Source organism: Bifidobacterium saimiriisciurei (assembly GCF_010667655.1).
Lineage (GTDB): Bacteria > Actinomycetota > Actinomycetes > Actinomycetales > Bifidobacteriaceae > Galliscardovia > Galliscardovia saimiriisciurei.
In genome coordinates this window covers 115343-173013 of record NZ_WHZU01000005.1, presented here as the reverse complement: position 1 = coordinate 173013, position 57671 = coordinate 115343, and the positions used below count along the sequence as shown (strand labels likewise).

The 57671-nt window shown below is 64.2% G+C and carries 43 protein-coding genes and 2 tRNA genes (2 of these 45 running past the window's edge); 39 read left to right on the top strand and 6 right to left on the bottom strand.

What is annotated here, in order from left to right:
• Window positions 1-1610, top strand: the 3' portion of a protein-coding gene (locus GFD18_RS04615) for a heavy metal translocating P-type ATPase (protein WP_163198357.1). 1231 nt of this gene lie to the left of the window's left edge; only the last 1610 of its 2841 coding nucleotides appear in the window; its start codon lies beyond the left edge, outside the window; the stop codon is at window positions 1608-1610.
• A 415-nt stretch (window positions 1611-2025) separates the two neighbouring features.
• Complete coding sequence (locus GFD18_RS04610) at window positions 2026-4287, top strand: peptidase (protein WP_163198355.1); 2262 nt, start codon at window positions 2026-2028, stop codon at window positions 4285-4287.
• Between the two features lie 59 nt (window positions 4288-4346).
• Here GFD18_RS04610 and GFD18_RS04605 read toward each other — a convergent pair.
• Window positions 4347-4423: transfer RNA gene (locus tag GFD18_RS04605), tRNA-Met, on the bottom strand.
• A 253-nt stretch (window positions 4424-4676) separates the two neighbouring features.
• Between GFD18_RS04605 and GFD18_RS04600 the strand changes: the two genes are divergently transcribed.
• From GFD18_RS04600 to nucS, 10 genes are all read left to right on the top strand, one after another.
• A complete protein-coding gene (locus GFD18_RS04600) occupies window positions 4677-5711 on the top strand; it encodes a homoserine O-succinyltransferase (protein WP_163198353.1) in 1035 nt (344 codons plus the stop codon).
• Between the two features lie 533 nt (window positions 5712-6244).
• Window positions 6245-7069 carry a F0F1 ATP synthase subunit A gene (atpB, locus tag GFD18_RS04595; RefSeq protein WP_163198351.1) on the top strand — a complete coding sequence of 275 codons (825 nt, stop codon included), beginning with the start codon at window positions 6245-6247 and terminating at the stop codon, window positions 7067-7069.
• Window positions 7070-7252: 183 nt separating this feature from the next.
• On the top strand, window positions 7253-7486 hold the full coding sequence (gene atpE, locus GFD18_RS04590; RefSeq protein WP_100510135.1) for an ATP synthase F0 subunit C: 234 nt from the start codon (window positions 7253-7255) through the stop codon (window positions 7484-7486).
• A gap of 53 nt (window positions 7487-7539) precedes the next feature.
• Entirely contained in the window at window positions 7540-8082 is a 543-nt protein-coding gene (locus tag GFD18_RS04585; protein ID WP_163198349.1) for a F0F1 ATP synthase subunit B, read from the top strand.
• A gap of 54 nt (window positions 8083-8136) precedes the next feature.
• Window positions 8137-8955, top strand: a complete 819-nt coding sequence (locus GFD18_RS04580) for a F0F1 ATP synthase subunit delta (RefSeq protein WP_163198347.1) — start codon at window positions 8137-8139, stop codon at window positions 8953-8955.
• A 64-nt stretch (window positions 8956-9019) separates the two neighbouring features.
• Complete coding sequence (gene atpA / locus GFD18_RS04575) at window positions 9020-10669, top strand: F0F1 ATP synthase subunit alpha (RefSeq protein WP_100510132.1); 1650 nt, start codon at window positions 9020-9022, stop codon at window positions 10667-10669.
• A 3-nt stretch (window positions 10670-10672) separates the two neighbouring features.
• On the top strand, window positions 10673-11587 hold the full coding sequence (locus tag GFD18_RS04570; protein ID WP_100510131.1) for a F0F1 ATP synthase subunit gamma: 915 nt from the start codon (window positions 10673-10675) through the stop codon (window positions 11585-11587).
• A 7-nt stretch (window positions 11588-11594) separates the two neighbouring features.
• Window positions 11595-13082 (top strand): F0F1 ATP synthase subunit beta, encoded by a 1488-nt coding sequence (gene atpD / locus GFD18_RS04565; protein ID WP_109138060.1) that lies wholly within the window; start codon window positions 11595-11597, stop codon window positions 13080-13082.
• Window positions 13082-13378: a F0F1 ATP synthase subunit epsilon gene (locus tag GFD18_RS04560; protein ID WP_163198345.1), complete on the top strand. Its 297-nt coding sequence runs from the start codon at window positions 13082-13084 to the stop codon at window positions 13376-13378. The genes atpD and GFD18_RS04560 overlap by 1 nt, the downstream gene beginning before the upstream one ends.
• 132 nt (window positions 13379-13510) lie before the next feature.
• A complete protein-coding gene (gene nucS, locus GFD18_RS04555; protein ID WP_163198343.1) occupies window positions 13511-14218 on the top strand; it encodes an endonuclease NucS in 708 nt (235 codons plus the stop codon).
• Between the two features lie 70 nt (window positions 14219-14288).
• Here the strand turns inward: nucS and GFD18_RS04550 are convergent, their stop codons facing one another.
• Complete coding sequence (locus GFD18_RS04550) at window positions 14289-15275, bottom strand: FKBP-type peptidyl-prolyl cis-trans isomerase (protein WP_404801603.1); 987 nt, start codon at window positions 15273-15275, stop codon at window positions 14289-14291.
• 87 nt (window positions 15276-15362) lie between these two features.
• Here GFD18_RS04550 and GFD18_RS04545 point away from each other — a divergent pair, with 87 nt between their 5' ends.
• The 3 genes from GFD18_RS04545 (at window position 15363) to GFD18_RS04535 (ending at window position 20428) form a co-directional block, all read left to right on the top strand.
• On the top strand, window positions 15363-17729 hold the full coding sequence (locus GFD18_RS04545; protein WP_163198341.1) for a hypothetical protein: 2367 nt from the start codon (window positions 15363-15365) through the stop codon (window positions 17727-17729).
• Window positions 17729-18736, top strand: a complete 1008-nt coding sequence (locus tag GFD18_RS04540; RefSeq protein ID WP_163198339.1) for a hypothetical protein — start codon at window positions 17729-17731, stop codon at window positions 18734-18736. Before GFD18_RS04545 ends, GFD18_RS04540 begins: the two co-directional genes overlap by 1 nt.
• Before the next feature lie 723 nt (window positions 18737-19459).
• On the top strand, window positions 19460-20428 hold the full coding sequence (locus GFD18_RS04535; protein ID WP_100510124.1) for a tetratricopeptide repeat protein: 969 nt from the start codon (window positions 19460-19462) through the stop codon (window positions 20426-20428).
• Between the two features lie 2 nt (window positions 20429-20430).
• On the opposite strand, the gene GFD18_RS04530 is transcribed toward GFD18_RS04535, so the two are convergent.
• Window positions 20431-21048, bottom strand: a complete 618-nt coding sequence (locus tag GFD18_RS04530) for a CYTH domain-containing protein (RefSeq protein ID WP_163198337.1) — start codon at window positions 21046-21048, stop codon at window positions 20431-20433.
• 356 nt (window positions 21049-21404) lie between these two features.
• Between GFD18_RS04530 and GFD18_RS04525 the strand changes: the two genes are divergently transcribed.
• The 14 genes from GFD18_RS04525 to GFD18_RS11045 all read left to right on the top strand — a co-directional run bounded on the left by GFD18_RS04525 (window position 21405) and on the right by GFD18_RS11045 (window position 38208).
• Window positions 21405-22925: an amino acid ABC transporter substrate-binding protein/permease gene (locus GFD18_RS04525; RefSeq protein WP_225432887.1), complete on the top strand. Its 1521-nt coding sequence runs from the start codon at window positions 21405-21407 to the stop codon at window positions 22923-22925.
• A complete protein-coding gene (locus tag GFD18_RS04520) occupies window positions 22922-23782 on the top strand; it encodes an amino acid ABC transporter ATP-binding protein (RefSeq protein WP_163198335.1) in 861 nt (286 codons plus the stop codon). Before GFD18_RS04525 ends, GFD18_RS04520 begins: the two co-directional genes overlap by 4 nt.
• Window positions 23783-23988: 206 nt before the next feature.
• A tRNA-Arg gene (locus GFD18_RS04515) sits at window positions 23989-24061 on the top strand.
• Window positions 24062-24303: 242 nt separating this feature from the next.
• Window positions 24304-24705: a Rid family detoxifying hydrolase gene (locus GFD18_RS04510; protein WP_163198333.1), complete on the top strand. Its 402-nt coding sequence runs from the start codon at window positions 24304-24306 to the stop codon at window positions 24703-24705.
• Between the two features lie 148 nt (window positions 24706-24853).
• The gene (locus GFD18_RS04505) at window positions 24854-25036 is read left to right on the top strand and encodes a hypothetical protein (RefSeq protein WP_163198331.1); all 183 of its coding nucleotides are present in this window, start codon (window positions 24854-24856) and stop codon (window positions 25034-25036) included.
• A 33-nt stretch (window positions 25037-25069) separates the two neighbouring features.
• Window positions 25070-26038, top strand: a complete 969-nt coding sequence (locus GFD18_RS04500; protein WP_163198329.1) for a hypothetical protein — start codon at window positions 25070-25072, stop codon at window positions 26036-26038.
• A gap of 214 nt (window positions 26039-26252) precedes the next feature.
• Window positions 26253-27602, top strand: a complete 1350-nt coding sequence (locus tag GFD18_RS04495; RefSeq protein WP_163198935.1) for an amino acid permease — start codon at window positions 26253-26255, stop codon at window positions 27600-27602.
• Window positions 27603-27663: 61 nt separating this feature from the next.
• Entirely contained in the window at window positions 27664-29442 is a 1779-nt protein-coding gene (gene argS, locus GFD18_RS04490; RefSeq protein ID WP_163198327.1) for an arginine--tRNA ligase, read from the top strand.
• A gap of 335 nt (window positions 29443-29777) precedes the next feature.
• Window positions 29778-29984, top strand: coding sequence for a hypothetical protein (locus GFD18_RS04485; RefSeq protein WP_163198325.1), 207 nt, complete (start codon window positions 29778-29780; stop codon window positions 29982-29984).
• Window positions 29985-30326: 342 nt separating this feature from the next.
• Window positions 30327-31922, top strand: coding sequence for a diaminopimelate decarboxylase family protein (locus GFD18_RS04480; RefSeq protein ID WP_163198933.1), 1596 nt, complete (start codon window positions 30327-30329; stop codon window positions 31920-31922).
• Window positions 31923-32029: 107 nt separating this feature from the next.
• On the top strand, window positions 32030-33340 hold the full coding sequence (locus GFD18_RS04475) for a homoserine dehydrogenase (RefSeq protein WP_163198323.1): 1311 nt from the start codon (window positions 32030-32032) through the stop codon (window positions 33338-33340).
• Between the two features lie 76 nt (window positions 33341-33416).
• The gene (gene thrB / locus GFD18_RS04470) at window positions 33417-34463 is read left to right on the top strand and encodes a homoserine kinase (protein ID WP_163198321.1); all 1047 of its coding nucleotides are present in this window, start codon (window positions 33417-33419) and stop codon (window positions 34461-34463) included.
• Window positions 34464-34504: 41 nt separating this feature from the next.
• Window positions 34505-35836, top strand: coding sequence for a Maf family nucleotide pyrophosphatase (locus tag GFD18_RS04465; RefSeq protein WP_163198319.1), 1332 nt, complete (start codon window positions 34505-34507; stop codon window positions 35834-35836).
• Window positions 35837-35964: 128 nt separating this feature from the next.
• A complete protein-coding gene (locus GFD18_RS11045) occupies window positions 35965-38208 on the top strand; it encodes an acyltransferase family protein (RefSeq protein ID WP_318644316.1) in 2244 nt (747 codons plus the stop codon).
• Between the two features lie 112 nt (window positions 38209-38320).
• On the opposite strand, the gene GFD18_RS04450 is transcribed toward GFD18_RS11045, so the two are convergent.
• Entirely contained in the window at window positions 38321-39262 is a 942-nt protein-coding gene (locus GFD18_RS04450; RefSeq protein WP_163198318.1) for an AEC family transporter, read from the bottom strand.
• A gap of 316 nt (window positions 39263-39578) precedes the next feature.
• On the opposite strand from GFD18_RS04450, the gene GFD18_RS04445 reads away from it, so the two are divergent.
• From GFD18_RS04445 to GFD18_RS04420, 6 genes are all read left to right on the top strand, one after another.
• Entirely contained in the window at window positions 39579-40682 is a 1104-nt protein-coding gene (locus GFD18_RS04445) for a LacI family DNA-binding transcriptional regulator (protein ID WP_163198316.1), read from the top strand.
• Window positions 40683-40996: 314 nt separating this feature from the next.
• A complete protein-coding gene (locus GFD18_RS04440) occupies window positions 40997-42628 on the top strand; it encodes a xylulokinase (RefSeq protein WP_191997311.1) in 1632 nt (543 codons plus the stop codon).
• A gap of 44 nt (window positions 42629-42672) precedes the next feature.
• A complete protein-coding gene (locus GFD18_RS04435; RefSeq protein WP_163198314.1) occupies window positions 42673-43365 on the top strand; it encodes an L-ribulose-5-phosphate 4-epimerase in 693 nt (230 codons plus the stop codon).
• A 338-nt stretch (window positions 43366-43703) separates the two neighbouring features.
• The gene (araA, locus tag GFD18_RS04430; RefSeq protein ID WP_163198312.1) at window positions 43704-45221 is read left to right on the top strand and encodes an L-arabinose isomerase; all 1518 of its coding nucleotides are present in this window, start codon (window positions 43704-43706) and stop codon (window positions 45219-45221) included.
• Between the two features lie 432 nt (window positions 45222-45653).
• Entirely contained in the window at window positions 45654-48224 is a 2571-nt protein-coding gene (locus GFD18_RS04425; protein ID WP_163198310.1) for a Spy0128 family protein, read from the top strand.
• 192 nt (window positions 48225-48416) lie between these two features.
• Complete coding sequence (locus GFD18_RS04420) at window positions 48417-49367, top strand: 5'-nucleotidase (protein ID WP_163198308.1); 951 nt, start codon at window positions 48417-48419, stop codon at window positions 49365-49367.
• 244 nt (window positions 49368-49611) lie between these two features.
• Here the strand turns inward: GFD18_RS04420 and GFD18_RS04415 are convergent, their stop codons facing one another.
• The gene (locus tag GFD18_RS04415; RefSeq protein ID WP_163198306.1) at window positions 49612-51429 is read right to left on the bottom strand and encodes an AMP-dependent synthetase/ligase; all 1818 of its coding nucleotides are present in this window, start codon (window positions 51427-51429) and stop codon (window positions 49612-49614) included.
• Between the two features lie 230 nt (window positions 51430-51659).
• Window positions 51660-52391 (bottom strand): gamma-glutamyl-gamma-aminobutyrate hydrolase family protein, encoded by a 732-nt coding sequence (locus GFD18_RS04410; RefSeq protein ID WP_163198304.1) that lies wholly within the window; start codon window positions 52389-52391, stop codon window positions 51660-51662.
• A gap of 116 nt (window positions 52392-52507) precedes the next feature.
• Here GFD18_RS04410 and GFD18_RS04405 point away from each other — a divergent pair, with 116 nt between their 5' ends.
• The 4 genes from GFD18_RS04405 to GFD18_RS04390 all read left to right on the top strand — a co-directional run.
• On the top strand, window positions 52508-53869 hold the full coding sequence (locus GFD18_RS04405) for a hypothetical protein (RefSeq protein ID WP_163198302.1): 1362 nt from the start codon (window positions 52508-52510) through the stop codon (window positions 53867-53869).
• A 569-nt stretch (window positions 53870-54438) separates the two neighbouring features.
• Complete coding sequence (locus tag GFD18_RS04400; RefSeq protein ID WP_163198300.1) at window positions 54439-55782, top strand: MFS transporter; 1344 nt, start codon at window positions 54439-54441, stop codon at window positions 55780-55782.
• A gap of 70 nt (window positions 55783-55852) precedes the next feature.
• The gene (locus GFD18_RS04395) at window positions 55853-56893 is read left to right on the top strand and encodes an NAD(P)-dependent alcohol dehydrogenase (RefSeq protein ID WP_163198298.1); all 1041 of its coding nucleotides are present in this window, start codon (window positions 55853-55855) and stop codon (window positions 56891-56893) included.
• A 153-nt stretch (window positions 56894-57046) separates the two neighbouring features.
• Window positions 57047-57671: the 5' portion of an AraC family transcriptional regulator gene (locus tag GFD18_RS04390; RefSeq protein ID WP_163198296.1), read on the top strand. Its footprint extends 296 nt past the window's final position; only the first 625 of its 921 coding nucleotides appear in the window; its start codon is at window positions 57047-57049; its stop codon lies beyond the right edge, outside the window.

Genomic DNA, 57671 nt, shown 5'->3' with positions numbered 1-57671 from the left:
CCGGCGCCGACACCGTGCTCTCGCAGATCGTGGCCTTGGTCAAGGCCGCGCAAAGTTCCAAGGCGCCGGTGCAGCGCCTCGCCGACAAGGTCTCGTCCGTCTTCGTGCCCGTCGTCGTGCTGATCGCCATCTGGGCGTGTGCGCTCTGGTATGCGTTCGGTCCCGAACCACGCGTCACGCATGCGCTGGTCGCCGCCGTCTCCGTGCTGGTCATCGCCTGCCCCTGCGCGCTCGGGCTCGCCACGCCGTTGTCCATCACCATCGCCACCGGCAAGGCCGCACGATACGGCGTGCTCATCCGATCCGCGGAAGCGTTGGAGACCGCGGCCCGCATCGACACCGTCGTGCTCGACAAAACCGGCACCATCACCGAAGGCAGGCCGCAGCTGACCGACATCGTCGCGTTCGGCGCATGGCATGGTCATGACCACGACGTGCTCCGCCTTGCCGCTGCCGCCGAACACGATTCCGAACACCCCCTGGCCGCGGCCATCGTCGCCGGCGCCCGTTCTCGTGGCGTCGACGTGCCGAAGCCGTCGGAATTCAGGTCGTCGGCCGGCGGCGGCGTGCAGGCGCTCGCCGACGGCCGACGCATACTCGTCGGCAACGCGGAATATATGGACGAGCATGACGTCGGCATGCCCGACGAGGCCGGCGAAACCGTGGACGACGTGTTCGCCGCCATGGACCGGCTCGCCGCCGAAGGCAAGACGCCGGTATTGGTCGCCATCGACGGCTTGCTTGCCGCCGTCGTGGCCGTGGCCGACGTCGTACGGCCGACGTCGAAGGATGCCGTTGCGAAGCTGCGCTCGCGCGGCATCGACGTGGTCATGCTCACCGGAGACAACGGGCGCACGGCGAAGGCCGTCGCCGGCGAGGTGGGCATCGAGCACGTGGTGGCCGAAGTGCGGCCGGAGAACAAGGCCGACGAGGTGGCATGGCTCAAAGCCGAAGGCCGCGTGGTCGCCATGGTCGGCGACGGCATCAACGACGCGCCGGCGTTGGCGCGCGCCGACGTCGGCTTCGCCGTCGGCACCGGCACTGACGTGGCCATCGAATCCGCGCAGATCACGCTGATGAACGGCTCGCTGCAAGGCGTCGTCACGGCCATCGACCTGGCGCATGCCACCATGCGCAACATCCGTCAGAACCTCGGCTTCGCGTTCGGCTACAACGGCATCGGCATCCCGGTGGCCGCCGGCGTGCTGTACCCGTTCGTCGGCATGCTGCTCAATCCGATGATCGCGGGCGCGGCCATGGCCTGCTCGTCGCTGTCGGTGGTGACGAACGCCGGCCGATTGAACGGATTCGACCCCGAGCACGTGAAGCCCTATAGGATTTCGATTCAAAGGAATCGTCAACGGAACCAAAGGAAAGGAACCATCATGGCATTGTTCAGCCGCAAGAACGAACACGAAGGACACATGGGACACGATATGGGCGGCATGCAGATGCATCACGGCGGGTCGGAGACCGACCCCGTGTGCGGCATGAGCGTGGACCCGGCCAAGGCCACCGCCAGCCACGACTACAACAGCAGGACCTACTACTTCTGCGGCGCCGGCTGCGCCGCCGCCTTCGCCAAGCATCCCGAGGAGTTCGTCAAGTAGTTCGGAGCTCGGCGAATCACCGTCGGCGATGTGGATACCCGTCCGGGCGTCCACATCGCCGACGGTCGTTTTCGGGACGAACGTTGTGGATGCCGGTGAAACCGTCCACATTCTCGTGAACGAACGGCCTCGAAAAACCGCGGGATTGTGGAAGGCCGTTGCGTCATCCACATCGAGGCTCCGTCGGGCCCGTTTCCGGCCACGTTCGTCAACATTGCCGACGCCGCTGGCGTCGGTGCGCGCCGCTCTGGCATCGTCGTTCTCATCCGCTCCCGCACGCGAGGCGGAACATTCATAAGGAAGGATGGGAACAATGCCGAACCACACACTCGCAGATTCCCCGAACACGATTCGGGGACGGATATTTCGGCAGCGGCCGCGTCGATATCGACGAAAGCCGGGGGCAATGGGGTCCATGTGGCGGAGAATATGCCGGTCCCTCATCGCCGTCGTCGTCGTGATGATGGGCCTGGGATCCGCCGGATCGGCCTCAGCGGCCACCATGCACGCGCCCGTCGACAGCCAGCTGTGGTACACCTTCAACGGCGAGCGGTACAACATCGGCGTCATCGCCGTCGCGCCGAACGGACGGAACGCCTACTGTATCGAGACCGGCGTGCCCGCATCATACGAATACGGCGAGGCCATGGCCATCAAGGACTCCGCGGCGGCACGGCAAGTGGCGTACCTGGCCGACGCCTACCAGTCGAACACCGACCCGACCACCCAGGCCGCCATCGCCATGCTGATCCACGACCATTTCGAAGCGCTCGACAAGCCATTGTGGCAGCAACGCAAGGCCGCGTTCCTCAAGGAGCATCCGACCGTGCAGGCACGGGCCGACGCCCTGTGGAAGGAGGCCGCCGGCCGGGTGGTCACGACGACATCGGCGACGGTCACGTATCTCGAGGGCAAGCGCAGCGGATACGTGGACGTCGAGATCACCGGCTCGGGCGGCGCGAAGGTGACGGGGGTGCCCTACACCGTGAAACTCACCGGACCGGCGACCTTCGACAACGGCAAGAACACTGCCACCGGCAAAACCGCCGCCAAGACCATACGCCTCGCGTGGAAGGCCACCGACGCCGGCTCCGTGACGGCGAACGTCTCCTATGACCACGGCACGATCGAACGGCTGACCAGCGGCCAGGACTATCTGCGCTACGGCACCTCGGCAAGCGAGAAGAAGGACGTCGTGACCTTCGACGTGGTTAAGACCTTCCAGCCGGGGCTCACCACCGTGGTCGGAGACAAAATCGTCGATGCGGGCGACGAGGTGACCGACAAGGTCACGTCGACGCTCGCCGACGGTGACACATGGAAAAGCGGCGCGGCCATAAAGGCCGACGGCTACTATTTCGCCGGCATCAAGCCCAAGGCGTTGGGTCAGGGAATCGCGCCGAAAGCGGGAGAGAAGGCCAAGGACTTCCTCGCCCGCCTCAAAGCCGCCGGATATTCGCCGGCCGCATATGGCACGGCGGAATTCACCGGCGCCGGGCAAAGCAAGGAGGTCCGCGCCGTGACCGCGCCCGACGGCAATGAACCATACCGATCCAACGGGAACGGGCACGCCGGCTTCGGCACCTGGGTATGGACGGTGGACAGGGAACGGCAGACCGAGTCCGTGCGCGAATGGATTCGGGCCGACTTCTCCAGCGCGTTGATGGAACGGCCCGAGACGCTGTCCGTACGCACCCCCGCAGCCGTGGACTCCACCGCCACCGAACACACCGGAGTGATCGGCTCCGAACTCAGCGACCAGATAGCCGTCACCGGATTCCCCGACGACCACGGCGAATTCAAGGGAAGCGAGGAATACGGCTTCGGCGCCGACGTCGAACGCGCGCAGGTGAGCGTATGGTGGGCCGGCGACGCCGAGAATCCCAAGAACAACAAGCGGTACAAGCCAAACGGGGCGGCGGTTCCCAAGGAGGACGACCACCACAAGCGCATAGGCACATGGGAATACCCCGCGAAGAACGGACGCATCAAGGTCGGCGGGGGAGTGCCCGACGCCGACGGCAAGCCGGTGACCATCACCGCCGAACGGGCCGGATACTACGTATTCGTATACTCGTTCGCCGGCGATGACCGCGTGCAGGCGGTGACCAGCGCCTACGACGACGCGTGGGAGCGCGTATACATCGAACCGGACGGCGAACGGCACATGCCCGACATCACCACCGCCGTGATACCGCCCGTCACCACCGTGGGCAAGGAATTCCTCGACAGCGCCAAGGTGACCGGGCACCTCGAATCCGGCTCGTACGTGACGTTCACCGCCTATGAACCTGTGGGCGACGACGTGGAGCCCGGAACCGGTTCGCGCATCCTCGACGAAGCGCGTGTGGAACTCGACGCCGGCAAGACCGCGCAGACCGTGGTCAGCCCCGGTGTCAAAGCCGACAAACCCGGCAGGGTGTATTGGAAGGCCACGCTCTGGAGCCCCGACGGCGAGGTCATCGACTCCCACCCGCTCGGCATCGACGGCGAGATCACCACCGTGGAGGAGGAGCCCGAGGAACCGGCGCCCGAAGAGCCGCAGGAGCCGCAGCCCGAACAGCCGGGCTCCCTGCCGGTCACCGGCGTGGGGCAGACGATCCCGTTGATGGGAGCCGGCGCCGCCGCGCTCGCCACCGTGGGTCTCATGCTCGCCGCCATCCGTCGCCGCAGCTGACGGCATCAGACCGATATGAAATAAAAAAGACCGCCGCATTACTGCGACGGTCTTCTACTTGGTAGCGGGGCATGGATTTGAACCATGGACCTCTGGGTTATGAGCCCAGCGAGCTACCGAGCTGCTCCACCCCGCGTCGGCCCGTTATCTCGGGCAACCTGTATTACTATACGTACTTTCCGCGGGAAGTCAATTCGATATTCGCCATATGGGAAATATATCGTCGATAATCGTTGCAATCATTGGGTTTTATCGGCGTGTTGAAAACAGGGCGATTGTGCGGTGATAGCCGGAATCGATAGCGGGGCATAAGGGAAAGCGTTGCGCCCGGCGGCGATAATGCATCCACGGCGTGACACCTGCCATACGACACTGCAATAATTGGATACATGCCTATCAAGATTCCGAAGGGTCTGCCGGCCCGTGCGATACTCGACTCCGAACGCATCTTCGCGCTGGAAAGCGACGACGCGGTCAAGCAGCGCGTCCGACCGCTGCGTCTGGTCATCCTCAACCTGATGCCCAAGAAGATCGAGACGGAGACGCAGCTGCTGAGGCTCATCTCCAAGTCCCCGCTGCAGGTGGACGTCGACTTCATGAAGACGTCGACGCATGAGGCAACGCACACCAGCCGCGACCACCTGCTGAAGTTCTACGAGAATCTTGACGCCTTCGAGCACAACTACTACGACGGTCTGGTCGTCACCGGCGCGCCCGTGGAGCATATGCCGTTCGAGGAAGTCGACTATTGGGACGAGTTCAAGCGCATCCTCGACTGGGCGAGCACGCATGTGTTCTCCACCATGTATCTGTGCTGGGGTGCGATGGGCGCCCTCTACTATCGCTACGGCGTGAGGAAGCATCTGCTGGAGAAGAAGACGTTCGGCGTGTTTCCGCAGCGTCTGCAGGACGAGTACTGCTTCATCACGAACGGATTCGACGAAATCGCGCTGCAGCCGCATTCGCGCCTCGCCGACGTCGATATGGGCGACATCCGAGCGAACCCCGACCTGCAGGTGCTCACCTGGGGGCCGGAGAGCGGTCCGGGACTGGTCGCCACGCGCGACTTCTCCGAAGTGTTCGCGCTCGGCCACTGGGAGTACGGCAAGTGGACGCTCGCCGAGGAGTATGAGCGCGACATGGCGCGGGGTCTGAAGAACGTGCCGTTCCCGACGAACTACTTCCCGCACGACGACCCGACGCAGGAGCCGCTGTTCGCCTGGCGCTCCCACGCGAACCTGCTGTGGCGCAACTGGCTGAACTGGGTGTACCAGACCACGCCGTACGACCTGACGGAGGTGCCGCAGCTGCGTGCCGAGAAGCGTCTGGGGACCGACCGTCGCTACCGTCGTTCGCCAGACGGCCCGCGCGGTGACGATTTTCATACGTTCGACGGCTGCGGCTATGGCGTGATCGAGCGGTAGGGCGTTCGGGGACGGATGGTGTGTCGGTTTCTTTTCGATAACGACACGCCGTGGGCGGGACGGGGCCCGCATGGAAATATCCCCCTGTTCGGGTGGCGGCGTCGGCGAAGAAATCCGACACCGCCACCCGTTTGTGTCGTCATAGTGATGTGAACCGGTGCACCTCCGTTCGCAAATCAGACGGCCTCATTCTTGCCGAAGCGTCCACATAATGACCATATTGCCGGGTCCCGTTGTCCGAATAGTGGCTATGGTTTTGAGACCGCTCATATGGGACAAACGGCGAGAAACGGCGCAAAATCAGGCAGCGGCAGCGCTTGCCGTCGGTTTTCGGTCCGCCTCGAAAAGAAAAAACGCTCGCGCGACACCCGAAAACGGACGCTTTATAAACGACGAAATTCCGGTAGTCTGTATGTCATTGGAGGCTCGCGCAGGCATGCAAAGAAGACATACTGCGCGTTAACGTTCGTGACACAATATCTGCGCAAAAAGCGCTATATTGGTTCAGGTTCGATTAAGAGGAGGCACGCAGTATGGCAGGCGTTGCAGCATTTACAGGGGCTGCAAGCGCGGTGTTGGCCGCGCAGTCAGGCCCTGAAATCCCCTCTATCGATGAATTCCTCCCTCCGGAGATCATCTTCGCTGGCACGCCGTTCGCCATGAACAGGATCATCATGGTCCGTGTGATCATGACGGTCGTGATGCTGCTGATTCTCGGAATCACGGCATCCCGTGCGAAGCTGATTCCCGGTCGTTGGCAGGGATTCGTCGAATGGGGACTCGACTACGTTCGAGACAAGATCGTCTACGAGGTCATGGGCGAGTTGCGCGGCAAGCGTTACGTCCCGATGATCACCACGATCTTCTTCACCATTTTCCTATTCAATCTGTGTGGCATCATCCCCGGCATGAACATCGCCGCCACGGCGACCATCATGATGCCGTTGATCTTCGCCGCATGGACATTCGTGCAGTACTGGATCGCGGCCTGCCGTGAGCAGGGCCTGCTGAGCTACCTCAAGCAGGAGTGCACGCCCCCCGGCGTCCCGTTCCCGGTGCTCATCCTGCTTGTGCCGATGCAGCTCATCGACATCCTGATCATCCGCCCGGCATCGCTGACGCTGCGACTTCTGGCCAACATGATCGCAGGACACCTCATCGTGGCGCTGTGCTTCTCGGCCACTCAGTTCTTCCTGATCCTCACCGAGAACAAGGTGATGATGGCCGCCGGCGTGGTGACCTTCGCGTTCGGCTTCATCATGACCCTGTTCGAGGCCTTCGTGGCCTACCTGCAGGCGTTCATCTTCGCCACGCTGTCGTCGGTGTACATCAACATGAGCTACCCCGAGGTCGACTGACCAGCGATTCCGAATCCCCGTCGCCTGTTGAACGGCCAACGCACAACGTCGGTGCGCGTGGCGTCAAGGATTCCCTATCGTGCGGCATCGTCGCGGCACAAGAAGTTTTCATAATTCAATACGGTTTTACATAAGGATTTTTTTGATTCGTAGTCTTACGAACACAAAAGAAAGGAAACAACAATGGATCTCATCACTCTCGCAGAGGTGACCGGTAACCTGAGCGCCATCGGCTACGGCCTCGCCGCCATCGGCCCCGGCATCGGCGTCGGCATCGTGTTCGGCAAGGCCATTGAAGCCACCGCCCGCCAGCCCGAGCTCGGTGGCCGTATCCAGACCCTGATGTGGATCGGCTTCGGTCTGATCGAGTTCCTTGCCCTCCTCGGCTTCATCTCCGGCTTCATCTTCACCGCCTGATTCCTCTGGAACACGGTAAGTAATCCAGACGAGTGAAGTGAAAGGAGGCGGATATGGAGACATTTGCGGAAGGAAAGAGCGGCATCGCGCTGTTCGTCCCGGAGGACTACGACATCATCTGGTCCACGGTCATCCTGATCGTCGTCGCCATATTCTTCTATAAGTTCTTCCTGCCGAAGTTCCAGGCGATCTTCGACGAAAGGGCCGCCAAGATTGAGGGCGGCATCGCCAAGGCCGAGCAGGCCCAGGCCGATGCCAACGCCGCCAAGAAGAAGTACGAGGACCAGCTCAACACGGCCCGCGTCGACGCCGCCAAGATCCGCGACGACGCGCGTACCGAGGCCTCGCACATCATCGCGGACGCCCGCACCAAGGCGGAAGCCGATGCGGCGCAGATCACCGCGAACGCGCAGAAGTCCATCGAATCTCAGCAGCAGCAGGCTCTCGTGAGCCTCAAGGGCGAGGTCGGCGCCTTGGCGACGGCCCTGGCCGGCAAGATCCTGGGCAGCAAGCTCTCGGACGCCGACGTGCAGTCCTCGATGATCGATTCCATGATCGACGGCATCGACAAGGACCCCGCCGGAAAGGCCAAGTGAGCATGGCTGGACAGGTGAAAACTCGCGAAGCAAAGGGCAGGAGGTGAACTTTCGATGTATGGAGAGACTTCAAAGAGCTCGGTGAAGGCACTGCGTGAGTCCTTCGCCGACAAGCTGGCCAAGGCCGGCGCCGAGGCGAAGACCGTGGGCGACGAGCTGTTCGACCTCGCCGCGGCGTTCGACGACAACCGTGCGCTTTCCCGCGCGCTGACCGATCCCGCGTACCCGGCCGACAGCAAGGTGAAGCTGGTCTCCACGATTCTGCAGGGTAAGGCAACGCCGCTGACCGTCGAGATCGCCGAAGGTCTCGCAGCCCAGCGTTGGAGCAAGCCCGCCGACATCGCGGACGCCACCGAGGACCTGGCCGTCGACGCACTGCTCAGCGCCGCCGACGTGCGCAATGCGTGCTCGACCGTGTCCATCGAGCTGTCGGAGCTGGCCTCCGCGCTGCTCACCCTCCCGGTCGTGCGTCAGCGTCTGTCCGACGCCCACGCCAAGCCCGAAGTACGTGTGAGGTTCCTGAAGAACCTGCTCAAGGGGCAGGCCCTCGACCCGATCACCATGGACCTGGCGGAGCACGCCACCCGCGATCTGCGCAACCGTCGATTCCTGTCGACGATCAACTGGCTGATCGACGTCGTGGCCACCCACCGCGACCGTTCCATGGTCACGGTGACGAGCGCGATTCCGCTGAAGGACGAACAGTTCCAGAAGATCAAGGCGGTCTACGCCAAGAAGCTTGGTCGTCAGGTGTTCGTCAACAGCGTGGTCGATCCCCGCGTCCTCGGAGGCATGCGCATCCAGGTGGGGTCGGAAGTCACCGACAACACCGTTGCGGCCCAACTGCAACATCTCAAGCGAGCCGTCGCCTGACCTTCGGTCGGCTCAGGCAAGCTGAAAGAACGTTCTTGAATACAAACAACAAAAGGAGTGATCAATGGCAGAATTGACCATCGATCCCGCGGCGATACGCCAGGCGCTCGACGATTTCGTCGAGTCCTACAAGCCGTCCGAGACTCCGACCGAAGAGGTCGGCACCGTCCGGACCGCTGGCGACGGCATCGCGCACGTGGAGGGTCTCCCCGGATGCATGGCCAACGAGCTGCTGAAGTTCGAAGACGGCACGCTCGGCCTGGCATTCAACCTGGATGCCCGTGAAATCGGCGTGGTCGTTCTCGGTGACTTCGCAGGCATTGAGGAAGGCCAGGAAGTGCGCCGCACCGGCGACGTGCTCTCCGTGCCGGTCGGCGACGGCTACCTCGGCCGCACCGTCGACCCGCTGGGCCAGCCCATCGACGGCCTGGGAGAGATCAAGAGTGAGGGTCGTCGAATCCTCGAGGCCCAGGCCCCCGACGTGATGCACCGTCATCCGGTCGACGAGCCGCTGTCCACCGGCCTCAAGGCCATCGACGCCATGACGCCTATCGGCCGCGGCCAGCGTCAGCTCATCATCGGCGACCGCCAGACCGGTAAGACCGCCATCGCGATCGATACCATCATCAACCAGAAGGCCAACTGGGAGTCCGGAGACCCGAAGAAGCAGGTCCGCTGCATCTACGTGGCCATCGGCCAGAAGGGTTCCACCATCGCCTCCGTGCGTCAGTCCCTCGAAGAGGCGGGCGCCATGGAGTACACCACGATCGTGGCCTCCCCGGCTTCCGACTCCGCCGGCTTCAAGTACATCGCGCCGTACACCGGCTCGGCCATCGGCCAGCACTGGATGTACCACGGCAAGCATGTGCTCATCGTCTTCGACGATCTGTCGAAGCAGGCCGAAGCCTACCGTTCGATCTCGCTGCTGCTTCGTCGTCCGCCGGGGCGCGAGGCCTACCCGGGCGATGTGTTCTACCTGCATTCGCGTCTGCTCGAACGCTGCGCGAAGGTATCCGATGATCTCGGCGGCGGTTCGATGACGGGCCTGCCGATCATCGAGACCAAGGCGAACGACGTCTCGGCCTACATCCCCACCAACGTCATCTCCATCACGGACGGCCAGATCTTCCTGCAGTCCGACCTGTTCAACGCCAACCAGCGTCCTGCAGTGGACGTCGGCATCTCCGTGTCCCGAGTCGGCGGCGCGGCCCAGACCAAGGCGCTGAAGAAGGTCTCCGGTACGCTGAAGATCTCGCTGGCGCAGTACCGTTCGCTGGAATCCTTCGCCATGTTCGCCTCCGATCTGGATGCGGCGTCCAAGGCCCAGCTGAACCGCGGCGCCCACCTGACCGAGCTGCTCAAGCAGCCGCAGTTCTCCCCGTACTCGATGGAACAGGAAGTCGTCTCCGTGTGGGCCGGTACCCACGGCAAGCTCGATGACCTCGACCTCGTGGACGTGCTGCCGTTCGAGCATGGCCTGCTGGACTACGTCGACCACAACACCGACATCCTGAAGACCATCCGCGAGACCGAGCAGTTCACCGACGAGACCGAAGCCGCCCTGGACAAGGCGGTCGAGGAGTTCCGCGGCACCTTCGTGCAGCACGACGGCACCCCGCTCGTCGCCGAGAAGCCGGTCGAGAAGACCGACACCCCGGTCGAGCAGGAGAAGCTGGTCGCACGCAAGGCTTCCACCAAGGCGGAAGAGGAGTAATCCATGGCATCGCAACTCGCATATAAGGCGCGTATCGCCTCCACCGCGTCGTTGGAGAAGATCTTCAACGCACAGGAGATGATCGCAAGCTCGCGCATCGCCAAGGCCCGCAACGTGGCCCTGGCCGCGAAGCCTTACTCCGATGCGATTTTCGATGCCGTCCAGGCTCTGGCCCAGCACACCCATATCTCGCATCCGATCGTGAGGAAGGACGAGGACAACCCGAACGTGGCCGTCCTCGCCCTCACGGCGGATCGAGGCATGGCAGGCGCCTACACCTCGTCGATCATTCGCGAGACGGAAAGCCTGCTGGCCAAGCTTGATGACCAGGGCAAGAAGCCCGAGCTTTATGTCTACGGCCGCCGCGGCGTCACGTACTACAAGTACCGTGGCCGCGATGTGCGCGGCACCTGGGAGGGCAACACGGATGCCCCCGGCGTCGAAGTCGCCGAGGAGATTTCCAAGGCCCTGCTGGATGCCTACATGAAGCCGGCCGAGGAAGGCGGCGTCAGCGAACTCTACATCGTGTTCACCGAATTCGTGAACATGGTGGTGCAGAAGGTGCGCATCCTGCGCATGCTGCCGGTGGAGCTCGTCAGCGTCGAAGACGATGAGAAGGCCGAGGCGTCGGGTGCTCCCGAGGCCCGCCCGCTCTACTCCTTCGAGCCCAGTCGTGATGAAGTCCTCGATCGCGTCCTCCCGAAGTACGTGCAGTCCCGCATCCACGAGTGCCTGCTCACCAGCGCGGCATCGGAGACGGCATGCAGGCAGAACGCCATGCACACCGCCACGGACAACGCACGCAACCTGATCGACGAACTGACGCGCAAGCTCAACGCCACACGTCAGGCCGCGATTACTCAGGAACTTACCGAGATCATCGGCAGTGCTGACGCACTGAACAACGAGAAAGAATAGGAGCGCCATGGCAGTAAATGTAGCTGCGGCAACGGCGTCCGAGACTGATGCCTCGGAAGCCACGCAGGGCCGCATTGTTCGTGTCCAAGGCTCGGTTATCGATATTGAGTTCGCTGCAGGTCACCTGCCCGATATCTATAACGCATTGACGGTTGAAATCGCCGCCACCGGTAGCACCGAGGGCGAGGAAAGCCACAAGATCATGCTTGAGGTCGAGCAGCACCTGGGTGATTCCATCGTGCGCGCCGTCGCCCTGAAGCCTACCGATGGTCTGGTTCGTGGCGCCTTCGTCACCGACACCGGCGGCCCGATCGAGGTGCCGGTCGGCGACGTGACCAAGGGCCACGTGTTCGACGTCTCCGGCAACATCCTCAACAAGAAGGCCGACGAGACCATCACGGTCAAGGACCGCTGGCCCATCCACCGCAACCCGCCCGCCTTCGACCAGCTGGAGTCCAAGACCCAGATGTTCGAGACCGGCATCAAGGTCATCGATCTGCTCACCCCGTATGTGCAGGGTGGAAAGATCGGTCTGTTCGGTGGTGCAGGCGTCGGCAAGACCGTGCTCATCCAGGAGATGATCCAGCGAGTCGCCCAGAACCACGGTGGTGTGTCCGTGTTCGCCGGCGTCGGCGAGCGTACCCGTGAGGGCAACGACCTCATCGGCGAGATGGAGGAGGCCGGCGTTCTCGAGAAGACCGCACTGGTCTTCGGCCAGATGGATGAGCCCCCGGGGACCCGTCTGCGCGTCCCGCTGACCGCTCTGACCATGGCGGAGTACTTCCGCGATGTGCAGAACCAGGACGTGCTGCTCTTCATCGACAACATCTTCCGCTTCACCCAGGCCGGTTCCGAGGTGTCCACGCTGCTGGGCCGTATGCCTTCCGCAGTGGGCTACCAGCCGAACCTGGCGGACGAGATGGGCGCCCTGCAGGAGCGAATCACCTCCACGCGAGGCCACTCCATCACCTCCCTGCAGGCCATCTACGTGCCGGCCGATGATTACACCGACCCGGCCCCCGCCACGACCTTCGCCCACCTCGACGCGACCACGGAGCTTTCCCGTGAGATCGCCTCGAAGGGCATCTACCCGGCCGTGGATCCGCTGGCTTCCACCTCGCGAATCCTCGACCCGCGTTACGTCGGTCAGGCCCACTACGAGACCGCCAACCGCGTCAAGGCGATTCTGCAGCGTAACAAGGAGCTGCAGGACATCATCGCCCTGATCGGTATCGACGAGCTCGGCGAAGAGGACAAGACCACCGTTAACCGTGCCCGTAAGATCGAGCAGTTCCTCGGTCAGAACTTCTACGTGGCCGAGAAGTTCACCGGTCGTCCCGGCTCCTACGTGCCGAAGGACGAGACCATCGAGGCCTTCAAGCGCATCTGCGACGGCGTGTATGACGACGTCCCGGAGCAGGCGTTCTCCGGCATCGGCGGCATCGAGGACCTCGAGGAGAAGTGGCACCAGATGCAGAAGGAGTACGCAGCCTGATGGCCGCCTCCAACAAGCCAACGCTGAAGGTGAACATCGTCGCCGCCGACCGGCCGGTCTGGTCGGGCGAGGCGACGATGGTCTCGCTACCGGCTTCCGAGGGTTCCATGGGTATCCTCGCCGACCACGAGCCGGTGCTGACCGCCACCAACGACGGACTGGTCAAGGTTACCGAGCCGGACGGCAACGTCCTCGGCTTCAAGGTGACCGACGGCTTCATCTCGTTCGACTCCAACAAGCTCACCGTGGCCGTGGAGACCTGCGAAGAGGCCCAGACCGTGACCGAAGGCGAGTAATCGTCCTGAACCAAGGGGCGGAACCTACGGGTTCCGCCCCTTTTTCGTTGCGGTCTCGGTTCACTCTTTCCGACTCATGCAAAAAGAGTGAATCCGACGGCACGGTCCGCGTCCTTTTCTATCCTGTGCCGTATGCGTATTATCGTCGCGGACTGCTCGGCCGAATACTCCGGCCGGCTCAACGCCTCACTTCCCGAAGCCAAACGAGTCATCCTCATCAAGGCCGACTCCAGCTGCCTCATATTCTCCGAGCTCGGCTCCTACAAGCCGCTCAACTGGATGGCGGCCCCCTGCACCATCAAGGAGCTTGACGTCGAACCCGACGAGGATATCCCCAGTGATATCCACCAGCCGGTGAAAAAACTGCGCGTGACCGCCGACAAAAGCTCCGACGTGCTCGTCGTCTCCCTCTACCACGTCTATTCCGACCAGGACTTCGACCTCGGAATCGACCCCGGCCTCGTCAAGGACGGCGTGGAGGACCATCTGCAGCGCTATCTCGCCGAACAGATCGAACGCATCGGCGAAGGTGCCAAGCTCGTCCGCCGTGAATACCCCACCGCCATCGGCCCCGTCGACATCATGGCCATCGACGCCGACGGCACCCACGTCGCCATCGAAATCAAACGCAACGGCGGCATCGACGGCGTCGAACAGCTCACCCGCTACTGCAAGCTCCTCAACCGCGATCCCCTGCTCGCCCCCGTCCGCGGCATCTTCGCCGCTCAGACCATCAGCCCCCAGGCGCAGGTCCTCGCCAAGGACCGCGGCTTCGAATGCCTCATCCTCGACTACGACGAGATGAAGGGGACCGACTCCGACGAGCTGAGATTATTCTAAAAAAGCTCCCTCACGAATGCCGTGGGGGAGCTTCCTTGTTATAAGAACGGTTATCAGGACGTCTCGGCGTTTAGTACGCGGCGAGGATGTCGACCACGAAGATCAGCGTGGAATTCGCCGGAATGCCGCTCTTCGCCTCCGAACCATAGCCAAGGCTCGGCGGGATGATGAGCAGCACCTGCGAGCCGACCGTCTGGCCGGTCAGACCCTGCGTCCAGCCCTTGACCACCTGGTTCAACGCGAAGTCGGAGGCCGAACCGCGGTCCCATGAGGAATCGAACTGCTTGCCGTTGCTGGCCAGCCAGCCCGTGTAGTTCGCGCTCACGGTGTTCGATTCCTTGACCTTCGCGCCCTTGCCCTTGATGAGCGTCTGCACCACGAGCTTGTCGCCCGGCTTGTAGCCGTTGAGGTTCAGCGACGGCTTGCCGTTCTTGTCGAGCGTGACCTTCGGCAGGTTCGACGGGATGTTCGTCACCTTGTCGCCTTCGGCTCGGGTGAGCGACTTCGACTTCGAGACGATGGTCATCACGTTGATGTACTGCTCCAGCGTGGACGACGTCGACGAACTCGACGACGAGGAGTTGTTCACGCCGATCGCCAGCGTGGTGTTGACCTTCAGGCCCTTGAACAGGTTGTAGTACGCCTCGTCGATGGAGTTCTTGCCGATGAGGATGCCGCACTCGGGAGCGTCGTCCGACCACGTGCTGGCGACCTCCTCGCCGCTCTTCGCGTCGAGGATAATCTGCTGCGTGCACAGGCGGTCGCCGTCGGTCGCGGCCTCGCCGTTGCCCTCCTGCAGAATCTGATAGGAGTTGTTCTTCACGCTGAACGGGGTCTTGAACGTGACCTTCGGCTTCTTGCCGAGCTCGCCGGTGGCGGTGATGCCGGTCATCTTGGTCAGACCGGAAACGGTCTTCGAGGTGGACGACGACGAGGACGAATCCTTGCTTTCCGAGCCGTCCGCGCAGGCGGCCAGCGAAACGGTCATCGCCGCGGCACAGGCCACTGCCAGGATGCGGCGGGAGTGGCTACGAATGATTGAGAAGTAATCGCGCATAAACCACTACTCTAATGGTATTTCCTGACCGTCCCGCAGCCTCGGACGGAATCGAGGTGCATAGGGGATTGTAGAATGGCAGACAATATGAGTGACATGAACCTGCAGCATCAGGATGACGACAGGAACTCGGCGGCCGCCCGCGAACAGGACGCGAAGCAGGCCGCGGCATCATCCTCACAGCATTCTTCTTTCCCGGCGGACGCCTCCGCCGATGACGTCAGCATGCCTGAAAACGTTGGAAATTCGCCGTTCGACAAGCTGTATCGTCCGCCGTCGCTGGACGATATCGTGCTCGGCGCGGCCTCGCCGGACGATTCGGGGGAATCCGGCAGCAAGGCCCGTTCCACGGGCGAGCTGAGCCTGTTCGACCTGGCCGGCGTCCGGGGCGACAAGACGAACCGTCCCGCCGGCAGGCGCGACGACGTTTCCGTATCGGCGCCCGCGTCCGTGTCCGCTGCCGACGACGTTGCGTCGGACGCCTCGAAGTCCGCCGGTGCGACGGCGACGGATCCCGATGCAGTCTCGCATGATGTCGATTCCCACGCCGACGTGCCGTCCGTGTCGCCGGAATTCGAGGCGACCGCCGACTTCCCGTCCGTCTACGATTCCAGCGTCTTCGCCGTTCCCGCGACATCGGGCGGCGACCGTCCGTATGACGGCGGCGCGGCTCCGGCCGCGAACGCCGATGCGGCCGCCGCGGAATCCGACGGATCCGACAAGGACCTCGAAGACGACACCATCAACCGCGACGACGTCGAACAGCACAGGGGACTGTTCGCCTTCGCGTTCGGCGGCCGCCGCAGGCGGCGCCACGGACGCGACGCCGAAACGCCGGACGATGCGCAGCCGTCGGCCGAAACGCAGACGGCCGGCGTCGCCGGGACCCAATCGAACGTTGCACCCGAAACGAACATCGCGCCCGGATCGAATGCGGCAGACGAAACGAACGGTGCGCCCGAATCATCGAACGCCGATGCCGAGGCAACGACGGTGTTCAAGCCGTCGGACGTCGCCGACCTCGCCACCATGGCGATCGCTCCGGTGACCGGTCCCGAACCCGAATCCACGGCCGCCCTCGCCGGTGGCGACACCGATGACGATGCGTCCTCGGCCGAGGACGCTACGCCCGCGCCGAAGCTGAGCGACGAGGAACTCGCACAGATCGCCAAGCAGCGTCACGCCAAGCGCAAGAAGATCCTGCGCGGCATCGTCACGCCGATTCTCGCCGTATTGGCCATCGCATCATTCGTGTTCGGCGCCCTCAACATGACCATCTGGAAGCCGAACCCGCACGTCGCCGTCTCGGCGAAGACGACCACGCAGTATGTCGTCAGCGATCCCGGCGTGCTGGCGCTCGCCGACAACACCGTCGACATCACCGTCAAGGGTGCGGCCGACGCGCAGGTCTGCGTCGCCGTCGCCGCGCCTCGCGACGCGACCGGCTGGCTTTCCGGCCAGCAGTACACGCGAATCAGCGGATTGGAGACCTGGCAGAAGTTCTCCACGCAGCAGACGAAGATCGACGCCGACGATTCGGGAAGCGGCTCGTCGTCCGCGGCATCCTCGTCCGACGGCCAAGGCGACGGGCAGAGCGTCGCCTTCCAGGACTCCGACATGTGGGAATCCGTGCAGTGCGACCAGGGCTCCGCCACGCTCAAGTGGAAGGAGGCCGGCAGCGACCGCGTCGTGCTCGTCGACGCCAATGCCGGCTCGACCGGTGCGAACGCGGCGGCCGACGCCACCGTCACCATGAGCTGGACCCGTGCGCAGGTGCCCGACTTCGCCACGCCGTTCTACTTCGTGGGCGGTCTGCTCGTCGCCATGGCCGTGCTCGTCGCCACCATCTTCTCCATCGAGGACCACCGACGTCGCAAGAAGCAGGCCGAATCCCCGGTCGAACCCGAACCGGAGCCGGAACCCGGCGAACACCCCCACTGGATGCACGGCCGTTCCGAATCGTCGTCGCGCCGTCGAGGCGAACGCCGTCACTCCCATCGCCGCTCCCGCCGGCGTAGGAACCACGAGGCCGAACTGGCGGCTGCGGCCGTCGAAAATGTAGCCGCAGCCGGCGAAACCGCCTCCGGTCCCGCGATTCTCGACGTCACCTCCGTCAACATGCTCGAACAGCAGGCGCCGGACTCCGACGCCGCAAGCGGACCAGGCATCGAATTCGCGACGGGGGAGACCGACGCCCACGGCGTCGACGCCGTCGAACCGAACGGTGCCGACGCGGGCGGCAGCGGCGATGACACCGAGGTTGGAACCTCGACGTCGCAGATCACCGCCGACGAGCTGCAGGACTACTTCGCCCGACTGGCTGCGGAGAACGCCGCCAACCAGGCCGCCGCCAACGCCGTCGAGGAGTCGAGCGAAGCGAACGATTCCTCAGCCGATGGAAGCGCCGACGAGAACACCGACGAAACCGACGAGACAACCAAGGAGGGCAAGTGATGAACGCCTCGAAACTGCGCCGCGTCGCCACGGCATCCCTCATCGTGGCCATGCTGCCGATGGTCGCCGCATGCGAGGAACGCGTGCCGCAGGTGACCACGCCGACCGCCACCGCGTCCGCGCCCGTCATGACCGAGGCCAAGGAGCGCAAGATCCGTACATCGGTTCTCGACACCCTCACCAAGGCCGATCAAGCCAAGGACGCCAGCGGACTCTCCGAACGCGTCGAAGGGCCCGAGCTCGCCGTGCGCACCAGCCAGCTGACCATCGCCAAGGCCACCAACTCGCTCGACAAGCGCAGCACCATTCCTTCAAAGATCAGCCAGACGGTGATTCCCACCGACTCCAGCTGGCCGCGCTCCGTCTTCACCATCACCACCACCACCGACGACCAGCAGTCGCAGCGACTCCTCGTCCTCAACCAGGAGGACGCCCACAGCAACTACAAGCTCTGGGCCGTCGCGCGACTCTTCCAGGGCGCTCAGCTGCCCGCCTTCGAAGTCCCCAAGCTCGGCTCCTCCATGGGCACCGCCAAGGACACCGGACTCGTCGCCACCCCCGAGGACGCCGTCGCCCACTACGCCGACGTCCTCCAGAACGGCGCCAAGAGCCAGTACGCCAAGGAGTTCGGCGACGACCAGCTGCGTGACGACCTCACCGAGCTCACCGCCACCGTGCAGAAGGGCATCGCCGCCAACAAGGGCACCCAATCCCAGAAATTCACCGTCGAGCCCGACCAGATCCGCATCATGAGGGCCGCCGGCGACAACGGCGACCTCGTCGTCGCGCAGATCAACTCCGAATGGGTCCGCGCCGCCGGCGAAGGCCGCGAATCCCTCCCCGCATCCGACGCCGAAAAGGCCCTCTTCGGCAAGGGCAAGGCCACCAGCACCATGAAGGTCACCTACGTGAACGTCGTCGCGCTGTACGTGCCCAAGCAGGGAACGGACGCGAAGATACAGGCTGTCGGCGCCGAACGCCAGCCCATCAAGGTCGAAGCCCAATGATGGAGCGTCTTCGGCTCGGCAGAAGGTTCGAAGTACCGGTCGTACGTCTTCACCTTCTGCCGAGCCGAATCCGCACGCATCATTGAGAGCTGGGTACGCCTTCATCTTCCACACGACGAAAGCCGCACGCATCATTGAGAGCTGGGGTACGTCTTCACCTTGCGCTCCGTGCAGGCCACACGCATTACTCCATGACGGAGCGTCTTCGGTGTGCATGAATCATCTGATATGGGTGTGATCGTCGATTCATGCGCCGTCGCCGCGTTCACGAATGTGTGATCATCGTTGTATCCCGTGGTTCGTGGGTGAATAATCCGCTCACGAATCACGGGATATTTATATATTCGGCGATTCGTGTGATGAATTCCGATAATCGAATCGACTGATGCCAATGCATCGGACGATTCGTGAACAGGGAGGATGTGCACGAATCGCAAGATATATACGTAATTCGTGATCCATGCATGATTTTGTCGTGCGCGAATCGTTGGATAGCGGCATATTCGACGATTCGTGAGCAAGGAGATTGCGGATGAATCGGCGTATAGCGGCATATTCGGCGATTCGTGCGTATGGGGCATGTGCGAGGATCGGCGAATACGGTCATATTTCGCCATTCGTCCGAAAAAACCCGCGAAAACGGGGCATGCTGTCGCAAACGTTGGTAATACTAATCAGTAGCAAGACGACCATCGTGCGATTAATCGCGTAAGGAGCATCATCATGGCGGAGCAGCCGAAGTTCAATCCCGGTCTTTCATTGGCGGGCGCGGTCGACCTCGAAGCGTTGAAGCATAAGGTCGACGCCGAGGCCGGCGAGGCCGGAGGCGCGCCGGCCGCCGGCGGCTACGTCATCGACACCGACGAAAGCACGTTCCAGGCCATGGTGCAGACCTCGGCCACGTTCCCCATCCTCCTGCTGCTGTGGGTGACGAACGACGACCGCTGCTTCGACGTCGCTCGCAAGCTCGGCGATGCCGTCAACAAGCTCGAAGGCAAGATCCAGCTGTCCCGAATCGACATCGCCAAGAGCCCGACCATCGCCCAGGCGCTGCAGGCTCAGGGAGCCCCCGCCATCTACGGACTTGTCGGCGGCCGTCCGATGCCCATCATGCAGGGCGTGCCCTCCGACGCCGAGATGGAGCAGATCACCGGCACGCTGATTCCGCAGATCATCCAGATGGCGCAGCAGGCCGGCGTCACCGGCACCGCGCCGTACCAGGAGGCCGGCGCCGCATCCGAGGGCGCCGACGCCGCGGCCGGCAAGAGCGCCGAGGAACAGATTCCGCCCGAACACCAGAAGGCCCACCAGCTCGCCCAGGAAGGCGACTACGCCGGCGCCGCCGTCGAATACGCGAAACTCATGGAAGCCGACCCGAACGACGCCCGCGCCGCCCGCGAACACGCCAAGGCCCTGCTGCTCGCCCGCTCCGCCGAAGCCGATGTGCGTACCGTGCGCGCCGCCGCGGCCGACAACCCCGACGACGTGGAGGCGCAGCTTGCCGTCGCCGACATCGACATGATCGGCGGTCAGATCGAGGATGCGTTCAGCCGCCTGCTCGACTTCCTCGCCGGGCACAAGGCCGACGTCGAACCGGTGCGCAAGCGTCTGCTCGAATACTTCGCCATCCCCGCCGCCGACGACGCCCGCGTGGCGCGTGCCCGTCGTCGTCTCGCCACGCTGATGTACTGAGGCTACTCCATACGATTGCGTCCGAAGAGCTGTGAGAAATGCGCGCCGTAGCGCTCCAGCTCTTCGTAGTAGTCGTCCCGCCAGGTGATGAACGGCTTCGACGCCAGTCCGTCGTTGTAGAAGCGCTGGTCCTCCGTCACCTCGGCGGTGCAGAACGAGGGGATCGTCAGGTTCGTCACCGGGCTGGAACGCTCCACCTGCGCCAGAATCAGTCCCGAATTGTTCGCGCCGAACACGTCGATCTCCCAACCATCCTCACCAAGCCAGACGCTATAGCGGTTCTTGATGATGGGCGTTCCCCCGCGCAGCACGAGCTCGATGGCGATGTTCGCGTCGATCGTGCGTTCCGCCTCATAGCGGGTCCCTCCGACCGCGTTCCCCTGCACGGTGACGAACGCCTCCGAAAAATGCTCGCGATACTGCATCAGCGTGGTCAGACCATCGGCCTGCGGCCCCATCGGCACGCGGATGTCGCGTGAACGCAGGCGGATACGCAGCGCGAATCCGTCCTGATGCACGAAATAGCTTTGCACAATCAGCGTGGGGGCGTCCCCGTCGTCGTATTCCACGGGGAATTCACGGCAGAAAAAACGGCGCTCGTACTGAAAATCGTCGGACATGGCACCATCTTACGAAAACCGTGTAATAATTGCGAAAAATTTTTGCAAGGCCCATGGTTTCGGGATGCCCCCGTCCGGATTCCACGGGCTTGTGTAAAATCAGTCTTCTTAATCCTTGTCTTTTCGTGACGTCCGCATCATGACCGCACGACGGTCGGCGGACGGCCTCCCGAGGATCCTCGAAAAACAGGCGCGACGCCGTCACAAGGCCATGCGGCCCGATATGCCGCATGCATGTGGAACCACGGCTCACACGGCACGTATGACGCGGCGGACGAACGGCGCCGAAGGATTGGTTACAGAACCGAAAACTACGGGAGAGTAGGATTACCTCGTTTTGTAAAGGAGCTCAATGTATGCATATTGAGAAGTTCAATGCTGCCGTGATGCGGCGCGCCACGCAGTGGCGACGCGCATTCGGCATGCTGCTGGCCCTCGTGCTGTGCGTGGCCGGCCTCGGCACCGTCGGCGTCTCCTCGGCGCAGGCCGCACAGGTCTCCGAAGTGCAGGGCAAGACGTTCAAGGTCGCCACCGACACCACGTTCGCGCCGTTCGAATTCCGCGACTCCAGCGGTCAGATGGTCGGCATCGACATGGACCTGCTGCACGCCATCGCCAAGGACCAGGGCTTCAACGTGCAGATCCAGTCCCTCGGATTCAACGCCGCGCTGCAGGCGATGTCGTCCGGCCAGGCCGACGGCGTGATCGCCGGCATGACCATCACCGACGAACGCAAGGCCATCTATGATTTCTCCGACTCGTACTTCCAGTCGGGCGTGCAGATGGCCATCGCCAAGAACAACGACGCCATCAAGGGCTACGAGGACCTCAAGGGCAAGACCGTCGTGGCGAAGACCGGCGCCGAAGGCGAGATGTTCGCCAAGAAGAACGCCGCCAAGTACGGCTACACGGTCAAGTCGGTCGACCAGTCGGCCACGATGTACGAGATGGTGAAGTCCGGCAACGCGGACGCCGTCGTCGACGACTACCCGGTGCTCGCCTACGGCATCCAGCAGGGCAACGGGCTCAAGACCGTCACCCCGAAGGTCCCGGGTGGCGACTACGGCTTCGCGGTGAACAAGGGCCAGAACGCCGACCTGCTCAAGGCGTTCAACGCGGGCCTCGCCAACCTCAAGAAGTCCGGCGAATACGACAAGATCCTCGCGAAGTACCTCGGCGAGGATTCCAGCGTGAAGCCGGCCACCGCCGACTCGACCGCGAAGAAGAGCTTCATCGACCTGGCGAAGGACGCGTTCCCTGCGCTCATGACCGGTCTGAAGAACACGATGCTCATCACGGCCATCTCGTTCGTCATCGCGCTCGTGCTCGGCATCGTGCTCGGTCTCGTCCGCGTCTCGCCGAACAAGCCGCTGTCGTGGGTCGCCCGCGTGTACGTGGCCGTGTTCCGCGGCACGCCGATCCTGGTGTGGGCGTTCTTCTTCTACTTCGGCATCCCGCAGATCATCGGCCACAGCATCAACATCTGGGTGGCCGGCGCGCTCACGCTCTCGCTCAACGCCGGCGCGTATCTTGTCGAGATCGTGCGCGGCGCCATCGAGTCCGTGAACCACGGCCAGATGGAAGGCGCGCGTTCGCTCGGTCTGAGCTACAACCAGGCCATGCGCAAGGTTATCCTGCCGCAGGCCGTGAAGATCGGCACGCCGGCGATCATCAACCAGCTGGTCATCATGCTCAAGGACTCCTCGCTGCTGCTCGCCATCGGCTTCGGCGAACTGCTGTACCAGGCCCAGCAGATCTACGCGGCCAACTTCCGCGTCACCGAGACGCTGCTCATGGTCGGCGTCATCTACTTCGTGGCCATCACCCTGCTGACCTGGCTGGCCAATATCGTCGATCGGAGGATGAACAAGCGATGAGCGCGACGAACGAAACCACGGTGAACGAAACCACGACGGGCGGCGCCGCGGAGAACGCAGCCGCAACGCACGAAACGCACCAGCCCGAGGTCGCCTCGGCCGCCCCCGCGGTTCCCGAGCACAAGGGCCAGGTCGTCATCGACGTGCGCGACCTGCGCAAGACCTTCGGCAAGACCGAGGTGCTCAAGGGCATCGACTGCCAGGTGCACGCCGGCGAGGTGATCTCCATCATCGGCCCGTCCGGCGCCGGCAAGTCCACGTTCCTGCGCTGCCTCAACGGCCTCGACACCCCGACCTCCGGCTCGGTGATCGTCAACGGCTACGACATCGCCGACCCGAAGACCGACATCGACAAGGTGCGCACCCAGATCGGCATGGTGTTCCAGCACTTCAACCTCTTCCCGAACATGACCGTGGCCGAGAACATCATGCTCGCGCCCACGCTCATCAAGAAGGTGCCCGCCGACCAGGCCCGCGCCCGCGCGCTCGAACTGCTGCGCACCGTCGGACTCGAGGAGAAGATCGACGCCAACCCCGACTCGCTCTCCGGCGGCCAGAAGCAGCGCGTGGCCATCGCGCGCTCGCTGGCCATGGACCCCGACATCATGCTGTTCGACGAGGCCACGTCCGCGCTCGACCCCGAGATGGTGGGCGACGTGCTGCAGGTCATCCGCGACCTGGCCAACAAGGGCATGACCATGCTGCTCGTGACCCACGAGATGGCATTCGCCCGCGAGGTCTCCACGCGCGTGATCTTCACCGACGCCGGCATCATCGAGGAGGAGGGCACCCCGGCCCAGATCTTCGGCAATCCGCAGAGCCCGCGCCTGCGCTCCTTCCTCTCCAAGGTGCTGTAGAAAGGGTAGCGGAACGGTCTGCAAATTCCGGATTCGGGGCTGGGGCCGCGAATCCGGAGACGAAAACGCGAGTTGCGGGGCTTTCGGTCTTTTCGGAGCGAAGCCCCGCAACTCGCATTTTGATTGCCAAGGTCGCTTGTTTTCGTCCGATGGTTGTGTAAACTAATGGGGTGCGTGTTCGCGGGAGGTCCCGCGGACAGGTGTTCGGGTTCGTAGCTCAGTGGATAGAGCGTCTGTCTCCGGAACAGAAGGTCGTGGGTTCGAATCCCATCGAGCCCACGAGACTGTTGGAATTCCAACGTTTTTTTGATATTTATTTCTCGTATGTGCCATAAAATCGGGTACTCATCGGGTATGTGAAATGGTTCAGGGCCTTGCTTGCGTTTCGTGACCTGTGTTCCGTTCCTCGCCCATATGGCGGTCGTTCGTCGTTGACGGCGCGCCATACGCCGTACAATCCGTGACTACGAAATACTTCGATACTTCGTATGTTCGTGTTATTCGCATAGAAGGGAATCATCATGGTAGACAAGCTTGAGGAAGTCGCGACCGCCTACGCGCCCGCCGCGCTCGGCGCATACAGCCAGGCGGTGAAGGCCAACGGCTTCGTGTTCGTCTCCGGCCAGCTCGGCATCGACCCGCACACCGGCGAGCTCGCCGGAGCGACCGCCGGCGAGCAGACCGCGCAGGCCCTGAAGAACATCAAGCACATCCTCGACGCCGCCGGCAGCGGCATCGAGAACGTGGTGCGCGCCACCATCTATATGAAGAACGTCGACGACTTCAAGGAGATCGACGGCGAATACGCCAAGGCTTTCATCGGCTCCGTGAAGCCGGCCCGTGTGGCGTTCGGCGGCAACAACATCCCCAAGGGCGCGCTGGTGGAGATCGACGCCATCGCCGTGCTCAACGACGTCGACTGATTGCCTGCTGCTCTCACGTCCCTGGTTCCCATCCGTTGTTCGATACATGACGGACGGGAACCGGGGACGTTGCTATATTCCGGTCGGTTTTCACGCACGCGTGCGTTATGACCGCCATGGCGGTATCCAAAGGCCTACAATACAAACCATGTTTCTCGTGTTGATGTTCGCCCTGACGCTCATATCGGCAGCGGTGCTGATGGCAGGCGTGAGACTCATGCGCGCCAGGACGAGGATTCCCGTGTATCCGCTCGGCCTCGCGCTCGCCGTGGTCGGCGGCGTCGCGACGGCCGCGTTTCTGGTGATCTTCATCGTCTACGCCGTCGGATGACGCGTGATTGAATGACGCACGATCGGGTGACGAATGAGCGTACGACGAATCTGCACACTGCCGGCGTCGGTGACGATGCTGAGCCAGGGCAATCTTCAGAATCTGGCCTATGTAGTGGTCGGAACCATCGGTGCGTTGGCCGCGGTGGGCTGCCTCGCCCGATGGCTCACCCGTCTTTCGCGCGAACGCGAATACTACGCGCGGCAGGCGGCCCTGGCCGCGAAGCCGGCGCGGCGCGGCGTCATGATGCCGGTCGGCATGACGCCGATGGCCGCACGCATCGCGAACTTCGTGCTGTGGTACGTCGGCACGGCGGCCGCCGGTGTGCTGATGGCCGCATCCAGCGCGGCGGGGGAACCAAGGAAAAGCGTGACGCCGAGCATGCTGGAATCGGCCTGCGGCATCAGCGACATCCGTTCCGACGGCCGCATGTTTCAGGCGTTGGAGGATCTTGATTATCCGATGTATCGCGGCGTCTCCTCATATGGCGACATCACGTTCGTGCATGACGGACGGCGGGTTGCGGGCGGCGTGAAGCTGCTGAACGGTCAGGCCACCGTCTATCAGGGGGACTTCCACGGCAGCATGGCCCCGCATGTGGAATCCACATGGTTTTCGTTGGGATTCATCGCATTGTTCGCGGTGGTCGTCGCGTTGCTGATGCTGCTGTGCGCGTTCATCCTCATGACGAATCGGGACGAATCGCAGCCGGGGGTCGTGGAATCCGGCGGCATGCGCATCGAAGACGTGCAACACGACGACATAAGGACGAACCGGCCGTTCGCCCATATCTACGAGCATCCCAAGGTGCTGTTCCTGATGCTGCTGGGCGTATTCATATCGTGCACGTTCATGGCGGTCAGCCTGCCGACGGTCGACGCCCGGTGGGTGGTGCCGGCGACAGCGGTCGCGATCGTGATGAACGTGGCCGCATTCGTCGGGCCGTTCATGCTGGTGCGCCGCGTGATGACGAGGACGAATCGGAAGGGGCCGGCGGCATGAGGTCGGCGCGGGCCACCGGCTTTGGCTGGGTGGATTACCGTTTTTGGATGGCTTGCGGTAGTCTTCTGGGGTGACGAAAGAACAGCAGCGCAAGGCAGAGCCGCAGGATACCGTGGAATCGAACGATACCGCGAAGCCGCGGAACGCCGCAGGGCCCCGAACCGCCGCGACGACGAAGACGCAGGAACCCGAGGCCAACGGTCTCGAACGCAAGATGGAATCACGCCACCTGACCATGATCTCGCTCGGCGGCGTCATCGGCACCGGACTGTTCCTGAGCTCCGGATACACGATCCAGCAGGCCGGACCGCTCGGCGCGATCCTCGCCTACGCCATCGGCTCGATGCTCGTGTACTTCGTGATGCTCTGCCTCGGCGAGCTTTCCGTGGCCATGCCGTACGCCGGCAGCTTCCACCTGTACGCCAACCGGTTCATCGGACCGGGCACGGCGTTCACCATCGCGATCCTCTACTGGCTCAACTGGGCCGTGGCGCTCGCCTCCGAATTCACGGCGGCGGGCCTGCTCATGCAACGTTGGTTCCCCGGCAGCCCGGCATGGGTGTGGAGCGCGGTGTTCATCGTGGTCGTCTTCGCCCTGAACATTCTTTCCGTACGCCTGTATGGCGAATCGGAGTTCTGGTTCGCATCCATCAAGGTGTTCGCCATCGTGGCGTTCATCATCATCGGTCTGCTGGCGATCTTCGGGGCGATTCCCATCGCCGGATACGACCATGCGCCGCTGTTCGGCAACTTCGTGTCCGACGGCCTGCTGCCCAACGGCATCGCGCCGATATTCTCCACGCTGCTTACGGTCGTGTTCGCGTTCTCCGGCACCGAGGTCGTGGGCGTGGCCGCAGGCGAGACGAAGGACCCGGGCGCGGCCATCCCGAAGGCCGTGCACACCACGGTGCTGCGCCTCGCCATCTTCTTCATCGGCTCGATCGCCGTGATGGCCGCGCTGATTCCCTGGCACAAGTCCGGCGTGGAGACCAGCCCGTTCGTGCTGGTGTTCCAGTCCATCGGCATGCCGTTCGCCGGCGACGTGATGAACTTCGTGGTGCTGACGGCCGTGCTTTCGGCCGCGAACTCGGGACTCTACGTGTGCTCGCGCATGGTGTGGTCGCTGGCCAAGGAGCGGATGCTGCCGATGAAACTCGCCAAGACCAACTTCCGCGGCGTGCCCGTGTTCGCCGTCATGGTGAGCATGGCCGGCAGCCTGCTGGCGCTGCTCTCATCGGTGATCGCGGCCAGCACCGTGTATCTGGCGCTGGTGGCCGTCTCGGGACTGGCGACCATCGTGGTGTGGGCGTCGGTGGCCGTATGCCAGATCCGCTTCCGTCGTCAGTGGGTGGCCGACGGGCACAGTGTGGACGAATTGGGTTACAAGGCGCCCGGATACCCGTTCGTGCCGTGGGCGGCCATCGTGATGTGCGCGCTTGCGCTGGTGCTCGTGGTGCTCGACGAATCGCAGCGGTCCACGTTGTACTACATGATCCCGTTCGTGGCGCTCTGCTATGCGTTCCACTACGGGCGCGAGGCGTGGCGTCGCAAGCACAAGAGGTAGGCGGGCCGGCGGAAGGCCCTGCGGCTGTCAGGCTGTCAGCGTTGCCGGTAGACTTTGAAGAATGAGTCCTGAAGCGCTTAGTGAACTGATTTCCGCAATTGCCCACGACCTCGCCGCGGCCGGCACCGCAGGCGAGCTCACCGCCGACCTGATCCCCCCGGTCGAGAAGATCACCGTGATGCGTCCGAAGGATCGCGCACACGGTGACTGGGCCACCAACATCGCCATGCAGCTGGCCAAGAAGGCCGACATGAAGCCGCGCGACCTCGCCGAGCTGTTCGCCCCCGAACTCGAGAAGAACGACGGCGTCAAGTCCGTGGAGATCGCCGGCCCCGGCTTCATCAACATCACGCTCGACTCCGCCTCCGCCGCCGGCATCGTCGACACCGTGCTCGAGGCCGGTGAGGCGTTCGGCCGCAACGAGCATCTGAACGGCAAGACCCTCAACCTCGAGTTCGTCTCCGCCAACCCCACCGGCCCCATCCACATCGGCGGCACCCGCTGGGCCGCCGTCGGCGACTCCATGGCCCGCGTGCTCGAAGCCAACGGCGCCAAGGTCGTGCGCGAATACTACTTCAACGACCATGGCGAGCAGATCAACCGCTTCGCCCGTTCGCTGGTCGCCGCCGCCCACGGCGAGGAGACCCCGGCCGACGGCTACAAGGGCGCCTACATCGACGAGATCGCCCAGCGTGTGATCGACGAGGCCAAGGCCGACGGCATCGACGTGCTCGCCCTGCCGCGCGTGACCGCCGAAGACGGTTCCGAAGGCGACTCCGAACAGCGCGAGGAGTTCCGCAAGCGCGCCGTGCCGATGATGTTCGCCGAGATCCAGAAGTCGATGAAGGAGTTCCGCGTGAACTTCGACGTCTGGTTCCACGAGAACAGCCTCTACCAGGACGGCGAGGTCGAGAAGGCCATCGCCGACCTGCGCGAGCGCGGCGACATCTACGAGAAGGACGGCGCCACCTGGTTCGCCTCCACCAAGCACGGCGACGACAAGGACCGCGTGATCATCAAGTCCGACGGCAACGCCGCGTACTTCGCCGCCGACATCGCCTACTACCGCAACAAGCGCCACCGCGACGTGAACCCCGCCGACGTGGCCATCTACATGCTCGGCGCCGACCACCACGGCTACATCGGCCGCATGATGGCCATGTGCGCCGCGTTCGGCGACAAGCCGGGCGAGAACATGCAGATCCTCATCGGCCAGCTCGTCAACGTGATGAAGGACGGCAAGCCCGTGCGCATGAGCAAGCGCGCCGGCAACGTCGTGACGCTCGACGACCTCGTCGAGGCCATCGGCGTGGACGCCGCCCGCTACTCGCTGGCCCGCACCGACTACAACCAGAGCGTGGACATCGACCTCGACCTGCTCGCCAGCCACACCAACGAGAACCCCGTGTACTACGTGCAGTACGCACACGCGCGCAGCTGCAACGTGGACCGCAACGCGGCCGCCGCCGGCGTCACCACCGAAGGCGCCGACCTCGCGCTGCTCGACACCGAGGCCGACGGCGACCTGCTCGCCGCCCTCGCCCAGTACCCGAGCATGATCACGCTGGCCGGAGACGGCCGCGAGCCGCATCGCGTGGCCCACTACCTCGAGGATCTGGCCGGCCGCTACCACAAGTGGTACGCCGCCGAACGCGTGGCCCCCATGGCCCTGACCGACGCCGAACAGCGTCTGCCCGAAGCCGAGCGCGCCGCCCTCGAAATCGCCAAGAGCCCCGAGCCGGCCCGCGCCGCCGCCCGACTGCGCCTCAACGACGCCGCCAAGCAGGTCATCGCCAACGGCCTCGACCTCCTCGGCGTCACCGCTCCGGAAAAGATGTGATGCCCTTCGGACCTCCGCTGTTCCGCGACGGGGCTCGATAGGGTCGTCCCTGTCGCGGAACAATCCACTGATTCCGGACATTCCGGGGTTTGTGGGTCCATCCGATCATGAGGGAGCCGAAAACCAGCTCTACACGATCGGATTAGATCCCACAAACCCCTTTATGATTGCGCTCGCCGTATCTCCATCGTCACGTATTCCTCGCTGCATCTCGACGGCTGGCAACCCCATGGGACGGCCTTGTCATCCGGCAATGAGACGTTATATGGCCGAATGATTCCGGGCACGGGGGTGGTTGTATCGGAAACCACGAACGCCATGGCAGAGAAAACGTCATGGAGTTGGTTTTATCGGGGAAAATTCCTTCCGTGCCAAACGACTTTGTCACGGAACCGATTTTCCGATTAAAAAATGGTTCCGTGGCAGAAAAACCTGGCACGGAATGGAACGCACGTCCTTTTTCGTATTCCGTGACGGATTTTGACGATGAACAGGTGAACGGAGCCTTGAAATCATGCGGTTTCCTGTTGCCGGCATGGTGATGATTATGCCAGGGAACGGCAAAAACGTCGGATTGCCTGCTCCGTGACGAAGAATCATGGCACGGAAGCGAAAAATAATACGATTATGCGTTCCATGACATCGTCAAGCCGCAAACGAAACCACGCTGTGGCCGACTATCCCGTTATGGGACGGCGGGGGCCGGTCGGCGCGGCATCTGGCAGAATTGACGGTACCGTACGTAATTTATGAACGGTTCGCGGACGACAATGGGTGCGTAAAAACCAATGCGTGACACGGAGTCGCAGACGCCGATACGCGAACACCGACGAGCACAGAATGGAGCGACGATGAGCGGGAAGACCGAGGAGAAGGCATTCGCGATGGGCAAGGGCATCACGCCGATCTGGCCGGCGGCCACCACGATCGATGGCGACGGGGCCATCGAATTCCACGGACGCACCGCCGAATCCCTGCTCGACGAATTCGGCTCGCCGCTCTACCTCATCGACACCGACGAGGTCGCCGGCCGCGCGCGCTACTTCGTGCGCGCCGCCGCCGACGCCTTCGCCAACTCCATCACGCACGTGAGCTTCGCCGGCAAGGCGTTCCTCTCCAAGCGCATCGTGCGCGAGGTCATCGACGCCGGCATGCACGTCGACACCTGCACCATGGGCGAGATGCGCATCGCGCTCGCCGCCGGCGCCCCCGGCCGCCGTCTCGTGCTGCACGGCAACAACAAGACCGACGCCGAAATCGAACTCGCCGTGAAGAACGACTTCGCCAAGATCGTCATCGACTCGGCCGACGAACCCGCCCGCATCGCCGCGATCGCCCACCGGCTCGGCAAGCGCGCCAAGGTCATGCTGCGCGTGACCTCCGGCATCCACGCCGGCGGCCACGAATACATCTCCACCGCGCACGAGGACCAGAAGTTCGGCGTGCCGCTGCTGCCCGCCGGCGCCGACACCGCCGCACTCGGCGTGCTCGACGACCTCGGCGACGTGACGCCCGCCGCCACGAACGCCCGGCTCTCCACCGCGAACTCCGCCGCCGATTCAGCCGCCGTCGACGGCAAGCCGGAACGCGAACTGCGCTACGACATCAAATACCCGTACGACCTGAGCCACGAAGAGGTCTCCGACGCCGACAAGGCGCTCGCCAAGGCCATGACCGTCGTGGCCGACGGCCCCGCGCTCGCCGTGCTCAAGAGCATCGCCTCGTTCGGCGACGACCTCGAGCTCGTGGGCATCCATTCGCACATCGGCTCCAACATCCACGACGCCGACGCGTTCATCCAGGCGGCCAAGCGCATGATGCTGCTGCGCAAGACCTTCTACGCGACCGACGCCTACACGCTGCCCGAGGTCGACCTCGGCGGCGGCTACTCCGTGGCCTACACCGACGGCGAGGACTCCATGGACGTGCGCGTGGAGCTCAAGCGCCTCGCCGACGCCGTGGCCTCCGTCAACCGCGCGCTCGGCATGCCCGCGCCCGCCATCTCGTTCGAGCCGGGCCGCTGGATCGTGGCACCGGCCGGCGTGACCCTCTACCGTGTGGGCACCATCAAGCCCGTGCATCTGACCGACGCCAAGGATTCCGCCGGCAACCCCATCGACGAGCGCGTGTACGTCTCCGTCGACGGCGGCATGAGCGACAACATCCGTCCGGCCCTCTACGGCGCCGATTACACGGCCCGTCTCGCCAACCGCGCCGGCTCCGAGGAGACCATGCTCGCCCGCGTGGTCGGCATGCACTGCGAGTCCGGCGACATCGTGGTGCACGAGGTGCGCCTGCCCGCCGACACGAAGCGCGGCGACATCCTCGCCGTGCCCGTCACCGGCGCCTACGGCCGCACGATGGCCAGCAACTACAACCAAGCGCTCATCCCCGCCGTCGTGGGCGTGAGCGGATCCGGAGCCAGTGTGATGCTCCGCCGCCAGACCATCGACGACCTGCTGGAACTCGACCAGGACTGACGGTGTGCACGGTCCCATCAATCCGCGGTCTGTCGCTTTGCACCCGTAGGATTGAATAGGTTGTAATTCCAATGCAAACGTACCGTCTTTGGGAAGGACGCAAGGATATGGCACAGAACGAAAGCCCGATTCGCGTAGCACTGCTGGGCGCCGGCACGGTCGGCTCGGCCACCGCCCGCCTGATCGTCGAACAGAGCGAGGAGCTTGCGCACCGCATCGGCCGCCCGATCGAGCTCGTCGGCGTCGCCTGCCTCGACCCGGACGAAGTCAACGTGCCGTGGATCGACAAGTCGCTGCTCACCACCGACACCGCCGACCTGTGCACCAAGGCCGACATCGTCATCGAACTCATCGGCGGCACGACCGCCGCGCACACGTTCGTGATGAAGGCCATCGAATCCGGCGCGTCCGTCGTCACCGCCAACAAGGCCCTCATCGCCAAGTACGGCCCGGAGATCTATGCGGCCGCCGAGGCCAAGGGCGTCGACTTCTACTTCGAGGCCGCCGTGGCCGGTGCCATCCCGATCGTGCGCCCGCTGCGCGAATCCATGGTCGGCGACAGGATCACCAGCATCATGGGCATCGTCAACGGCACGACCAACTACATCCTCGACGAGATGACCACCAAGGGCCTCGACTTCGACGTGGCGCTCAAGGACGCGCAGGCCAAGGGCTACGCCGAGGCCGACCCGACCGGCGACATCGAGGGCGAGGACGCGGCGAACAAGGCAGCCATCATGGCGTCGCTCGCGTTCCATACCGACGTGCGCATCGACGACGTCTCCGTCGAGGGCATCACCAAGATCACGGCCGACGACATCGCCGCCGCCACCGCCGAGAACAAGGTCATCAAGCTACTCGCCGTGTGCGAGAACTCTGAGGCCGGCGTCTCCGCCCGCGTGTACCCGGCGCTGATTCCGAACGAGCATCCGCTCGCCAGCGTGCGAGGCAGCTTCAACGCCGTGTTCGTCAAGGCCGAGGCCGCCGACGACCTCATGTTCTACGGCCGTGGCGCCGGCGGCGACCCGACCGCCTCCGCCGTGGTCGGCGACGTCGTCACCGAGGCCCGCCACATCACGCACGGCTGCACCGGCCCGTCCATCCCGATGTACGCGAACCTTCCGAAGGCCCCGCTCAACGCCTCGCGTTCCGCGTTCGCCGTGCGCTTCGTGATCCACGACAAGCCGGGCACGCTCGCCGCCATCGCCGAGGAGTTCGCCAAGCGAGGACTTTCCATCAACGGCGTGAACCAGGACCTCAAGCCCACGCTGCACGAGCCGGGATACAGCGGCGAGCTGCAGCAGCTGCGCCTCGTCACCCATCTGTGCGACGAGGTCACGCTGCGCGAGGCCGTCGAAGCCGTGAGCAAGCTCGACTTCGTGACCGGCGAGGCCACCATCCTGCGAGTCATGGCCTGATCCGCACCAATCATCATCCGATGATGTCGTCCCGTATGGAATGCCGTGCGGGACGACATTGCGACTAAGGAGCATTATGAAGTTCGCCACCGATGCCGTGCGCGTATCCGTTCCCGCCACCAGCGCCAACCTCGGCCCCGGCTTCGACGCCGCCGGCCTGGCCCTTGGCGTGCGCGACGAGCTGAGTTTCCGTCTGCTGCCGACCGCCGGCGCGCAGATCGAGATCCATGGCGAGGGCGAGGACACGCTGCCGCGCGACGAATCGCATCTGGTCGTCCGCACGTTCCGCCGTGCGCTCGACGAACTCGGCCTGCCGCAGGCGGGCGTCGAGCTGGTGGCGCACAACCGCATCCCGCAGGAGCGCGGCATGGGCTCCTCCGCCGAGGCCATCGTGGCCGGCGTCTCCGCGGCGGTCGCCTTCGCCGGCTACGGCGACGAGGCCCGCGACTTCATCTTCGACCTCGCGGCGCATATCGAAGGGCACCCCGACAACGTGGCGCCGGCCGTATACGGCGGCATGACCGTTTCGTGGGACTTCGAACCGAAGACCGAGGTACCGATCACCGACGCGCCGTCCTCGAAGGAGTCGAACGTGGTGCCCGTCTCCGGCGATGCGGCCCTGTTCCCCGGCTCCACCGAGCCGTTCAAGGGCGGCTACCATACCGTGAACTACCCGGTCGGCGACCTCATCAACGCCTGGGTGTTCGTGCCCGACTACAAGCTTTCCACCGAGGAGGCGCGCAAGGCCCTGCCGCTTGAGGTGCCCCGCACCGACGCCCTGTTCAACGTCTCGCGCGTGGCCCTGCTGCCAGCCGCCATGAGCGGCGCCTCGGGCCGCGACACCAACGCGCTGCTGTTCTCGGCCACCGGCGATACGCTGCACCAGCACTACCGCAGCTCGCTGATGCCGCAGTCGTGGGAGCTGATGACGTTCCTGCGCGCCCACGGATACGCGTCCACGATCTCCGGCGCCGGCCCGTGCGTGCTGGTGCTGCACGAGGGCGACGATTCCGCGGCCCTGACGAATCTGCTGTTCGAGAACTGGCTGTCGGCCGGCCATTGGCGTATGCTGCATCCGGCGATCGACCGCCAGGGTGTGTTGTTCGGACCGGAAGAAGCCTGACGGTTTCTTGAACGTCCTGTAGTTGAGGAGAGGTTTTTCCGTTGGCGATTCCGGTGATTCTCGCGTCCAAGTCCAAGGCGCGCCGTGATGTGCTGTTCCATGCGGGCATCCGCCCGACGATTCGCGTGTCGCATGTCGACGAGGCGGCCGTCGTGGTCAATACCGCGGCGCAGCAGGGCATCAGCCCCGACGACATGACCACGCAGGAGCGTGTGCCGCTGCTGGCGCGCGCCAAGGCGGCCGCCGTGTATCGTGACTATCTCGCCATCGCCGCCACCGCCGCCACCGCGGTCGGCGAGCAGCACGTCTCCCATCCGCTTGCGGACGGATTCGGAACGGTCGCCGAAACCTCCACCATCCAGGAAGCCCTTGAACAGCATCGCGGCATGACCAACGCCATGGCCGGTCCGCTGATCATCGGCTGCGACTCCATGTTCGAACTCGACGGCGTGCCCTACGGCAAGCCGCATACGGTGGAGCACGCCCGCGAGCGCCTGCGTCTCATGCGCGGCCGCACCGGCACCCTGTGGACGGGCCACTGCGTGATCGACGCGGCCACCGGCCGCATGGTCAGCCGCGCCAGCCACGCCGAGGTGACGTTCGCGAACTATTCCGACGACGACATCGAACGCTACATCGCCACCGGCGAGCCGCTCGAAGTGGCCGGCTCCTTCACGCTCGACGGGTTCGGCGGCGCGTTCATCGACGGCATCCAGGGAGACCCGAGCGGCATCATCGGCCTGAGCCTGCCGCTTACCCGCCAGCTGGTCGAGGAGCTTGACATCGCCTGGACCGACCTGTGGAACCTCGACCGCGACACCCAGCAGAACGGCGGCACCATCAACTCCGAGTGGGAGACCCCCAAGGAGAACGTGCTGCAGCCGGGCGACGGGTTCATCGACTGCGCGTGCGGGCACAAGCACTGGGGGCTCAACGGCGCCGCCGGCGTGCTGCTGGCCCGCCGTGACGCCGAGACCGGCATCATCACCGACGTGCTCATGCAGCACCGTGCCCTGTGGAGCGCCGAGGGCGGCACGTGGGGCATCCCCGGTGGCGCCATCGCCGACGGCGAGAGCCCGCTCGAGGGCGCGCTGCGCGAAAGCTTCGAGGAGGCGAACATCCGCCCCGAGAACATCACCGTCGTCGGCTCGTATCTCGAGGACCATGGTCCGTGGGGCTACACCACCGTCTTCGCATTCGAGAAGCCGGGCCATACCGTCGAGCCGCGCGCCAACGACGATGAAAGCCTCGAGATCGCATGGGTGCCGTTCGACGAGGTCAGGAACCTGAAGCTCCTGACCGCGATGAAGACCGACTGGCCTCGCTTCGAGGAGCGTCTGCGCCACATCGCCGCCACCACCTTCGACCGGTAGCTTCTTCCGCGGCGTTCCTCCGGCAGGCGCGTTCCACGGCGATGACCGTGATTTCGGGGAGTTGATTTAGCTGCGATAATTCAAGATTTCGTAACCTGCGGCGGTGGGGGAGGGGGTACGCTGTACCCGTGAGCGAAATCAGAGGGAAGAGCGGCTCGCCGGCGAAGCATACGCATTTCGCCGGCATCGACGGCCTGCGTGCATTGGCCATCATCGGCGTCATCGCGTTTCATACGAGGCCGTCGCTGCTGCAGGGCGGATTCATCGGTGTGACGCTGTTCTTCGTCATCACCGGATTCCTGGCCACGCGTTCCGTGCTCGGCGTCGTGGACTCCACCGGCGCGTTCGGGTACGGCCGTTATCTTGCGCGCCGCGTCAAGCGGCTGCTGCCGCCGACGCTGGCCATCATCGCCGTCACTCCGGCGCTGGTATGGCTGTTCGCACCGAGCCTGCTGCAGAAGGTCGTCTCCGACGCGCTGCCCAGCGCCCTGTTCGCCAGCAACTGGGTGTACATCTTCCGCAAGGTCCCGTATTTCCAGGCCGCCGGCCTGCCGTCGCCGCTGACCCATCTGTGGTTCCTCGGCGTCACCATGCAGTTCTATATCATCTGGCCGCTGCTGCTCATGGCGCTCGGACGCCTGACGAAATCGAAGTGGATTCGCTCCATCGTGGTCGTCGTCATCATGATCGCCTCGTCCGCGGCGATGTTCCTGCTGTTCGATCCGGGCAGCACGTCCCGCGTGTACTACGGCACCGACACCCGCCTCGCCGAGCTTGCCGCCGGCGCATTGCTCGCCGTCTGGATGGCTCCGAGGCCGTCGGAGGAGCCTGCGGTTTCCGCCACCGGGCCGATGCCGGCGCCCGCGCGGACCGTCGACGGCCTGCCCTCCGTGCCGTTGCCGGCCGGCGCGTCGTCGATGCCCGTGCCCGTCGTCGATGCCACCGTTCCGCTCCCCGCCTCCGATACGGCGCCCGCGCCTCGTCGCGGCGCCGCCGTCATCCTCGCCGACGTGCTCGGCGCCGTGGCGCTTGCCGCGCTGCTTGCCGGATTCTGGTTCGCCAACGGCTATCTGTCGTATATGTATCAGGGCGGCTATGCCGTGGCCGCCGTCGTGTCGCTGATCGCGCTGGCATGCACGGTGCAGGAACGTTCCATCTGGCCGAAAGTGCTTGGATGCGCGCCGCTGCATTACATCGGATCGCGTTCGTTCAGCCTGTATCTCGTGCATTATCCGCTGCTGCAGATCATGAATCCGGCCACGCGCACCGAGGCGCTGCCGTGGTGGGGATGGCTCGTGCAGCTCGCGATCATCGTCGCGGCCGGCGAGGTGTTCTATCAGCTGGTCGAGGCCGCGAGGAGGCATGCGGCGAAGCCGGCTGCGGAGACGGAACCGAAGACGTCGGAGCCGGCCTCTTCGGAATCAATCGACCTCGACAAGGCTCCCGCTCCCGTGGGGAGGCCGATACCGGGACTGCCGGTTCCGGATGCGTCGCCGCTGCCGGTGGAATCTCCGGCCACGGCGGCCTTGGCGCCCGCCGCCGTCGCCTCCGCTCCGCGTCGCTCGCCGTTCGGCTTCCTCCGTTCCTCCGGTCTTCGTCCCGGCGCATGGGTGATGTCGGTGCTCGGCGTCATCGTCGTCATCGCGCTCACGTGGGCGCCGGTCAACTGGGCGCAGATCGCCCAAGTCCGGGCCGTCCAATTGCGGCCGGAACTCGCCGAGCGGACGACCGGCAGGCCGCTGAAGCCCAAGCCGAAGCCGAAACCCAAGAAGACGGCGTCGGCGTCGGCCGGCGCCGCCGCATCCGCGAAGCCCACGCCGACGGTCACGTCGAAGGCGGAGAAGGTGCCGAACAACTTCGACATCTCGAAATACCGTTATGACCCCGCCACCCAGAGCTGCAGCGCCGACATCATGATGGTCGGCGATTCGGTGACGTCCGGCACGTCGGAGTTCATCCAGGAGACGTTTCCGAACGGATTCATCGACGGCAAGCCGAACCGCCAGATGCCCGAGGCCGTCGGCATCTATCAGGCCGACGTCGCCGCAGGGCACAACGGCAGCGTGGTGATCTTCGGGCTCGGCACGAACGGCATCATCGAAAACGAGCAGGAGGTGCAGAAGCTCATCGATGCGACCGGCGGCAAGCCCACGTTCTTCGTGACCATCCGCATGCCGTACCCATGGCAGGAGACCAACAACAACAAGATGCTGCGTGCGGCCGCAGCGAAGAACCCCAACGTCGGCATCATCGACTGGCACGGCTACAGCGAAGGCCATAGCGAATACTTCGGCGACGACGGCATCCACCCGGGCATGACCGGCGCCGCGGCCTACGCCACGATGCTCCGTCAGGCCGTCTGCGGCCAGTAGTCAGCTCAGCAATGCCGCGATGACCGCAATACTGAGCCGTAAAGCGGACAGCCCGGTGGACTGTCCGTAGGCGATGCGAAGTCGTCGCCAAGACGACGAGGGTTCATTGCGGTCAGCTCAGCAATGCTGCGATGAGCGCAATGAACACGGGCGACGTCATCGTGGACAGCAGGATGCCGTCGCGGGCGAACGTGAGGCCGACGTTGTACCGCGCCGCGTAGTTGTATACGTTCTGGCCGGTCGGCAGGGCGGCGAGCACCACGCACGCGTACAGCGTCGCGCCGCGGAAGCCCATCACGAAGTAGGCGAGCAGGAACGCGATGACCGGCATCACGATGTTCTTCAGGATCGCGACGGTGAGGATCGCCGGACGCGATGACTTCTGCTGCATCGGCCTCGTGCCGTGCAGCGACATGCCGAACGCCATGAGGATCATCGGAACCGCGGAGTCGCCGATCATCTTGATGGGGTCGAAGAGGAAATTCGGCAGGAACCAGCCGGTCTTCGCGTTCACGGCCGAGAGGATAATGCCCAGCAGCGAGCCGATGAGCAGCGGCTGATGCAGCGGCTGCTTGGCGATCTCCCTGAGCGACACCTTGCCCTTGGTGGTCACGTCGAGCACGGTCAGGCCGACGGGTGTGAAGATGGCCTGCTGCATCACGAGGATGGGCGCGACCAGCGCCGGATTGCCGAGAATGTACGTGGCGATCGGCAGGCCGATGTTGTTCGAGTTGAGATACAGCGAATTGAGCGCGCCGATCGTCGTGTCGGCCGCGCCCATATGGAAGAACAGCCTGTTGAGGATGACGAACAGCAGGCCGACGAGCGCCGCCGAGAAGAACGCCACGATGATCGACGAATGGAAGATCTCGAAGATCGGCTCCTTCGCGAGGATCGCGAACATGAGGCAGGGGCTCGAGACGAAGAAGCTGAAGCGGTTGAGCACCATCTGCCCCTGCGGCCCGCCGATGTGCATGCGCGCGGCGACGTATCCCACCGCGATGACGATGCCGATTACACAGAACCCCTGCATTGCGCTCAACAGGCCTGGCATGATGCTCCCCTCCGTTTGGTACGCGTCAATACTGCCACAGGCCCCGTATTACGCCGGGTCTGTTTCACCGCACGTCCGTCGCGCATCCGTCGGAAGCGTCCTCGTCTCTCGTCGACATGTAATTTGGGGGCATAGGGGGAGGAGTGTGAAATTCGGTGCGGAAATCCGCGTTGCGACGTCGTGTCGTTTGTGATTGCCGTTACCATGGTCACAGGAAGCCGTGAGCGCTAACGGAACGTCAAACGATTTTCCAAAGGTGATTGAACGACGATATGACACGGCGAGATACAAACGACGAAGCCGGAGGTTTTGAGGTATGTCGAGCAAGCGCGTGTCCATCTTCGAAGTTGCCCGTGCGGCGGGGGTCTCCCATCAGACCGTTTCGCGCGTGATCAACCACTCCCCGAACGTGTCGCCGACCACGCGGGCCAAGGTGCAGGCGACCATCGACGAGCTCGGCTACCGTCCGTCCGGTGCCGCCCGCGCGCTCGCCACGCAGCGCACGCGCACCATCGCGCTGATCGCCGGCGGCATGAGCTACCACGGCCCGCTCTCCACCATCTCGTCCATCGAGGCCATGGCCCGCAAGCACGGCCTGTACGTGTCCATCTCCATCATGAACGACCACGAATACAACCAGAAGGCGTTCGAGGAGGTGGCCAACGCCTGCCTCGACCAGGGCGTGGAGGCGTTCGTGTTCGTCGCCCCGACCGAGCCGATGGTCGAGGCCGCGCTTTCCGCCCGACTGAAGGTGCCGCGCGTGATTCTCACGTCGTCGCACGGATCGTCCGACGTCGACATCGAGGAGATCATCGCCAAGGATCCGACCACCGTGTGCCTCGGCGTGGACCAGTGGTCGGCCATCCGCTCCATCGTCGAGCATCTCGCCGCCGAAGGGCATCGCCGGACGATCTATTTCGCCGGTCCGCAGGACTGGCGCGACGCCGCGACCCGCCGCATCGCCTGGGAGACGGAAAGCGCCGCGGCCGGCATCGAATCGCGGACGCTCGAGGTCGGCGACTGGTCCGCACAGTCGGCATACGATCTTTTCGAGCGATACCTCGCCGGACTCGACGACCCGAAGACGCAGCTGCCCACCGCCATCGTGGCCGCCAACGACCTGCAGGCCACGGGCATCCGGCGCTCGCTGTACGAGCACGGGTTCTACGTGCCGAAGGACGTCAGCCTCGTCGGATTCGACGACATGCCCGGCGTGGACAACGCCATCCCGCCGCTGACCACCATCCGCCCCGATTTCTCGGCGCTGGGTGTGGCCGCCATGCGGACGCTGTTCTCGCTGCTCGGAACGAAGGGCGAAGCGGCTGCGGCGCCGAAGCTCGATCTGCCGCGACATCATGGCGTCGCCACGATCACGGCCCCGCTCATCGTGCGCAAGTCGACGGCGGCGCCGACCCGCTGACCGGGCTCGCGGAACGCCGTCGGCGGCGCTCCGCGGAGTGTGGTTCCCCTGCGGGCCGTCCCGTCGGCGGTAGGATGGAGTCTGATGCGATGCATCGGCTCATCCGCCGACGGGGACGGGAAAGGTTTCATAACAAATCAAATAAATTAGCGTCAGACGTTGCGCCGCCGGCGTGGCGGGTTGTACGATAGTAGCTAGAATGTGAGCGTTCACAACCACGGGTTCGATGGTCACTTCCAGAAGGTCCGCAGGTTCTGATGCGCAACAACGACGTTGGTAATCACATACTGACCGGAACAACAAGGAGTAGACACATGAGCGACGCCTCCGATATGGACATCTCGGGAATCGTCGAAAAGATCCGTGCGGGCAAGACCTCGCTGGGCATCGAGTTCGGTTCCACCCGAATCAAGGCCGTGCTGATCGACGACAACTACAACACCATCGCATCCGGCGACTACCAGTGGGCCAGCCATCTTGAGGACGGCCTGTGGAGCTACTCGGTCGAGGAGATCTGGAAGGGCCTGCAGAGCGCCTACGGCGCCATGGCATGGGACGTCAACCAGGCCTACGGCATCGAGCTCACCCGCGTCGGCCACATCGGCTTCTCCGCCATGATGCACGGCTACCTCGCCTTCGACAAGAACGACGAACTGCTCGTGCCGTTCCGCACCTGGCAGAACACCAACACCCACGAGGCCCACCTCAAGCTCTCCGACCTGTTCCAGTACAACATCCCCGAACGCTGGAGCATCGCGCACCTCTACCAGGCCGTGCTCAACAAGGAGGAGCACGTCGGCAAGGTCGCCTACTTCACCACCCTCGCCGGCTACGTGCACTGGAAGCTCACCGGCAAGAAGGTGCTCGGCGTGGGCGACGCCTCCGGCATGTTCCCCATCGACCCCACCACCCACACCTGGGAGAAGGACCTGCTCGCCAAGTTCTCCGCCCTGCCCGAAGTCGCGGCCCAGCCGTGGAAGATCGAGGACCTGCTGCCCGAGCCGCTCGTCGCCGGCACCCCCGCCGGTGAACTGACCGCCGAAGGCGCCAAGCTGCTCGACCCCTCCGGCAAGCTCCAGCCCGGCATCGTGCTCGCCCCGCCGGAAGGCGACGCCGGCACCGGCATGGTCGCCACCAACTCCGTGCGCGTGCGCACCGGCAACGTCTCCGCCGGAACCTCCATCTTCGCCATGGTCGTGCTCGAGAAGAAGCTCGCCCGCCTGCACCCCGAAGTCGACCTCGTCACCACCCCGGCCGGCGACCTCGCAGGCATGAGCCACGCCAACAACTTCACCTCCGACCTCAACGCCTGGGTCGGCCTCTTCGGCGAATTCGCCAAGGCCATCGACCAGCCCGTGAACACCGGCGCCCTCTACGGCACCCTGTTCCGCCTCGCCATCAGCGACCAGGCCGACTCCAACGCCGGAGGCCTGCTCAACTACCCGTTCCGCTCCGGCGAATTCCTCGCCGGCCTCGAAGAGGGCCGCCCGCTCTTCGCCCGCAGCCCCGAGGCCAACATGAACCTCGCCAACTTCATGCGCGCCCAGCTGTTCTCCGCGTTCAGCCCCGTCAAGATCGGCATGGACGTCATGACCAAGGACGAAGAGGTCAAGGTGGACTCCCTCGTGGGCCACGGCGGCATCTTCACCACCCCGAAGGTCGCGCAGAAGATCCTCGCCGCCGCGTTCGACACCCCCATCAAGGTGATGACCACCGCGGCCGAAGGCGGCGCCTGGGGCATGGCCGTGCTCGCCGACTACCTGTGGCACACCCCGTGGCCGCTCGACGAGTACCTCGACCAGCGCGTCTTCAAGGACGCCCAGTCCACCACCGAGACGCCCGACCCCAAGGACGTCGAAGGATTCGAGGACTTCTTCGCCCGCTTCCAGGCCGGCCTGGCGATCGAGAAGAGCGCCGTGCGCAACATCGACCTCGAAAGCAAGTGATTCTTTCCACAACGTCAACAAACAACGAAGAAAGGTAGCCGAACATGGCAACTCTGGCAGATTACGGCCCCGAAGTCCGCGCCGAAGTCAAGCAGGTGCGCGAGGTCGTCTCCAACCTCCACCAGCAGCTCATCAAGTGGAACCTCGTCGTCTGGACCGCCGGCAACGTCTCCCAGCGCCTGCACACCGCCGACCTCATGGTCATCAAGCCGTCCGGCGTGCGCTACGAGAACCTCACCCCGAACTCCATGGTCGTCACCGACCTCGAAGGCAACGTGGTCGACGGCTCCGAGGCCCCGTCCTCCGACACCGCCTCCCACGCCTACATCTACCGCAACATGCCCGACGTCTACGGCGTGGTCCACACCCACTCCACCTACGCCACCGCCTGGGCGGCCACCGGCCAGAACATCCCGTGCGGCCTGACGATGATGGGCGACGAGTTCGGCGGCCCCGTGCCGGTCGGCCCGTTCCGCCTCATCGGCTCCGAGGCCATCGGCAAGGGCGTCGTCGAGACCCTCGCCAAGTACCCGAAGTCCCCGGCCGTCCTCATGCAGAACCACGGCCCCTTCACCATCGGCAAGGACGCGGAGTCCGCCGTCAAGGCCGCCGCCATGACCGAGGAGGTCGCGCACACCATGTGGGCGGCCCGCCAGCTCGGCGACATCATCGAGATTCCGCAGGCTGACATCGACAAGCTGAACGACCGCTACCAGAACGTCTACGGCCAGCACTGATGAGATGGAGTGTCATCCGCGTTGCGGGAGACTCGACGTACCTTCGTACGCCTTCGCCTCCCGCGCCTTGATGACACACGCATCTCATCAATGCTCCGCACTGACCTGACGGAGCGTCCGCGGCGTTGCGGACAACTCGACGTACCTTCGTACGCCTTCGTTGTCCGCGCCTTGCGGCCGCACGCGTCAGACCTGACGGAGCGTCTCCGGCCTGTTGGGGGAATCGACGTACCCTTGTGCGCCTTCACCTCCCACCGCACCGGATCCGCACGCGTCAGACCGCGCAATAACCCAAACACTTACACAAAGAAGTAACCACAACATAAAAGGAGCCAATTATGGCATTCGAAAACCCCTTCGAGGGCAAGGAAATCTGGTTCGGCGTCGGCTCGCAGGACCTCTACGGTGAGGAAGCCCTCCGCCAGGTCGCCATCCACTCCGGCGAAATGGTCGACTACCTCAACAAGACCGGCAAGATCCCGGCCAAGATCGTCCTCAAGCCCACCCTGAAGTCCTCCGACGGCGTCAAGGAATTCATGGTCGAGGCCTCCGCCAACCCGAACGTCATCGGCGTCATCACCTGGTGCCACACCTTCTCCCCGGCCAAGATGTGGATCCGCGGCCTCGAAGTGCTCACCAAGCCGCTCCTGCAGCTGGCCACCCAGCACCACAAGGAGATCCCGTGGGAGACCATCGACATGGACTTCATGAACCTGAACCAGGCCGCCCACGGCGACCGTGAGTTCGGCTACATCGTCTCCCGCCTCGGCATCCCGCGCAAGATCGTCGTCGGCCACTACACCGACCCCGAGGTCGCCGAGAAGGTCGGCACCTGGGCCCGCGCCTGCGCCGGCTGGGACGCCTCCAACAACATGAAGGTCATGCGCTGGGGCGACAACATGCGCAACGTCGCCGTCACCGAAGGCGACAAGACCGAAGCCGAGCGCGTCTTCGGAGCCTCCATCAACACCTGGGCCGTCAACGAGCTCGTCGCCGCCTACGACGCCGTCAAGGACGACCAGGTCAAGGAGATCATCGAGGACTACAAGGCCAAGTACGACGTCGACCCCGCCCTGCTCGACGCCAAGTACGACTCCCTCTTCATCGCCGCCAAGGAAGAGGCCGCCATGGTCAACATGATGCGCGCCAACGGCTGCACCGCCGGCGTCGACAACTTCGAAGACCTCGGCGCCCTCCCGCAGCTCCCGGGCGTCGGCCCGCAGCGCTTCCCGTCCGAGTACGGCTGGGGCTTCTCCGCCGAAGGCGACTGGAAGACCGCCGTCCTCGTCCGCATCGGCGCCGTCATGGGCTACGGCCTCGAGGGTGGCGCCTCCCTCATGGAGGACTACTCCTACAACTTCGCCGAAGGCAACGAGCTCGACATGGGCTCCCACATGCTCGAGGTCTCCCCGTCCATCGGCACCATCGCCAAGCCGAAGCTCGAGATCCACCCGCTCGGCATCGGCGGCAAGGCCGACCCGGTCCGCCTCGTCTTCTCCGGCGCCCCCAAGAAGGATGCCGTCGTCGTCTCCATGGCCGACGAGCGCGAACGCTTCCGCCTCCTCATGGACGTCGTCGACGTCGTCGAGCCGCAGGGCTCCCTCAAGGATCTCCCGTGCGCCCGCGCCGTCTGGAAGCCGCAGCCGTCCCTCAAGACCGCCGTCCAGTGCTGGATCACCGCCGGCGGCTCCCACCACACCTGCATGACCACCTCCGTCGGTCGTGAGGCCTGGGAGGACTTCGCCCGCATCGCCGGCGTCGAACTCGCCGTCATCGACGAGAACACCACCACGCGCCAGTTCGAGAAGGAGCTGGAGCTGTCCGAGATGTACCACCGTCTCAACAACCGTCACTGATTGACGGAGTGTCATCCGCGTTGCGGGAGACTCGACGTACCTTCGTACGCCTTCGTCACTGATGGGAACCGGATAACGCCCCGTTGTTCGGCTTCCATCGTGTGAGGGTGTATGCTTTGCCCCGTTCGGATTTGTTCCGGACGGGGCTTTGTCTTTTGACGCGCCGAAGGTGACACGTCGGGCAACACTATGTGATGATTCGTTGAAAACGGGGGATTTCGGCAAATCGTCAGCCATCAGGCAATCACAACGCGGCATCGTCAGACAGGGGAGTGTTCCCTTGTTTTCGAGGGGACGTCAGGGGGTTCATCCGCAGGGGATTCCGAAGCTAGCGTGACTCATTGAACTATATCCACGGATATTTCGCTGATTCGCATATCCGGCGTCACAGAGGCTTGTACCGGCGCAGGTATGCATGAGGGGAGAATGAACATGAGTCCTTTGCGTACGCATGCCGAGAAACGCGGCCTGCGCGGCATCGCCAAGGCTGCCGTGGCGGCGGTCGTATCCATCGCCACCTTCGGCACCATGGCCATCGCCGGCGCCAGCGTCGCCTCGGCCACCGAAACCACGGCCACGCTGCCGCAGCCCGAAAGCTCCAAGACCGTCACGCCGAACGGTGACGGCACCTACACGATGAAGCTCAGCGTCACCGGCAACACCGCCGAAGACAGCACCGTCAAGACCACCCCGGCCGACATCGTGCTCGTCGTCGACAAGTCCAACAGCATGAAGGGCGAACGTTTCGACACCGCCAAGACCGCCGCCACCGGTCTGGCGAAGAAGCTGCTCACCGCCGACAACGCCAAGGCCAATGCCGTGCGCATGTCCGTCGTGACATTCGAAACCACCGCGCAGAACGCGACCGCCTGGACCACCAACGCCGGAGCGGTGAGCGCCGCCATCGGCGTACAGCCGAGCTATAACGGTGGCAACAGGGGCGGCACCAACTGGGACGATGCCCTCGAGAAGGCCAACGCCATTTCCGCCCGCCCCGAGGCCACCAAGTACATTGTGTTCCTCTCCGACGGCCTGCCCACCTTCCGCAACGGACGGCAGTGCACCGGTCCATTCTGGCAGCAACAGTGCACCGACATCTCCGGCAACGGTCAGGACGACCGGGACGGCCTCAACTACGACGCCGCCCTCGCCGAGGCCAAGCAGCGCGGCAACGCCGTGCTGTACTCCGTGAGCGCCGACCGCGACGCCAACGCGCGCATGGACGACCTCGCCCGTGAGGCCAGGGGCACCTTCTTCGACGGCAGCGATTCCGCCAAGCTCAACGATGCGTTCGACAGCATCTTCAAGAAGATCACCACCTCCGCCGCCTACCGCAACGTCGTCATCAAGGACGCGCTCTCCGACTACGTGACCTTCGCCGACACCAACGCCGACGGCACCCCGAAGTTCACCGCCACCAAGGACGGCAAGGCATGGGCCGCAGCCCCCGCCCCGACCGTCGAGGGCAAGAACATCACCTGGAACCTCGGCTCCGCCAACCTCGACACCGTCAAGTACGAGCTGTCCGTGACGCTCAAGCCCACGCAGGCCGCCTATGACAAGGCCGTGGAGAACGGCGGGAAATCCACGCTGCCGTCCAACGACGACGCCACCGTGAGCTACGACGTCGTCACCTCCGTCAACGACAAGGAGACCGTGAAGTCCGGTACTCCGTTCCCGCTGCCCCACGGCAACATCACCGTGCCCGTCTCCAAGGTGACCATCCAGAAGGAGTGGAAGGGCGACGGCCCCAAGTCCGACGTGACCGTCGGACTCTACAAGAACGGCGCCAAGTACAAGGACGTCACTCTCAACGAAGCCGGCAACTGGACCAAGGACGTCATCGTCCCCGCCGGTCTCGATACCTACACGTGGAGCGTCAAGGAGTCGACCGTGCCCGAAGGCTACACCGCCGCCATCTCCGACGGCAAGCAGTTCGCCGCCGGCGAGGCCGACTTCGTCGCCATCACCGTGACCAACACCTACAGCGTCAAGCCCGCCACCCTGAGCGGCAAGGACAACCTCAAGGGCACCAAGACGTTCACCGGCCGCGCCGATGACAAGTGGCTCGACACCGACAAGTTCGCCTTCACCCTCGACGCCAACAACGACGACACCGCCGCGGCCGTCGAGGCCGGCGACGTGACGCTGCCCAAGGACACCACCGTGACCGTCGACAAGACCGCCGCCGACGGCGCCTTCAACTTCGGCGACATCACCTTCGCCAAGGCCGGCGACTACTCGTTCAAGATCTCCGAGGTCAAGGGCGACATCCCCGGCGTCACCTACGACACCCACGCCTACGTGGTCAACGTGAAGGTCACCGACAACGGCAAGGGCCAGCTCGAGGCCGTCGCCACGCCCGGCACCGCCAGCAGCGAGTTCAAGAACACGTACGCCGTCACCGGCGACGTGACCTCCGACCCGCTCACCGCCAAGAAGACCCTCACCGGCACCAAGCTCACCGACCAGCAGTTCGCCTTCACCGCCGCCTCCGACGATGAGGACGCCCCGAAGTTCCAGCACCCGACCGCCAAGAACGACGCCGACGGCAACGTTAACTTCGGCACCGTCACCTTCGACAAGGCCGGCACGTACGTCTACAAGGTGGCCGAGACCAACGACGCCCAGAAGAACGTCAAGTACGACGACACCACCTACACCGTCACGTACACCGTGGCCGACGACACCAAGGGCGGACTGACCATCGAGAAGACCGCGATCGAGAAGGTCGCCGCCGACGGCACGAAGACCGCCGCCGACGCCATCGCGTTCGTGAACCACACCTCGATCCCCGCCACGCCGCTCACCCCGGCCAAGCCCGTCGAGAAGCCGAGCAAGCCGGCCGAAAAGCCGACGACCCCGGCCGCCAAGCCGCAGGCCGAGCCCAAGACCCCGGCCAAGCAGCTGGGCCGTACGGGCGCCGCCGTGGCCGGCATCGCCGTGTTCGCCGCCATCGCGGCGATCGCCGGTGCCGCCATCGTCCGTCGCCGCAAGGCCTGATTCGCGGTAATCGACGGACGGCGATCATCCGGTGATCATCGTCCGATAATCACCGACCGATAATCACCGGCCGGTCGCATGACGACCAAAGCCTCCTTCCCCTCACGGGAAGGAGGCTTTTTCGTCGCGGCCGGTACAATATTCGACAACGGTCGCCTCGGCGACGGCCGATAATGACGGCAGGGGGACATCATGGCCGATCTATCGCGCAAGGCATTGGTCATCGGCGTATCGTCGCGCGCGTTGTTCGATCTCGAGGAGGCCAACGGCATCTACGACCGCGATGGCGTCGGGCCGTATGAGCGGTATCAGCAGGACCACGTCGACGACCCGCTCGAGCCCGGCACGGCATTCCCGTTCGTATCGCGGCTGCTGCAGTTCAATACGTTGTTCGACGATCCCGACGAGGAAGGCGTCGAGGTCGTCGTATTGTCGCGCAACAGCCCGCGTACGGGTCTGCGCATCATGAACAGCATCCGCCACTACGAGCTCGGCATCACCCGGGCCGTGTTCCGCAGCGGCGCATCCACGTTCCCGCTGATGCGCGAATTCAACATGGCGTTGTTCCTCTCGGCCAACGCCGACGAGGTCAAGAACGCCGTCGGCAAGGGACTGCCGGCCGGACTCGTGCTGCCGTTCAACGGCCAGCACATCGCCGACGACGGCGAACTGCGCGTGGCCTTCGACTTCGACGGCGTGCTCGCCGGCGACTCCTCCGAACGTCTGTTCCAGCAGGTCAAGGCCATCGATCCCGAACACGCGACCAAACGGTACGGCGAACACGAGATGAAGAACGCCGACCGTCCGCTCGAAAACGGGCCTCTCGAACAGCTGCTCAAGGGACTGAACCAGCTGCAGCAGGCCGCGCGCGCCAGCACGGCCGAGCATAAGCCGTCGCTGCGCGTGTATCTCATGACCGCCAGAAGCGCGCCCGCGCACGAACGCGCCATCCGCACGCTCGAGGAGAAGGGGCTGACCGTCGACGAGGCGTTCTTCCTCGGCGGACTCAACAAGACGCCGTTCCTCAACGAGGTGCAGCCGCACATCTTCTTCGACGACCAGCTTGCCAATCTCGAGAACCCGGCGCTGAGGATTCCCGCCGTGCACATCCCCTTCGGCATCCGCAACGACGACGCGCCATGACGTGTGCGACTTCAAGGCGCGGTAGGCGAAGGCGTCTCCTCCTGCGTGGGATTGTCATGATGCGTGTGTCTTCAAGGCGTGGAGGGCGAAGGCGTACAAAGGTACGTCGAGTCCTCCACAATGTGGAAGGCATCTTGCTCGGAAGTGTTGCGACGTGTGCGACTTCAAGGCGCGGTAGGCGAAGGCGTACAACAGTACGTCGAGCCTGCCGTAACGCAGAAGACGCTCCGTCGCAACGCTTCCGTCAGCGCTTGCCGGCGTAGATGTCGTGATCGATGACGTCGGCGAAGACGGTGAGCACCTTCGGACGCACGACCTTCAATGACGGCGTCAGGCAGCCGTTGTCCTGCGTGAAATGATCGGCCAGCACGACGAACTTGCGTACGGATTCGGCACGGGAGACCTGCGCGTTCGCGCGGTCAACATACACCTGGATCTCGTTGCGGATCATCGTGTTGTCGACGAGCTCGGCCAACGGCGTCGATGATGGCAGACCGTGGGCGGGCAGCCACGCGGCCAGTCCTTCGACGTCCAGCGTCACCACGGCGGCGATGAACGGCCGGCCGTCGCCCACGACCACGGCATGGTCCACGATCGGGCAGGTGTTGATGATCTCCTCCATCGGGATGGGGGAGACGTTCTTGCCGCCGGCGGTGATGATGATGTCCTTCGCACGGCCGGTGATCGTCAGCGTGCCGTCGTCGTCGAGCGAACCGAGGTCGCCGGTCCTGAGCCAGCCGTCCTCGGTGAACGCCTCGGCGGTCTTCTCGGGCAGGTTGTGGTAGCCGCGGAACACGTTCGCGCCCTTGACCTGCACCTCGCCATCGTCGGAGATACGCACCGAGGATCCGGGCGCGCAGCGGCCGACCGTGCCGATGCGGTTGTCGTCCACGCGCGTGACGGTGAACGGCGCCGCCGTCTCGGTCATGCCGTAGCCCTGGATCATCGGCAGGCCGATGCCGGCGAAGAAGTGCGCCAGATCAGGGTTGAGCGGCGCGCCGCCGCAGGCCACGTACTTGATGTTCGGTCCCAATGCGCCGCGAACCGTGCGGTACACGGCCGACTCGTACATCGCGTGCTCGGAGATCTGCTTCAGCGTATGGCGACGGCCCTCCTGCGCGGTGCGCGACCAGTCGCGGGCGGCCTCGGCGGCCTTGGCGAACAGCCGGCCCTTCATGCCCATGCCGGCCTTGCGAGAGGCGGCGTTGTACACCTTCTCGAACACGCGCGGCACGCCCAGCAGATACGTCGGGCGGAACGAACGCAGGTCGGGCAATAGCGAATGCGTGTCAGGCAGGTAGCCGACCACGCCGTCGTCGGAGCCGATGGAGCAGTACTGGATGTAGCGGGCGAAGCAGTGCGCGAGCGGCAGGAACAGCAGCAGGCGCGGATGGTCGTCGCAGATCATCTCCTTCATGCAGATGAATCCCGCGCGCACGATGGACAGGAAGTTGCGGTGCGTGAGCTCCGCGCCCTTCGGTGCGCCCGTCGAACCGGACGTGTACACGATGGTCGCCAGGTCGTCGGCGTGCACGGAGTCGATGCGCGCCTGCAGCTCCTCGTCTCTCACCGACACGCCAAGGCCCTCCAGCGCGCCGAGCGCGTTCGAGTCGAGCATGAGGATGCGCTGCAACGCCGGGCATTCATCCATCACCGAATGCAGGCGGTCGAACCGCTCGGCGTCGTCGGCGATGGCGATCTTCACATCGGAGTCGTTGAGGATGCGCTTGGCCTGGGCCGCGGAGTCGGTGTCGTAGATCGGCACGTTCACCGCGCCGATGGCGGCCAGCGCGAAGTCCAGCACGCCCCACTCCCAGCGGGTGGCGGAGAACAGCGTCACCGCGTCGCCCTTCTTCACGCCGAACGCCATGAATCCCTTCGCGCAGGCCAGCACGAGCCTATGGAATTCGCCGGTCGTGATGTTCGCCCACGAGCCGGGGCCGGTCTTGCGGCTGGCGATCACCGTGTCCTCGCCCGTGCGTTCGATGCGGTCGGTGAGCAGCGAGTACAGGGTCTCGTCGTCGGCCACCTCGATGGTTCCCGGTTCCGTGTATTCCTTCATAGGTCCTCGATTCTCGGCGCGCTATGCGTTCCGCCGGGCGCTCGCGATTCCGGTACAAATATGACAATCCGTTTCCATGGTACGGTGCCGTGGAGTCCGAGGCATTGTCATGCCCCATCAACTTCCCCGCGCGACGTTGTACGCGACTACAAAGCGGCGCGTGCGGCACGGGGAACCCGGCCCGTAGGCTCGTATGACGTGCGAACGATGGCGTTCGCCGTCTACGCTGTCTACGCGGCCCGATCCCGTCGGTATTCGTCGCACGCCTCGGCAAACGCGCGGGCCAGCCGTCGGCTCGGCTCGTCGGCCGGCGTCTGCTCGGGATGCCATTGCACGGCCATGAAGAACTCGCGGTCGGGCCGGTACGCGGCCTCGACGACGCCGTCCGGCGCGACGGCCTGGATCTCCACGCCATCGCCGGCCTCGTGCACGGCCTGATGATGCACGCTGTTGACCGGCAGCGAATCACGGCCGAGAATCCGATGCAGGGGAGTGCCCGGCAGCAGACGCACCTCATGCGACGGCTCGGCGAACGGCGTCTTCTGCCAATGGTCGAGCGATCCGGGAACATCGTCCGCTATCTGCTGATAGAGATTGCCGCCCGCCAGCACGCACATCATCTGCAATCCGCGGCACACGCCCAGATACGGCATGCGCCTCTCGTAGGCGGCTCGCAGCAGCGTCGCCTCCGCATGGTCGCGCAACGGCACCGGCTCGTCCATGCCGGGCAGCGTTTTGCCGCCGTACAGCGCCGGATCGATGTCGTTGCCGCCGGGAATCAGCAGGCCGTCGGCGCGGTCAAGCATGGACAGCAGGTATTCGTCGTCGTCGGACGGGTCGACGGTCAGCACGTTCGCCCCGGCGAACTCCAGCAGTCGCAGATAGCCGGGATCGATGTCGAACGCGCCGTCCACGGTCTCCGAATACTGCATCATCAACGCCACCACGGGCTTCATCGGCATTCCTTTCCTGTCGTTCCCCATCAATGCTCCTGCGTCGCTTTCGCGGCGATACACTGATGTCAATTGCGATTATATGGGTCGCATAAGCGTATGGGCACATGAGTGGAGGGCCTTCGATGACCGACAACCCCGCGACGGACGGTTCCAGGAACGACGGCGTTTCCGTCGAAGACAATACATTCGCGTCGGTGTCGGCCTTCCCCGGCGCCAATGCCCTGTTGAAGGAGCTCGCCGGCTCCGAATTCCCGGTATCGACGGACGTCATCGAACGATTGCGCGGCGTCTACGACCATCTCGCCGGCGTCTCACCCGACGACCCCGAATTCGAACGATACCTGCGTGAGGACGTCATCGAACACGAGACGTTCGACCGTGCCGACGCCATCGACATCAGCGACTCCGTGCTCGACGTCAGCGCCCGCCACAAGAACGACCTCGCGCTACTGCCGGCGTTCTTCATCGCCTTCGAATGGTTCCACCGCTGCGAATTCGACGCCGAACGACGGCTGCGCTACTGGGGGCGTTTCGTGCCGTTGATGAACGTCTGCCTCGGCGAATTCTCGCTGTACCAGTACGCATTGTCGATGTACCATCTCTACGGCGGCGACGAGACGCGCGCCGAACAGGCCGCGCGGCAGGCGCTCGATATCGCGCCCGACCACATCGGATTCCTCAACACCTACACCGAGCAGATTCTCGAACGCGTGGAACGCGAACTCATCTCCTCCGGCCGGCAGATGCCCGAAGACGACGACATCGCGGCGCTGAACGGTCTGCTGTCCGCGTTCGACAAGCGCCCGCGCGAAGGCTGGCATCCCATCTTCCACGTGAGCTACGGACGGATCCTCGCGTGCCTCGGCCGATACGGCGAGGCGCAGCGCGAGTTCTCCCAGGCCGTCGACATCGAGAACGCGCGATACAACGCATGGCGGGAATCGCGCGGCGGGGACGATGGCTCGGCGGGGGACGGAGGTTCCGCCGGCGGCAGGACCATCAAGGAAAGCACATACGTGACCGAGATGAACGAGATCTTCGACGCACGCAACACCTGCAACATGCTCTCGAACATGCGCTCGCTGTCGTCGGTCATCGACGACGCGCAGTCCGCGCAACGGGAACGCGCCCGCGAACTCGACGACAAGATGGACGAGCTCGGCCGCCGGTTCGACAACGAACGTATCGACATGCTCGAATTCATCGGCTTCTTCGCCGGCATCATCTCGTTCGTCATCGCATCCATCCAGCTGGGCGACGGGCTGGAGTTCCCCACGCGTGCGCTTATGGTGCTGCTGCTCATGGGGTCGCTGCTCGTGGCGTTCGGCGCGTTCTCCACGCTGCTGGAAAGCGGACGGGCCGTCGATCCGCGCGAGCCGAAACGCGGCCGCGTGTTCGGCATCCGCGCGGGACTGGCGGCGGTGATCGTCATCGGACTGGTCGTCATCGTGGCCGCCATGCTGCTGTATCTCGTCATACGGTAGGTTTTCGTGCGGTCGTTGGGGAGCGGCGTCCTGTCGTATATGACGTTCCGTGGCTGGGATTTTGGCGGGGAATCGGTATTTCGCCGCGTATTGCGTTCCGTGGCCGGTCGTTGTGGCAGTGAACGACGATATGGCGTGTTCCGTTGTTCCGTGGCCGGTTGCCTTGGCAGGGAATGCTCGTATGCCGCATTGCTGTGTTCCGTGGCAGAATTTCTTGGCAGGGAGCGAAGGGACGATTGTTTTCTTCGTTCCGTGCCGGATTTTCCGGTGAAGAGGATATTGAGATTGTTGAAAAATCAACGTTCTTAGTGCGTCCCCTGTAATAGAAAGTGGCACGGAGTACGAGATCGTCGAAAATCCGTACTCCGTGTCACTTATCGCAGTCGTTGGGTCGAAAAGCGTGGCATCCTCATCGATGATGATGTCTATCGTGTAGCCACGCTCACTGCAAAAAAGTATCAATTCTTTACCTTGGACAGCCATAAAACCGTGGTTTTTCGGAACGAAACTTGTATTAACGCTTCAAAGACGGGCGGATGACAACGAAGTTCCACGGTAAGGAGACAAGCATGGCGCAGGGGCTGATGCGAAGGCTGTTGCCAGGATTCCTGGCAATCGGCGTATTCATGACGGGAGACGGATTCGAACTGACGTTCCTCTCGAAATATGTGGTTGATCAGGGATTCACCTCGGCACAGGCGTCAATGCTGTTCACCATGTACGGTCTGGTGGCGGCGCTGGCCGGATGGGCGTCGGGCGTGCTGGCCGAACTCTTCGGAGCCAAGCGCATCATGCTCATCGGCGCGGTCTCATGGATCGGACTGCATCTGGTGTTCATCGGCGTGGCGCTTCCCAGCCACATGTATCCGCTGATGCTGTTGGTGTACGCGTTGCGAGGCATGGGCTACCCGCTGTTCATCTACTCGTTTGTGGTGCTGCTGGCGCAGACCGTGGACCCCGGCAGGCTGGCCTCGGCGATGGGATGGTTCTGGACGGCCTACTCGTTCGGCATCGGCGTGTTCGGCGCCTACCTGCCGGCGTTCATCACCCCGGTGATCGGCGAATACTATTCGCTGTGGGTATCGCTGCCGTTCTCCATCGCCGGCATGCTCATCTGCCTGTTCTTCGTGCCGAAGACCGTCAACAAGAACCTCGACGCCATGAGCACCACGGAGAAGTTGCAGGAGCTCTCCCGCGGCGTGACCATCCTCGGCCAGAACCGGCAGATCGCCCTCGCGGCGGTGCTGCGCGTCATCTGCAACCTCACGCTGTACGGCTTCCCGGTCATCATGCCGCTGTACCTCGCCACGTACAACAACGGCGGCGGTGCATGGTTCCGTGTCACCGAATGGTCCACCATCTGGGGTCTGCTCTTCGTCGTCACCGTGTTCGGCAACGTGTTCTGGGGCCGTATGGGCGACCGCTTCGGTTGGATGCGTCAGATGCGTTGGTGGGGCTGCTGGCTCTCCGCGCTCGGCACGCTCGCCATGTACTACGTTCCGCAGTTCCTCGGCCATAACCTGCCGGTCATGTACGTATGCGCCGTGGTGCTGGGCATGGGCATCTCCGCGTTCGTTCCGATGGGCGCCATATTCCCCGCTTTGGAGCCCGAACACAAGGGCGCGGCGGTCTCGGCCCACAACCTCGCCTCCGGCCTGACCACGTTCTGCGGTCCGTTCATCGCGACGATCCTGCTGGAGACGGTCGGCTTCGCCGGCGTGTGCTGGGCCTACGCGATCTGCTACATCGGCGGCTCCGCCATCTCGCTCTTCATCCGGCCGAAGCAGCCTGGCTTCGACGAGCATGGCCACCGACTCGCCGCCAAGCCTGACAGGTCGGGCGAGCAGCATGGTCGTGTCGCAGCCGTCGACGGCGGCGCCGAGCCCGCCATGACCGCCACGGTGGCGGCCTAATCAGACCCAAACCCCAACCAACAAATAAACCAACCAACCCCATAAACCCCAACAACAAAGGAGTATCACCATGAAGGCAGTAGTTCTCGAGAAGCAGGGCGTCATCAACGTGCGCGAGGTCCCGGACGTTCCGGCGCCCGGCCCCGGCGAGCTGCGCATCGCCCCGCACACCGTGGGCGTCTGCGGCTCCGACTTGCACTACTACACGCACGGCCGTGTCGGCAAGTACGTGGTCGAGCAGCCGATGATCCTTGGTCACGAGGCCGCAGGCACCGTGCTCGAAGTGGGCGAAGGCGTCACCGGTTTCAAGCCCGGCGACCGCGTGGCCCTCGAACCCGGCATCCCCGACATGACCTCCCGCGCCAGCCGTCTCGGCATGTACAACGTCGATCCGGCCGTCCGATTCTTCGCCACCCCGCCGATCGACGGATGCCTGTGCGAGGAGGTCATCCATCCGGCCGCTTTCACCTATCACCTGCCCGACAACATGAGCTTCGGCGAGGGCGCCCTGCTCGAGCCCACCGCCGTAGGCATGTGGGCCGCCACCAAGGCGCGTATCAAGCCCGGTGACGTGTGCGTGGTCACCGGCTCCGGCACCGTGGGCATGCTTACCGCCTCCGCCGCGCTCGCCGGCGGCGCCTCCAAGGTCATCGTCTCCGATGTCTCCGACGTCAAGCTCGGCATCATCGGCCAGATTCCCGGCATCATCCCAGTGGACCTCACCAAGGAGGACCTGGTCGAGCGGGTGCGCGAGGAGACCGGCGGTTGGGGTGCCGACGTGGCGTTCGAATGCTCCGGCGCCCCCAAGGCGTTCGAGACCTTCTGGAAGCTCATCGCCCCCGGCGGCTGCGCGGTGCTCGTCGGCATCCCGGTGAACCCGGTGTCCATCGACATCACCGAGCTGCAGGCCACCGAGGTCCGCATCGAGAACGTGTTCCGCTACGCCAACGTGTATCAGAAGGCCATCGACCTGGTCGCCAGCGGCAAGCTCAACCTCAAGCCCTTCATCACCGACACGTACGCGATGAAGGACGCCAAGGCCGCCTTCGACCGCATGGACGAGGGACGCCCCGGCGACATCAAGCTGCAGATCACCGTCGACCGCGACTGATTCTCGATTCCTTGCTTTGTTCATGATGTCTCGGACAAGGGTATACGAAGAGGTCATCGATGCTTTGTCGATGGCCTCTCATCGTATGATACGGAATGACGGCGTCGTCTTCTTGGCGATACGAGTCCGGCGGCGTAGGCAAGGAGCATTGACATGAATGCATGGCTAATAAGCACGGTGGCCGGGGGAGCCAACGCCGGCGCACATTCCGGCTCGGGAACGCTTGAAGTGATCGTCCCCGACACCGACGCCTCGATCAGATGGGCCTGCCACGGATACCCGAGTTCGTTGGCCAAGTGGCATTACCATCCGCAGATCGAGTTCCATCTCATTCGTGAAGGCAGCGGACAGTTCATGGCGGGGGACGGCCTGATGCCGTTCGAAGCCGGTCATGTGGCGATGGTCGGGCCGAATCTGCCGCATAATTGGCTGTCCGACATCATCCCGGGAGAGCGTCTTTCGCATCGGGATGTGCTCTGCCATGTCCGTCCCCAGACCGTTCGCAGACTGATGGGCATATTCCCCGAGGCCGCCGGCTTCGAACGGGTGCTGCGGCGCTCGCAGCAGGCCATTGTGCTTTCCGGCGAGTCGGCCAAGGTCGCAGGCGATCTGCTGGTTGCCATGGGCGGTCATACTCCGTCATGGAGGATCGCCGATCTTGTCGCCCTGCTTTCGGTGTTCGAGCAGGCTCCGGCGGAGGAATCCCGTACGGTGGTCACGCCGGATTACAATCCAGACACCGCGGTCGGCGCCGAGTCCGCCGTCAATTCGGCGATCG

Excerpts from the sequence above, each read along its gene's own strand:
- GFD18_RS04610 (WP_163198355.1), top strand. The coding sequence starts at position 2,026 with ATGTGGCGGAGAATATGCCGGTCCCTCATCGCCGTCGTCGTCGTGATG.
- GFD18_RS04600 (WP_163198353.1), top strand. The coding sequence starts at position 4,677 with ATGCCTATCAAGATTCCGAAGGGTCTGCCGGCCCGTGCGATACTCGAC.
- atpB (WP_163198351.1), top strand. The coding sequence starts at position 6,245 with ATGGCAGGCGTTGCAGCATTTACAGGGGCTGCAAGCGCGGTGTTGGCC.
- atpE (WP_100510135.1), top strand. The coding sequence starts at position 7,253 with ATGGATCTCATCACTCTCGCAGAGGTGACCGGTAACCTGAGCGCCATC.
- GFD18_RS04585 (WP_163198349.1), top strand. The coding sequence starts at position 7,540 with ATGGAGACATTTGCGGAAGGAAAGAGCGGCATCGCGCTGTTCGTCCCG.
- GFD18_RS04580 (WP_163198347.1), top strand. The coding sequence starts at position 8,137 with ATGTATGGAGAGACTTCAAAGAGCTCGGTGAAGGCACTGCGTGAGTCC.
- atpA (WP_100510132.1), top strand. The coding sequence starts at position 9,020 with ATGGCAGAATTGACCATCGATCCCGCGGCGATACGCCAGGCGCTCGAC.
- GFD18_RS04570 (WP_100510131.1), top strand. The coding sequence starts at position 10,673 with ATGGCATCGCAACTCGCATATAAGGCGCGTATCGCCTCCACCGCGTCG.
- atpD (WP_109138060.1), top strand. The coding sequence starts at position 11,595 with ATGGCAGTAAATGTAGCTGCGGCAACGGCGTCCGAGACTGATGCCTCG.
- GFD18_RS04560 (WP_163198345.1), top strand. The coding sequence starts at position 13,082 with ATGGCCGCCTCCAACAAGCCAACGCTGAAGGTGAACATCGTCGCCGCC.
- nucS (WP_163198343.1), top strand. The coding sequence starts at position 13,511 with ATGCGTATTATCGTCGCGGACTGCTCGGCCGAATACTCCGGCCGGCTC.
- GFD18_RS04550 (WP_404801603.1), bottom strand. The coding sequence starts at position 15,275 with ATGCGCGATTACTTCTCAATCATTCGTAGCCACTCCCGCCGCATCCTG.
- GFD18_RS04545 (WP_163198341.1), top strand. The coding sequence starts at position 15,363 with ATGAGTGACATGAACCTGCAGCATCAGGATGACGACAGGAACTCGGCG.
- GFD18_RS04540 (WP_163198339.1), top strand. The coding sequence starts at position 17,729 with ATGAACGCCTCGAAACTGCGCCGCGTCGCCACGGCATCCCTCATCGTG.
- GFD18_RS04535 (WP_100510124.1), top strand. The coding sequence starts at position 19,460 with ATGGCGGAGCAGCCGAAGTTCAATCCCGGTCTTTCATTGGCGGGCGCG.
- GFD18_RS04530 (WP_163198337.1), bottom strand. The coding sequence starts at position 21,048 with ATGTCCGACGATTTTCAGTACGAGCGCCGTTTTTTCTGCCGTGAATTC.
- GFD18_RS04525 (WP_225432887.1), top strand. The coding sequence starts at position 21,405 with ATGCATATTGAGAAGTTCAATGCTGCCGTGATGCGGCGCGCCACGCAG.
- GFD18_RS04520 (WP_163198335.1), top strand. The coding sequence starts at position 22,922 with ATGAGCGCGACGAACGAAACCACGGTGAACGAAACCACGACGGGCGGC.
- GFD18_RS04510 (WP_163198333.1), top strand. The coding sequence starts at position 24,304 with ATGGTAGACAAGCTTGAGGAAGTCGCGACCGCCTACGCGCCCGCCGCG.
- GFD18_RS04505 (WP_163198331.1), top strand. The coding sequence starts at position 24,854 with ATGTTTCTCGTGTTGATGTTCGCCCTGACGCTCATATCGGCAGCGGTG.
- GFD18_RS04500 (WP_163198329.1), top strand. The coding sequence starts at position 25,070 with ATGAGCGTACGACGAATCTGCACACTGCCGGCGTCGGTGACGATGCTG.
- GFD18_RS04495 (WP_163198935.1), top strand. The coding sequence starts at position 26,253 with ATGGAATCACGCCACCTGACCATGATCTCGCTCGGCGGCGTCATCGGC.
- argS (WP_163198327.1), top strand. The coding sequence starts at position 27,664 with ATGAGTCCTGAAGCGCTTAGTGAACTGATTTCCGCAATTGCCCACGAC.
- GFD18_RS04485 (WP_163198325.1), top strand. The coding sequence starts at position 29,778 with ATGGAGTTGGTTTTATCGGGGAAAATTCCTTCCGTGCCAAACGACTTT.
- GFD18_RS04480 (WP_163198933.1), top strand. The coding sequence starts at position 30,327 with ATGGGCAAGGGCATCACGCCGATCTGGCCGGCGGCCACCACGATCGAT.
- GFD18_RS04475 (WP_163198323.1), top strand. The coding sequence starts at position 32,030 with ATGGCACAGAACGAAAGCCCGATTCGCGTAGCACTGCTGGGCGCCGGC.
- thrB (WP_163198321.1), top strand. The coding sequence starts at position 33,417 with ATGAAGTTCGCCACCGATGCCGTGCGCGTATCCGTTCCCGCCACCAGC.
- GFD18_RS04450 (WP_163198318.1), bottom strand. The coding sequence starts at position 39,262 with ATGCCAGGCCTGTTGAGCGCAATGCAGGGGTTCTGTGTAATCGGCATC.
- GFD18_RS04445 (WP_163198316.1), top strand. The coding sequence starts at position 39,579 with ATGTCGAGCAAGCGCGTGTCCATCTTCGAAGTTGCCCGTGCGGCGGGG.
- GFD18_RS04440 (WP_191997311.1), top strand. The coding sequence starts at position 40,997 with ATGAGCGACGCCTCCGATATGGACATCTCGGGAATCGTCGAAAAGATC.
- GFD18_RS04435 (WP_163198314.1), top strand. The coding sequence starts at position 42,673 with ATGGCAACTCTGGCAGATTACGGCCCCGAAGTCCGCGCCGAAGTCAAG.
- araA (WP_163198312.1), top strand. The coding sequence starts at position 43,704 with ATGGCATTCGAAAACCCCTTCGAGGGCAAGGAAATCTGGTTCGGCGTC.
- GFD18_RS04425 (WP_163198310.1), top strand. The coding sequence starts at position 45,654 with ATGAGTCCTTTGCGTACGCATGCCGAGAAACGCGGCCTGCGCGGCATC.
- GFD18_RS04420 (WP_163198308.1), top strand. The coding sequence starts at position 48,417 with ATGGCCGATCTATCGCGCAAGGCATTGGTCATCGGCGTATCGTCGCGC.
- GFD18_RS04415 (WP_163198306.1), bottom strand. The coding sequence starts at position 51,429 with ATGAAGGAATACACGGAACCGGGAACCATCGAGGTGGCCGACGACGAG.
- GFD18_RS04410 (WP_163198304.1), bottom strand. The coding sequence starts at position 52,391 with ATGCCGATGAAGCCCGTGGTGGCGTTGATGATGCAGTATTCGGAGACC.
- GFD18_RS04405 (WP_163198302.1), top strand. The coding sequence starts at position 52,508 with ATGACCGACAACCCCGCGACGGACGGTTCCAGGAACGACGGCGTTTCC.
- GFD18_RS04400 (WP_163198300.1), top strand. The coding sequence starts at position 54,439 with ATGGCGCAGGGGCTGATGCGAAGGCTGTTGCCAGGATTCCTGGCAATC.
- GFD18_RS04395 (WP_163198298.1), top strand. The coding sequence starts at position 55,853 with ATGAAGGCAGTAGTTCTCGAGAAGCAGGGCGTCATCAACGTGCGCGAG.